This window comes from Nostoc sp. EspVER01 (assembly GCF_034530635.1).
In the GTDB taxonomy this organism is placed as follows: domain Bacteria; phylum Cyanobacteriota; class Cyanobacteriia; order Cyanobacteriales; family Nostocaceae; genus Nostoc.
On the sequence record NZ_JAVRCS010000049.1, the window covers coordinates 1 to 42,589 of the forward strand.

At 41.8% G+C, this 42,589-nt stretch carries 31 protein-coding genes and 1 tRNA gene; 18 read left to right on the forward strand and 14 right to left on the reverse strand.

Annotation, left to right across the window (positions count from 1 at the left end; genetic code table 11):
* Positions 1-316: hypothetical protein (locus tag RMX69_RS26465; RefSeq protein WP_322639205.1), on the reverse strand; the 316-nt coding region annotated here is incomplete at its 3' end.
* A gap of 274 nt (positions 317-590) precedes the next feature.
* On the opposite strand from RMX69_RS26465, the gene gor reads away from it, so the two are divergent.
* The 3 genes from gor (at position 591) to RMX69_RS26480 (ending at position 4,021) form a co-directional block, all read left to right on the forward strand.
* Positions 591-1,967, forward strand: a complete 1,377-nt coding sequence (gene gor / locus RMX69_RS26470) for a glutathione-disulfide reductase (protein WP_289798999.1) — start codon at positions 591-593, stop codon at positions 1,965-1,967.
* 112 nt (positions 1,968-2,079) lie between these two features.
* Positions 2,080-2,715 carry a YqiA/YcfP family alpha/beta fold hydrolase gene (locus RMX69_RS26475; RefSeq protein ID WP_289798998.1) on the forward strand — a complete coding sequence of 212 codons (636 nt, stop codon included), beginning with the start codon at positions 2,080-2,082 and terminating at the stop codon, positions 2,713-2,715.
* A 157-nt stretch (positions 2,716-2,872) separates the two neighbouring features.
* Positions 2,873-4,021 carry a histidinol-phosphate transaminase gene (locus tag RMX69_RS26480; protein ID WP_322639225.1) on the forward strand — a complete coding sequence of 383 codons (1,149 nt, stop codon included), beginning with the start codon at positions 2,873-2,875 and terminating at the stop codon, positions 4,019-4,021.
* 8 nt (positions 4,022-4,029) lie between these two features.
* On the opposite strand, the gene RMX69_RS26485 is transcribed toward RMX69_RS26480, so the two are convergent.
* Together RMX69_RS26485 and RMX69_RS26490 are read right to left on the reverse strand one after the other, a co-directional pair.
* Complete coding sequence (locus RMX69_RS26485; RefSeq protein ID WP_289798997.1) at positions 4,030-4,584, reverse strand: hypothetical protein; 555 nt, start codon at positions 4,582-4,584, stop codon at positions 4,030-4,032.
* A gap of 896 nt (positions 4,585-5,480) precedes the next feature.
* Positions 5,481-6,119, reverse strand: a complete 639-nt coding sequence (locus RMX69_RS26490) for a GNAT family N-acetyltransferase (RefSeq protein ID WP_322639206.1) — start codon at positions 6,117-6,119, stop codon at positions 5,481-5,483.
* A 1,032-nt stretch (positions 6,120-7,151) separates the two neighbouring features.
* Here RMX69_RS26490 and RMX69_RS26495 point away from each other — a divergent pair.
* From RMX69_RS26495 to RMX69_RS26505, 3 genes are all read left to right on the forward strand, one after another.
* Entirely contained in the window at positions 7,152-10,682 is a 3,531-nt protein-coding gene (locus RMX69_RS26495) for a response regulator (protein ID WP_322639207.1), read from the forward strand.
* A 68-nt stretch (positions 10,683-10,750) separates the two neighbouring features.
* Entirely contained in the window at positions 10,751-11,995 is a 1,245-nt protein-coding gene (locus RMX69_RS26500) for a hypothetical protein (RefSeq protein ID WP_322639208.1), read from the forward strand.
* A 50-nt stretch (positions 11,996-12,045) separates the two neighbouring features.
* Positions 12,046-12,116: transfer RNA gene (locus RMX69_RS26505), tRNA-Gly, on the forward strand.
* Positions 12,117-12,379: 263 nt separating this feature from the next.
* Here the strand turns inward: RMX69_RS26505 and RMX69_RS26510 are convergent.
* Together RMX69_RS26510 and RMX69_RS26515 are read right to left on the reverse strand one after the other, a co-directional pair.
* Positions 12,380-13,426, reverse strand: coding sequence for an ABC transporter permease (locus tag RMX69_RS26510; RefSeq protein ID WP_289798994.1), 1,047 nt, complete (start codon positions 13,424-13,426; stop codon positions 12,380-12,382).
* 157 nt (positions 13,427-13,583) lie between these two features.
* A complete protein-coding gene (locus RMX69_RS26515) occupies positions 13,584-14,102 on the reverse strand; it encodes an adenine phosphoribosyltransferase (RefSeq protein WP_289798993.1) in 519 nt (172 codons plus the stop codon).
* 454 nt (positions 14,103-14,556) lie between these two features.
* Here RMX69_RS26515 and RMX69_RS26520 point away from each other — a divergent pair, with 454 nt between their 5' ends.
* Positions 14,557-15,183 carry a DUF3038 domain-containing protein gene (locus RMX69_RS26520; RefSeq protein ID WP_094350233.1) on the forward strand — a complete coding sequence of 209 codons (627 nt, stop codon included), beginning with the start codon at positions 14,557-14,559 and terminating at the stop codon, positions 15,181-15,183.
* Complete coding sequence (locus RMX69_RS26525) at positions 15,180-16,613, forward strand: DUF4335 domain-containing protein (RefSeq protein ID WP_322639209.1); 1,434 nt, start codon at positions 15,180-15,182, stop codon at positions 16,611-16,613. Before RMX69_RS26520 ends, RMX69_RS26525 begins: the two co-directional genes overlap by 4 nt.
* Positions 16,614-16,945: 332 nt before the next feature.
* Here the strand turns inward: RMX69_RS26525 and RMX69_RS26530 are convergent, their stop codons facing one another.
* Positions 16,946-17,944 (reverse strand): DnaJ C-terminal domain-containing protein, encoded by a 999-nt coding sequence (locus RMX69_RS26530; RefSeq protein ID WP_289798991.1) that lies wholly within the window; start codon positions 17,942-17,944, stop codon positions 16,946-16,948.
* A 115-nt stretch (positions 17,945-18,059) separates the two neighbouring features.
* Entirely contained in the window at positions 18,060-20,129 is a 2,070-nt protein-coding gene (gene dnaK, locus RMX69_RS26535) for a molecular chaperone DnaK (protein WP_322639210.1), read from the reverse strand.
* A 326-nt stretch (positions 20,130-20,455) separates the two neighbouring features.
* Between dnaK and RMX69_RS26540 the strand changes: the two genes are divergently transcribed.
* On the forward strand, positions 20,456-21,304 hold the full coding sequence (locus RMX69_RS26540; protein ID WP_322639211.1) for a M28 family peptidase: 849 nt from the start codon (positions 20,456-20,458) through the stop codon (positions 21,302-21,304).
* Between the two features lie 106 nt (positions 21,305-21,410).
* On the opposite strand, the gene RMX69_RS26545 is transcribed toward RMX69_RS26540, so the two are convergent.
* The 6 genes from RMX69_RS26545 to RMX69_RS26570 all read right to left on the reverse strand — a co-directional run bounded on the left by RMX69_RS26545 (position 21,411) and on the right by RMX69_RS26570 (position 27,129).
* Positions 21,411-22,325: a bestrophin family protein gene (locus RMX69_RS26545; RefSeq protein ID WP_322639212.1), complete on the reverse strand. Its 915-nt coding sequence runs from the start codon at positions 22,323-22,325 to the stop codon at positions 21,411-21,413.
* 455 nt (positions 22,326-22,780) lie between these two features.
* Positions 22,781-23,188, reverse strand: coding sequence for a VOC family protein (locus RMX69_RS26550; RefSeq protein ID WP_322639213.1), 408 nt, complete (start codon positions 23,186-23,188; stop codon positions 22,781-22,783).
* Between the two features lie 659 nt (positions 23,189-23,847).
* Entirely contained in the window at positions 23,848-24,030 is a 183-nt protein-coding gene (locus RMX69_RS26555; protein WP_322639214.1) for a hypothetical protein, read from the reverse strand.
* A gap of 30 nt (positions 24,031-24,060) precedes the next feature.
* Positions 24,061-24,963, reverse strand: coding sequence for an SIMPL domain-containing protein (locus RMX69_RS26560; protein WP_322639215.1), 903 nt, complete (start codon positions 24,961-24,963; stop codon positions 24,061-24,063).
* 196 nt (positions 24,964-25,159) lie between these two features.
* Entirely contained in the window at positions 25,160-25,534 is a 375-nt protein-coding gene (locus RMX69_RS26565) for a hypothetical protein (protein WP_289798985.1), read from the reverse strand.
* A gap of 506 nt (positions 25,535-26,040) precedes the next feature.
* A complete protein-coding gene (locus tag RMX69_RS26570; RefSeq protein WP_322639216.1) occupies positions 26,041-27,129 on the reverse strand; it encodes an NAD(P)/FAD-dependent oxidoreductase in 1,089 nt (362 codons plus the stop codon).
* Between the two features lie 328 nt (positions 27,130-27,457).
* Between RMX69_RS26570 and RMX69_RS26575 the strand changes: the two genes are divergently transcribed.
* The 5 genes from RMX69_RS26575 to RMX69_RS26595 all read left to right on the forward strand — a co-directional run bounded on the left by RMX69_RS26575 (position 27,458) and on the right by RMX69_RS26595 (position 34,023).
* The gene (locus tag RMX69_RS26575; protein ID WP_322639217.1) at positions 27,458-28,300 is read left to right on the forward strand and encodes a YaaW family protein; all 843 of its coding nucleotides are present in this window, start codon (positions 27,458-27,460) and stop codon (positions 28,298-28,300) included.
* Positions 28,282-29,649: an O-antigen ligase family protein gene (locus tag RMX69_RS26580; RefSeq protein ID WP_322639218.1), complete on the forward strand. Its 1,368-nt coding sequence runs from the start codon at positions 28,282-28,284 to the stop codon at positions 29,647-29,649. The genes RMX69_RS26575 and RMX69_RS26580 overlap by 19 nt, the downstream gene beginning before the upstream one ends.
* A gap of 731 nt (positions 29,650-30,380) precedes the next feature.
* On the forward strand, positions 30,381-30,902 hold the full coding sequence (locus RMX69_RS26585; RefSeq protein WP_322639219.1) for a Ycf51 family protein: 522 nt from the start codon (positions 30,381-30,383) through the stop codon (positions 30,900-30,902).
* A gap of 701 nt (positions 30,903-31,603) precedes the next feature.
* Positions 31,604-32,794 (forward strand): iron-containing alcohol dehydrogenase family protein, encoded by a 1,191-nt coding sequence (locus RMX69_RS26590; protein ID WP_289798980.1) that lies wholly within the window; start codon positions 31,604-31,606, stop codon positions 32,792-32,794.
* Complete coding sequence (locus RMX69_RS26595; RefSeq protein WP_322639220.1) at positions 32,791-34,023, forward strand: aspartate aminotransferase; 1,233 nt, start codon at positions 32,791-32,793, stop codon at positions 34,021-34,023. The genes RMX69_RS26590 and RMX69_RS26595 overlap by 4 nt, the downstream gene beginning before the upstream one ends.
* A 511-nt stretch (positions 34,024-34,534) precedes the next feature.
* On the opposite strand, the gene RMX69_RS26600 is transcribed toward RMX69_RS26595, so the two are convergent.
* Positions 34,535-34,939: a hypothetical protein gene (locus RMX69_RS26600; protein WP_322639221.1), complete on the reverse strand. Its 405-nt coding sequence runs from the start codon at positions 34,937-34,939 to the stop codon at positions 34,535-34,537.
* Between the two features lie 196 nt (positions 34,940-35,135).
* Between RMX69_RS26600 and ppsA the strand changes: the two genes are divergently transcribed.
* The 4 genes from ppsA to RMX69_RS26620 all read left to right on the forward strand — a co-directional run bounded on the left by ppsA (position 35,136) and on the right by RMX69_RS26620 (position 42,501).
* On the forward strand, positions 35,136-37,616 hold the full coding sequence (ppsA, locus tag RMX69_RS26605) for a phosphoenolpyruvate synthase (protein WP_322639222.1): 2,481 nt from the start codon (positions 35,136-35,138) through the stop codon (positions 37,614-37,616).
* Positions 37,617-37,901: 285 nt separating this feature from the next.
* Positions 37,902-39,479, forward strand: coding sequence for a dolichyl-phosphate-mannose--protein mannosyltransferase (locus RMX69_RS26610; protein WP_322639223.1), 1,578 nt, complete (start codon positions 37,902-37,904; stop codon positions 39,477-39,479).
* A gap of 324 nt (positions 39,480-39,803) precedes the next feature.
* Complete coding sequence (locus RMX69_RS26615; protein WP_322639224.1) at positions 39,804-42,110, forward strand: ATP-binding protein; 2,307 nt, start codon at positions 39,804-39,806, stop codon at positions 42,108-42,110.
* Positions 42,055-42,501 carry a response regulator gene (locus RMX69_RS26620; RefSeq protein ID WP_289798974.1) on the forward strand — a complete coding sequence of 149 codons (447 nt, stop codon included), beginning with the start codon at positions 42,055-42,057 and terminating at the stop codon, positions 42,499-42,501. The genes RMX69_RS26615 and RMX69_RS26620 overlap by 56 nt, the downstream gene beginning before the upstream one ends.
* Positions 42,502-42,589 lie beyond the last annotated feature (88 nt).

Below are 42,589 nucleotides of genomic sequence, written 5' to 3' on the forward strand. Positions count from 1 at the left end.
ATCCAACACCCGTAACTCCAGTAACACCAACACCTGTAACCTCAACAGATCCAACACCTGTAACGCCGATAGATCCAACACCCGTAACTCCAGTAACACCAACACCTGTAACCTCAACAGATCCAACACCTGTAACCTCAACAGATCCAACACCTGTAACGCCGATAGATCCAACACCCGTAACTCCAGTAACGCCAACACCCGTAACGCCAGTAACACCAACGCCCGTAACGCCAACTGACTCTCCAAGTACATAAAAATTGCTAATGGTAGTAAAAAATGCTATGCAAACACCGAAGGCAGTAGGTTTTGTCATAATTTTGCGTAATTCTTGTGGAACTTAGCTGCTTCAATGCGATAGCACAGACTTATGCTCCACTAGGGGCAGAACTATACAACTGTTAACTACTGCTTTTACAAGCTGCCAAAGCAAAAAGTGATATTCCCTACGACCAGATAGCATCTGCTAACGCTAGATTAAATCAAGGACAGGACTTACACAGGGTTCACCGGATATCCTTATATAGTTCAATCACTTTCTGTGTGTAAGTTCCCAGGAACTCACTTGTTGCTAAAGAGAACATAAACTTATGACTTTTGATTACGACCTGTTTGTAATTGGTGCGGGTTCTGGAGGTTTGGCGGCTTCCAAACGAGCGGCTAGCTACGGCGCAAAAGTGGCGATCGCTGAATATGATTTAGTTGGTGGCACTTGTGTGATTCGCGGTTGCGTTCCCAAAAAACTCATGGTCTATGGCTCTCACTTTCCCGAACTGTTCAGTGATGCTTCAGGCTATGGCTGGAAAGTAGGTAATGCTGAGTTTGACTGGGAATATTTCATTACATCTATAGATAAGGAAGTTCGACGGCTGTCGCAACTACATATAAGCTTCTTGGAAAAAGCCGGAGTAGAACTATTTTCTGGCCGCGCCACATTGGTAGACCCCCACACCATAGAAGTTGATGGACGTAAGGTTACAGCAGACAAAATTTTAATTGCTGTTGGTGGGCGTCCTGTCAAGCCAGATTTACCAGGGATGGAACATGGCATTACCTCCAACGAAATGTTTCATCTAAAAGAACAACCAAAACACATCGTTATTATTGGCGCTGGTTATATCGGCACGGAATTTGCTTGTATTATGCGTGGTTTGGGTTCTGAAGTGACACAAATTACCAGAGGTGAAAAGATTTTAAATGGTTTTGATGAAGATGTCCGTATAGAAATTGAAGAGGGCATGACAAACCACGGAATTCGCTTGATTAAGAATAATGTGGTGAAAGCAATTGAACGTGTGCCAGAAGGGTTGAAATTGACTTTATCAGGGGACGATCAAGAACCAGTAATTGCCGATGTGTTTTTAGTAGCGACTGGTCGAACTCCCAATGTAGATGGATTAGGTTTAGAAAACGCTGGGGTTGATGTTGTCGCCAGTTCTATAGAAGGGCCTGGATACGCTACCACAAATGCAATCGCAGTCAATGAATATAGTCAAACTAGTCAACCGAATATTTTTGCTGTTGGCGATGTCACCGACCGAATCAATTTAACTCCCGTGGCCATTGGCGAAGGTCGCGCCTTTGCCGATAGCGAATTTGGGAATAATCGCCGCGAATTCAGTCACGAAACTGTGCCCACAGCCATATTTTCTAGCCCAGAAGCCGCAACAGTCGGCTCGACAGAAGCCGAAGCACGGGAAAAACTTGGTGATGCCGTCAAAATTTTTCGCACTCGCTTCCGCCCCATGTACCACAGTTTGACTGGTAAGCAAGAAAAGACAATGATGAAGTTGGTAGTTGATAGCAATACCGACAAAGTTATAGGCGCTCACATGGTAGGTGAAAGTGCCGCTGAGATTATCCAAGGTATAGCGATCGCAGTCAAGATGGGCGCAACTAAAAAAGACTTTGATGCCACTGTGGGTATCCATCCCTCATCCGCAGAGGAATTTGTCACAATGCGGTAATAAAACTTAGGAGTGAGGAGTTGTGAGTTATGAATTATAAATGAGTCATAAAAAATGATAAATCTTTATTTATCAACACTCAATAATTTTTAACTCCTAACTGTTTACAACTTTGGACTACATATATCTTCACGGCTTTGCTTCTAGCCCTAATTCTGCCAAAGCGCGGGATATAAGCGATCACTTTACCCAAATTCACACAAAGCTGAAAATTCCCGATCTCAATGTAGGCGATTTTTCCCAGTTGACAATCACTCGTCAGATCGCTCAAGTTGCCGCAGAATTTAACAATGATTCTACACCAGTAACGCTGATTGGCTCAAGTTTGGGTGGTTTAACTGCCGCCCACTTGGGACAACAAAATTTGCAAGTACAACGCTTAGTTTTACTAGCACCAGCTTTTGGGTTTTTATCCCATTGGTTGCCCAAGCTAGGAGATGAAGAAGTACAGCGTTGGCAGCAAGAAAAATCTATCATGGTCTACCACTACGGGGAAGAGCGATTAATTCCTTTAAGTTACGATTTCGTCATAGACGCTGCCCAATACCAAGAAAAACTTTTGCAACGTCCTATCTCCACGCTAATTTTGCACGGAAAAAAGGATGAAGTCATTCCGATAGAAGCTAGTCGTGACTTTGCGCGATCGCGTCCTTGGGTTGAGTTAGTCGAACTCGACAGTGACCACGCTTTGGGTAATGTTATGGAAGAAATTTGGCAGGCAATTCGCCTCTTTTGCCAATTACCTTGAAGTTGTAAAATATTAGACTCACATATAAATAATGTCCTTAGTCATTTGTCCTTTGTTAGTTACTAATGACCAATACTTCTCTACGAGAGGCTGCGCCAACGACTACGCTCAGTACAAGTGACTAATGACTAATGACCAATGACTAATGACTAAAACTATGCTTCCCTTCATCCGGTCAGATTTAGCCCAATTCACCGCCTATAAACCTCATCCTAGCAGCGATACAGCCGATTCTGTCGCCACACAGTTTGATCGGCTAGATACAAATGAAAGCCCTTACGATTTACCACCTGAGTTAAAAGAGAAGCTGGCGTGGACTTATCAGCAAGTAATTGAAACAAATCGTTATCCTGATGGCGGACATGAAACACTTAAGGATGCGATCGCTGAGTACGTCAATCACTCAGCCGCCCTCTCATCATCCTTATTTACTGCTGTCAATATTTCTGTTGGTAATGGTTCAGATGAACTAATCCGCTCTTTATTAATCGCCACCTGTCTAAAAGGAGAAGGGTCAATTCTCGTTGCCAATCCCACTTTCTCGATGTATGGAATTTTGGCGCAAACTTTGGGGATTCCTGTAGTGGCGGTGGGGAGAAATGAAACAAATTTTGAAATTGACATAAGCGCTGCACAGTCTGCGATCGAACAAACTCAAAATCCTCCTATTCGCGTAGTTTTCGTAGTACATCCCAATTCGCCGACTGCTAACAACTTAACTGAGGCAGAGTTGGCGTGGTTAAGAAGCTTGCCACACCATATTTTAGTAGTAATTGATGAAGCTTACTTTGAATTCAGTCAAACTACCCTAGTAGGTGAATTAGCACAGCATCCTAATTGGGTAATATTACGCACTTTTTCTAAAGCTTTCCGCTTGGCATCTCTCCGTATTGGTTATTGCGTTGCCCATCCCGAAGCGATCGCCATTTTAGAAAAAGTTCGCTTACCCTACAATCTCCCCAGTTTTTCCCTAGCAGCTGCCTTAGTTGGTTTACAAAATCGTAAACTCTTGCTCGAATCAATTCCCCAAACCCTGAGCGAAAGAGCCAAACTCATCGAAATTTTATCCCAACAACCGGAACTACAAATTACTCCAAGTGCTGCCAACTTTATTTACCTGCGTTTTAAACCAAATGTCTTTAATTCACAAGAAACTGCTTTAAAAACTTTCCACCAGAAACTCAGAACACTCGGCACTCTTGTACGGTACATTAGTGGAGGATTACGAATTACTGTCGGAACGATAGAAGAAAACGCCCGCACCGTTAATCGAGTAAAAGCTGCTTTGGCAAATTTGTCATCTTAGCAATTTACTCAGTAATTAAACCTGCTATTTACCTCACTCCCCAAACGGCGTACTACTCCAACTGTTTGTGGCAGCACACCTACTAAAAGAGCAAAGGCAACATCCGGCAAAAGAGCCACTATTTCTGGTGGAAAGTATTGTTCAAATTGATCGAGAATTTTCTGTACTCGCTGCCCAGGCAGTGGATTTTCTGTAATTTGCTTGATCAATCGAATCCACTGTCGCCTAATCAAGTAAGCCTTCTGGCGTTCTTCATTAGATTCAGGAGTTAATAAAGAAAGATTACCTATGGGCAGTGCCCTTTGGCAATCACAATCGTAATCCCCACCCACAGCAGCCCCAGGGCCAGCAAACTCTGCATGGTAGCGTTTAAAAAGTATTAATCCATTTCGCCTACGACTATTGACGATGAAAACTTCTCCACTGTGCAAACGTGTAAGGATATCCGAGCTTTGTGATTGCTCAGTTCCGTCTGACATGACAACAGAGTCAAGGAAAGTAGTTTCAGGGTAATAAGTTGATACCATAGAGGTCTGATAGCGTCGATGCTGTTCGCTATCCATGTTTTTTAAACTTTTAATGAATGTTGTTGTAGTATGCACTTCAAAACGGAACTAGCTGTTATATCAAATCAAGTTTTTGAATTCTTTTATTATCAAGACCTTTCTGGTCAATCCAACTAAAAATAACAATATATAGGCGTTGTTTCAGTAATTGAGTGATTATATTTTATGAGATATAACTAGATTTGTCTGTAAACTATACGAGTATTTTCTTAAAGTTTTTATAAAGATGAATATATTAATTACAAATTTTTTATGAGGAAGTAATTGATTTCTTTCAATGCAATTTCGCGTATCTTCCGATTATAGTCTATTTTCATCTATATTGAATGCTTTCAAAAATTTGTTAACCATAAATTCCAAAAGCTAAATTTAACATTTTTTAATATTAAAAATATTTACCAAAAAGATAATTTCTTTATAGGGACGAGGTTATTTTTCGTAAAAAGTTTAAATCAAATATTCTTTTGATAAAAAATTTATTAAAAGCTATTTAAGAAGCGAGTAAATTAACAAACATATTTTAGTTTTAATTTATAGGACTCCTATTTGATTGCGTCAAAAAACTCAATATAACTCAAAGAGCCTTATTTATCGTTAGCTTTTGCCTGCTAAAGCAAGTCAGTCATCGAAATCAAAGCGGATTTATCTGGATATTTAGCTAATGTTGGCTAGATTTCTAATTAAACCCCATCCAGTTGAAAACCTGGAGTTCTTAAGAAGAGTATATTATTTAGTCCTGGCTTGAGTTTTGAGCTTTCTCTAAGTCAAAATAACTATGGTTCTCAAGGTAGAAGTGGTTTAGCTTAGTTTGTGTTTGATTGCCGCTATGAGTTACAGATTTTATCGAATTAATTGGAACAGAATACAAAACTTGACAATTGCCAACACAAAACTCAGATAATGGAATCAGCACTCAGGTGCTTATGCAATAACATCTGGCTTGAGCGTCTTAGAAAAAATGTATTCCAATTAGATTCGACTTTATGCACTCGATATCCCAGCTTGAAATACAGCTGTCGTGCTTGATAGTTATTTTCTAAAACATGGAGATATAAGTCTTGAAATCCCCACTCGCGAGAGACTTTTTCACAGCTAGTAAGTAATCCTGAAGCCACACCATGTCTACGGTATTTTGGGTGAACCGCTAAATTAGATAAGTAAGGAAAACCTACACCAACCTGGTTCCATGAATCACTGCTGTAGCGTATACCCATTTCCACACTTCCTACTAAGTTATTAGCTTCACTAGTAGTAGCTTCAAAGGCAACTAAGCAAAGATGACGGGGCGCAGGTGATGCCATCCGATGCCTTAAGTCTTCGTAAATACCCAGACGTAGCAACGGGAAAGCCCATCCCCATATACCCTTGTGGGAGTGAAAGCTTTCAGTAATAATTTGGGCAACACCAATCAAATCAGCAGGTGTAGCTGTACGAATTTGGAATTGGCAGGAAGCTGGATCGATTGGTTGTTGGTGGTATGGGTGAAAAAACCGATATTTCAAGGCTAGTTTAGTATTGATTTTATTCAACAAAAATTTTCTCAAATATCCTAAAACAAGATTAAAACTAAATCAGAACTTTATAGAGTTGCCCAGAAAATTTAACTTAACCAATATTGCTAATTCGCTTTTGCTTGTAGATTAAACAAATTTTTACACTTTAGTTTGGAGTTTTATAACCTGCATTTTTAAAAGAGTATTAGGAGTTACAACTTCATAAATCTATAACCTTAAATTCAGTATATTCATCGCATCCCTTGTTTTAGGTAGGCACAATCTCAAACTGATTGCCACAAAAACATTTGTAAAGTGATAGAGCTTTGAGCCAGTGGGCAGAGAAATAGCATAACTTGTCTGTAAGCAGCATCTCCAAAATTGTTAAGTAAGTACACTATTGGCAAACTCTGGTTTAAGACCACCTTTGGTTGTACTACTGAACTTGTTTTTTGCAGTTACCGCTACACTGATACTACTTTGCTACTAAGTCATCTAAATAGGCTGTACAGGTACTGGGACAAGAATCTGTAAGGTTCCCTAATCCCTAATCTCTAACTCCTCAAGCACTACCACTTGTCTTAATGATAGTTCTGATTGCTAAATTAGAAAGAGGTATTTGTCTAATAGTATACTTTGGCTTTAAATCTTATTGTTTTAATTTCGCTGACTCTACCATGACTACCATAAATAAAATTTACCTGCAAGTGTTATTACAACAGCTGTGGAGGGAAAACTTAATATGCAGCTTTATCTGGATTTTTCAGCTGGCTATGAGCGCTGTATGTATTATCAGACATTGCTCACAGGAGGTGAAAAAAGATTTGGCAAGTAAGCGTCGACTCTGTAACACTAAAACTGACAATGAAAGCAATTACACTGCACCAACGCAAACGGTAATCGGCACAAGCAATTGAGACGAATTTCCGTGAGCAAACGCTCCTACACTCAGCAGTCATGTAGCCAAACAGCCCTATTGGTCGAAATGCTCTGCTCTTACCTGACTCAGAAAAATCCTTACCTGATCAGATTATTCTTTATCCGACTGCCGTTGCAGCAGGAAAGCGGTGCATGAAATCCCAAGCAAACAGTAAGCCTAAAATTTTGGTTGTCGATGATGAACCAGACAACCTTGACTTGCTTTACCGCACTTTCTATCGTGATTATAAGGTGCTAAGGGCAACCTCTGGCCCTGCGGCCCTCGATCTGCTGGCTCAAGAGGGAGAGATCGCGGTGATCATCTCCGATCAGCGGATGCCGATGATGAGCGGTACAGAATTTTTGAGCCTAACAGCAACTCAATATCCAGATATTATTCGGATTATTTTAACTGGCTACACCGATGTCGAAGACTTGGTGGAAGCAATTAACGCTGGTAAGGTATTTAAATATGTCACTAAACCGTGGGAAGCGGAGGAACTAAAAGCGGTGGTACGCCAAGCTTTGGATACCCACAATGTCCTCAAAGCTAGAACCCGCGAACTTACCCGCACACTCCGTCAAGAATCGCTGCTGAATACCGTTACCAATACGATTCGCAGCGCTTTAGACTACAGACAAATTTTGCAAGCAATTGTAGACACAGTGGGTCACATGTTGGAAGTGGATGTTTGTCTGCTACGTCCCTTCCAAGATGAGCAGTTGGCGGATAAAGGGTTTATTTATCAGAAACCTCTTTCTGAAGAAACAGAGGTGCAGGAGATCGGAGCGGAAGTAGCAGTAAGTCTTTCCTCTGTGCCCGCTATATCCTCTGCAACTCCTCTGCCTCTTTTGGCTCAGACAGTGTGGGAAACCCGCGAAGTTCAAGTGATTCACGATGCGATCGATGATGAGCGCATTCACGGTAACACTCCCGAACTGCGTGAGCGGGGGCAAGCTTTTGCTGCTGCTAACATTTGTTCTAGTTTAGTTGTGCCATTGATCTGCCAACAAGAACTGATGGCGGTGCTAGCGCTGCACCAGTGTTCTGTTCCTCGCTTCTGGGGCGAGGATGAGGTGCAGTTAGTTTTGATGGTAGCGGATCAGGCAGCTTTAGCTTTGTCTCAAGCTTATGCTTACGAACAAGTACGTGCCCTTGCCAAGCGAGAGAGCTTGATTAATACGATTACTAGCGCAATTCGCTCTAGCTTAGATCCTCAAGATATCTTTGCGGCTATTACCCAACAATTGGGACAAGCTTTACAAGTTGATGGCTGCGTCTTGTCTTTGTGGACAGAGGAAGATGAGTTTGTTGAATGTGTGGGTTTGTATGATAGTTTTCAACATCTAGAAAATTTAAGAGCGCCAGCCCCAGATCATAATTTAAGTAGCAATAATCACCTACCAAACCAGAGATTACCTTATTCTCAAGCATCGATTCAGGAAAATCCCATCCTCCAACAAATGCTACAGACGCATGAACCTGTGGTGATTGGTAATGTGAGCCATTCTCCCTCAGATGTGCGGGGTTTTGATTTGCCTTTAAAAATGCCAGCGCGATCGCTAATGTTTGTGCCATTATTGGCTGATGGTAAATGTATTGGTAGTATTACTTTGCATGAAGGTAAAAAAGTACGCCAGTGGTTGCCATCTGATATTGATTTGGCGAAAGCAGTAGCAGCGCAAGCCGCGATCGCTGTGCAGCAGTCACACTTATATCAAAAAACTCGCCAACAAGCTGAACGCTTACTGGAATTAGACAAACAAAAAACCGAATTTTTCCAAAATATTTCCCATGAGTTTCGCACACCGATTACCTTGATTCAAGGGCCTTTAGAGTCAGCGGTGGCGGCTGGTGAGGGATTATCTTACTCCCAAAGTGCGATCGCCCTGCGTAACTCCCGCCGCCTGCTGCGACTGGTAAATCAACTCCTGGATTTACAACGCCTGAATGCCGGGAGAATGCAGCCTAGCTTCCATCCCTGCGATTTAGTCGAATTTGTCAGCCAAATAGTTGAATCTTTTCGTCCCTACTGTGAGAAAAAGAGACTGCATCTAGCTACCCAGTTAGATGAGTGTTCAACGGTGTACTTGGACATGGAAAAATTTGACAAGGTGGTTTATAACCTCTTGTCAAATGCCATGAAGTTTACTCCCGAAGGTGGCACCATCAGTGTCAGACTAAAATCTGAGCGCGATCGCTGCATATTACAAGTGCAAGATACTGGAATTGGTATTGTTAAAGAACAAATTCCCCACCTATTTGAGCGCTTTCGCCAAGCTGAAGGTTCAGCAAACCGCTCCTATGAAGGCAGTGGTTTGGGTTTAGCTTTAGTTAAAGAATTAGTAGAATTACATGGTGGTCAAGTCACTGTGGAATCAGTGTATGGTGAAGGTACTACTTTTAGTTTATGGCTGGTGACTGGAAATGCTCATTTACCTACACAGCAAGTAGTAGAAACGCCTACAGAACTGAATACAAGCCGCGCTAGCGTAGAATTAGCTGATTTAGAACTAGTAGAGTCAACAACAGACAATATTGAAGATATTACAATAAACCTCTCCCCCAGTGTTGATACTCAAGACTCAGCACATAAGACTCAGCACTCAATTTTAGTTGTAGATGACAACCCCGATTTGCGAACCTATGTATCTGAAATTTTCCGCCGTAATGGCTATCATGTACAGACAGCTCGTAACGGTCATGAAGGGCACAGTAGAGCGAAGGAAATTCTACCCAGCTTGATTGTGACTGACTTAATGATGCCGTTAGTGAGCGGACTTGAGATGATTCAGATGATCCGCAATGAGGAGACGTTGAAAGGAACACCAATCATTCTGCTGACAGCGAAAGTAGATGAGGAAACCCGCATCGAAGGTACAGAAAATGGCGCGGACGCTTATTTAGCAAAACCATTTAACGATCGGGAACTTTTGGCAGAAGTTCGGAATCTTTTAGCGTTGAAAGAAAATGAACGGCGAATTGTGGAGTTAAATACTTATCTAACAGAATCGGTGCTAAAGCGCTTTTTACCTGCTGTATTGGTGCAAAAAGCCGCAACCGGAGATTTAACGTTAGATTTGCGCCCAGAACCGCGCTTAATTACAGTTTTATTTAGTGACATTGTGGGTTTTACACAGCTAGCAAATACTCTCAGATCCCGACGAGTTGCAGAGCTGCTAAATGAATATTTAGAAGCCATGACCAAAGTTGTCTTTAGCAATGGCGGCACTGTAGATAAATTTATGGGAGATGCTATTTTAGCTTTATATGGAGCGCCGGAAGAACTAACCCCTAATGAACAAGTGCGTCGTGCCATCAATACAGCAAGAGCAATGCACCGCTCACTGGCTGACTTGAACCAGCGCTGGCGAGAGCAAGGTGTATTCGATAGCGACAAACTTACTAGCGTACAGTTCCGATGCGGTATTCACCAAGGTACTGCTGTTGTGGGGATGTTTGGTAGCGCTGAACGCGCCGACTATACTGCTATTGGCCCAAGTGTGAATATTGCCGCAAGGTTGCAAGCTGCCGCTGTTCCCGGTACAATCCTGGTTTCTGCTGCCGTAGCAGATTATTTACAGGAAGGAGAAATTACTAAAGGTAGTCCGCTAGAACTTAAAGGCGTAGATGAAACAGTTTTGACTTTTGCTGTTTCACCAGAGGTAATGGTTAATCGCTAAAATTTAGACTGGTATTTTAAAGCATTACCAATGAGTAAAAGTGCATAATCATATCCAGTTTATATAATATGACACTATCGGTTGCAGACAAAACTCCAATTCCAGCCAAGGTCTGGAGACGACACAGCGATCCACCAGGTTTGTGGATTTTTGTCGTTGTCAGTTCAGTCTCTCTGCACTTGCTGGTGTTCTGGCTGATGCGCTCATCTAATGCATTTAGTCTGTGGTTTCCCCAGCAAAATCAATCTGCTGTTCCGATCGAATTGATAGAAATTGCTCCTAAAACAAAATCAATAATCAAATCAAAATCAACAGCAAAAATAGTTTCGTCAAAGCCACTATCCTCAAATCAAAAGTCTGTACCAGCACGTTCATCACAAACAGCACGAACTACGCCTATCAATCAAGATTTTGGTGCAATAAATTCTCCTGAGAATCTCCAGAAAAAGAGCCGAATTTATGCCTCTCAACCTAATAGCGAACCTTCTAGACAACAGATAGTCCCCACGCCAAAACCGACACCAACACCTCAAGCCACACCAACACCTCAAGCCACACTGAAGCCTATAGCTAAAGCCACACCGACACCTCAAGCCACACCGAAGCCTATAGCTAAAGCCACACCGACACCTCAAGCCACACCGAAGCCTATAGCTAAAGCCACACCGACACCTACAGTTCCAGTCGGTAATTTACCTTGGAACCGTCGTCAAGAAATTAAACTGGGAAAGGGAACGCAACTTCCAACAGGTATTCCATCAAATCGACCAGTTTCAGAACCTGAAAATAGAGAAACTCCACCAACTTCGACTAGAGAAACTCCACCAACTTCGACTAGAGAAACCCCAGCAACTTCGACTAGAGAAACCCCAGCAACTTCGACTGGAGAAACTCCACCAACTTCGACTAGAGGAGCATCGGTAGCAATAGTAACTCCCTTATCTAGAGATGAAGTGATTGGCTTGATACAATCAAAAGGATTCCGACAAGATGCTTTACCTGACGTTATTGCTTTATACAAGGGAAGCAACACAAAACAATTAGACCCAAGTTTTCTTGTCCAGAATTCTGAACTTGAGCCAGCACAACTCTTGGCTAGCTTGATAATTGATCAGAATGGCAACTTTCAACAGGCTGTAGTTCTAGAAATAGAACCAGCAAAACTGCAAAGTGAAAAAAGTACATACGAGCAAGCCCTGAGCGAAGTTTTCAAAACAGAAAACTTTCTTGCTGCCCACAATAACGATGGCACAAAACCAGACTTAAGCAATTTGTATGTCAGGATCAAAATGCAACCCGCAAATTCCAACTGAATACTTGAATTTTTACAGAAACTGTGTTAAATTCATAGAGTTGGAAATTTGCGGGCGTAGTTTAGTGGTAAAACTATAGCCTTCCAAGCTATTAATGCGGGTTCGATTCCCGCCGCCCGCTTAGAAAACCTCTTAAATATGCGAAAGCAAGAAGTAAAGCTGAATATTGGTAAAATAACCAGCTAAACACCAATTTGCAATTTTGCAGTTGCAGAATTAGCTTGAGACTGAGAACAGCCAAATTTAAGACGGGATGAGGAATCAGGAAGACTTTAATTCAACGACATCCTCATCCTGGCTATTTAGTTATTTGTTGTTTGATAGTTGGCAGTACCCTGAAAATCTCTCAATAAGTTTTTGGTTTTTTGAATTTAGATATTTCTGCTAATTGAGATTTTCTAAGCGAATGCGTGGATCGGCTGCTTTGAGCATCAAGTCAGCGATTAAATTGCCAACAATCAGCAGTACTGCGCCCATTATCAAGCTTGCCATTAATAAATATAAATCTTGAGCTTGTAAAGCCTGTAAAGCTAATCTCCCTAAACCAGGCCAGTTGAAGAAAAATTCGGCGATGAAGGCACCGTTTAGTAAACCAGCTAATTCAAAACCCAATAAGGTAATTAAGGGATTTATGGCGTTGCGGAGTGCATGAACGTAGATGACGCGGTTTTCTGGCAAACCTTTGGCACGAGCCGTTTGGATGTAGTCTTGACGCAGAACATCCAATAATTCGCCACGAGTGATGCGTTGCAAACCAGCAAAACTAGTAATTGAGAGTGCGATGGTGGGTAAAATCATGTGCCAGCCGATATCTAAGATTCTGCCAAACCACGACAGTTCTGAGTGATTGATGCTAGTCATGCTACCCACTGGGAAAAGCGGCGAGGTGATTTGGGCTAAAACCAGCAGCGCTAAGGCAGTGATGAAACTGGGAAAGCCTTGTCCAGCATAACTAATCACCTGTAAAATCCGGTCTGCTGGCCTATTTTGTTTGACAGCGGCAAAGATCCCTAGAGGGATGGCGATCGCCCATGTGACAATTAGAGATGCGATCGCTAATAGCAAAGTCGCTGGGACTCGTTCCCACAAGAGCGATGCAACTGAACGTTGATAAATAAAACTCGTGCCAAAATCCCCTTTGGTCAAGATTCGCCATAGCCACAGACCAAATTGCTCTGGCCAAGACTTATCTAGACCAAACTGCCGTTTGATTTCCTCAATTCTTTCTGGGGATATCTTCGGATTTTGCCGCAGCGTATCTACATAATCACCGGGTGCGAGTTGAATGATAAAAAACGACAACGCTGACGCCAACAACAAAGTTAGCAGTGCCTGCAATAGCCGCTTTATCACATAAACAAAAGTTTCGCTCGTGACTAGCCCGATTAGCCAATCCCGACCTGTCTCCAAGGAAATTTTCGTAGATGTCATTTATCTTTTGTCCTTTGTCATTTCTCCTACCCTGCGGGTTCGCCTTTGGCGTTCTCGTAGACTAGCCGCTGGCGCGTCTATGTCATTTGCCATTTGCCCTTCATCATTTGCCAGTTGTTTTTCTATTGACTAATGACTAATTACCTATGAATTATGACTAATATTCAATTAAAGAGATAATCGGCACGTCCGGTAAATGTGTACGCCCTTGCAAATCCCGTAGCTCGATAATAAACCCAAAACCTACTAAGTCGCAGCCAATCTTCTGTACCAACTTTGCTGTCGCACTCGCAGTTCCGCCCGTAGCAATCAAATCGTCCACAATCAAAACTCGGCTACCTTGATGTAAAGCGTCTTGATGCACTTCTAGACAGTCTGTACCATACTCTAGTTCATATTCAATTGAGTGAACGGCTGCTGGTAACTTCCCTTTTTTGCGGATGGGAATAAAACCAGCTCCTAATTGATAAGCCAGAGGTGAACCAAAAATAAATCCTCTCGACTCCATACCAATAACATAATCAGCTGTTATTCCAGCTTCATTACATTTTTGTGTTAAAAAGTCAATAGTGTAGCGCAGTCCCTCTGGATCGCGCAGTAACGTAGTAATATCCCGAAATAAAATTCCGGGTTTCGGGAAATCTGGAATGTCACGAACCAGAGACTTTAAATCCATAAAATGGGGAATAAGGAATGAGTTAGATAAATTAATAAGCAATGCCCAATACTTTAGCTTCTCTACGAGACGCTACGCGTAGCTTGCTTCCCCGGAGGGGTACGCTCAGTACAAGTGCCCAATGCCCAATGACTAATTTCAGATACCTGAAAAATCGTACACTATAATGTCATACGCTGGGGGTCAAGTGGGGATAAAGGCTAAAGCTTCGCTCTTCATTGACGATAATTAGAATCTAAACCAAGCTAGAAAAGGTATTTCACTAATAAATGAGGTGAATTTAGTGATGTTTTAAAATTTTGATTTCAATATAGGGAAAACTTTGAGTAGAAAGAGTTAAGTAATGTATATATCAGGTAGTCATGCTCCTGCCACAAGTCTAACGTCAAGTCTTGGCTACCGATCTTAAATTTGTTTTATCTAGTCTGTTGGAACCGCACAAGGTATTTATAGAATGAATGTTTCAGCAAGTTTAACGCCGTTCAACAGTCCAACCCAAGACTCACTGCCGATGATTCTGGACACTTTACCAGATCCTGCGATCGCTTCCAAAACGTGTCCTCGGAGAACTAGGCTGCAAATTGACCTGATTTTACTGGCAATTGAAGCTTTAGAACTTGGTGGTTCGGAAGCAATCCTGGCTTTTGCTCAAGAGTTGGATCTGAAAGGAATTGTTAAAGACAGAGTGAATTTATGGCGGATGCGTAGCTCTAACCCGCTACGAAGAGCGCACATGCGCCGTCCTTTAACTATTATGGAAGCCAAAGCTTTGGTGGTCATTGCTTGCTACATAGCACGGCGTTTAACTGTTGTCATCCGCCAGTTATTAATGATATGCCAACAAATGGAAGAAAAACAGATTCCATTAGAACAGAATTTGCGGCTATCTAATTATTTAGAGCGGTTTAGAGCGCATTTTAAAAGCCGGATGAATGCTCGACGTTCTGGTGTACTAGCATTAACTTCTGATGAAAAATTAGATGCGCTAGCAATAAATTTGTTAGGACAATTACTATTTTGTACTGGTACTGCTGGAATGCAGCGGTTCTGGATTAGTCTTTTTGACGGTGAAGTGGAATGAATATTCAACGTAAGTACAGTCTACCTAATTGTACTCTTCTTTTAGAAGGGTTAAGTGATGTCACTAGGGCTGCACAGTTCCAGGAAATGCGCCCAGAATTATCAATATTGGTAAATGCAGAATGCTATTTATCTGGTTACAATCAACCCCTAACCGGAGGGCGAGAATTTTTTGAAAGTTTGGTGAGGGCTGTTAGTGGTTACGCCCAAGAATTTCTGAGTACTGTACCCAATCCGCAAGCACACAACCAGGAATCGGAGCTAGTAGAGTTTAAAAAAATTGACGGCAACCGCCACAGGTTAATCGTACATTCAGAGAATGCTCCAGAGGGGTTTGAGTCTCACTCGAATAATTCTAAACGTCCGCCGATTGAAATAGATTTGAATACGGTGCAGTTGTTTGATTTAGTAGAAGCAGTGGATCAGTTTTTTGCTGATAGCCAGACTTTACCAGAATTATCCCTAGAACTACAACCAGTTACTAGACGCTATGGTGGTGCTAGTCAGGCTGTAATTAGGCAAGCTGTTCCTGCTGCTGTGGGAGTATCAAGTTTAGCAGTAGCAGCGATCGCATTTAACTTGATTCCACCTCCTCAAATTCGTCCACCGCAGCCTAAGCCAGATGAGCAAACTAGCTCTACAACAAAGAGCCTTAATCCTCCAGCATCAGCGGCTGCAACACCCATCGAGGCTGCAACACCTACAGCAACACCCACAGCCAATGAAAAGCCAGTAGTCAAAGATTTAGAAGCACTTTTAAATACAGTTCCAGAAATTACCGATCCATCCCAGCTGCGTGCATTGAATCGTCAAGTGTATAACCAAGTTCATCCAGCTTGGACTAAGCGTTCAGGATTGCAACAGGATTTGATCTATCGTTTGGGTGTAGCTGCGGATGGTGCGATCGTTGGTTATAAAGCGGTGAATAAAGAGGCCAATCAAGGAGTTGGGCAAACTCCTCTACCTAACTTACTTTACAATCCTGCTAATCGCGCTCCCATTTCTAATGAACCGATAGCCCAATTCCGAATAGTGTTTACTACAAATGGTGTGCTGCAAGTTAGCCCTTGGCGAGGATATGCTAAGACACCAGAGGTAGTCGGTGCAAAAATTACTGACTCTAATATCACTAAAGGTTTAAATAAAAAGCTTTATAATACAGTTCGTGAAACCTGGAGTGGCACTCCCACCTTTACGCGAGATTTGAAATATCGGGTAGCAGTCAACAAAGATGGTGTAATTGCTGACTATGAACCACTTAATCAAGTCGCCTTTGATTATTTCCGAGAAACACCTCTTCCTAAGATGTTTAACGCCATCTATGGTTCTAATGTAGCTGCTCCCAATGACAAAGAACCTCTAGCCCACTTCCAAGTGATATTCAAGCCTAACGGCAAGCTGGAAGTCACTCCTTGGAAGGGATATCAGTAATTAGGCATGGGGTATGGGGCAAGAGAATTAAGTTGCTATTCCCTGTGCCCTACTCTGAGCAATAACATACCTCGCTTGCCGCCGGCGCTATCCACTTTTTCGTTCAGAATTCAATTCTGTTAGCGGATAGCTAAGGTTTAGCCCATTCTGACTCCTGATATCATGTCGGCTTGATTACTTACTAAACATCCAAGAACCCCACCCCGCCGGCGGGGAGAGGGCTGGGGGTGGGGTGCAATGACTGTGGGAATCACAACTAATTATCCGAACATGATATGACTTCTGAATTCTGTTTTGATAAAGGTATTAAATATAGATACACAACCTCATTTCTAACGTATTAAATCAGCGCGGGGTTTAAAGGTTTCAATTTGCCGTAACTTTTCGTAAAGCTCCCGTTCTTCTTGACTAATATTTTTTGGTGTAACTATTTGAATTTCTACTAATTGATCGCCACGTTTTCCGTCATCGTTAGGATAACCTTTATTACCTAGTCGAAATTTTTGACCAGACCTAACGCCGGGAGGGGTAGTCATTTTCACAGGGCCGTCAAGAGTAGGTGCTTCTACCTGTCCTCCTAAAACTGCCTCGCTGGGAGTAACAGGTACTTGGCAGACGATATTTAAACCTTCTAGCTTAAATAATGGATGAGGTTCAACGGTAATTTTTAAGTATAGATCGCCACCACCAACGCCTTGGTTCCGCAAACGGATGGTTTGACCTGTTACCATCCCTGGTGGCATATTAACTTCTAGCGATCGCCCATCTTCCAAACGAATCCGTTCATTACCACCTTGATAAGCTTTTTCTAGTGGAAGCGTTAATCTGGCTTCTATATCTCGACGGGCTGTCCGAGGTGGTGGAGTATTAACTGTATAGGCAACTTTTGTTCTGGGGGAACGAAACGGATCGCTAGTATTGCCATTACTAGAGTTATTTGCCGCACTCTTATTTTTGACACCAATAACTTGATTAATAAAGCTTTCAAAGTCGGAGAATTGGCTAGGATCTACGTCCTGATTTCCGTTGCGATCGCTAGCACTACTCTGCCAAGTTTTAGCCTTTGGCGTCTGTTTGTTGCCTGCAAAGCCTTTTTGCTTCCAGTAGCGGCTAAACTGGTCGTACTGCGATCGCTTGGCTGGATCGGAAAGAACTTCATAAGCCTCGCCAATATCCTTAAATTTTTCCTCAGATTCTTTGTTACCCGGATTCAGATCGGGGTGATATTGCCTTGCTAACCGCCGATAAACCTTTTTAATTTCCTCAGCAGAGGCATCTTTAGATACTCCTAAAATCTCATAGTAATCGCGAAAGTTCGGCAAATTTTGCATAGTTCAGTTATTTAAATTTTATATTTTAGATCCATTAAGAGTTAGGAGTTAGGAGTTAGGAGTTATGAGTTGAAAGATTTATTTTTAACTCCTAATTTCTAACTCCTAACTTTTCTTATAACCAATCATTGTCTTCTTCATCATCCCAGTTATCTTGGTAGCTGGGGCGGGATTTGCGTGGAGGACGGCTTTCATAAGAGGAAGAACGATTATCGCGGCTATAATCTCTACCGTAATCTTTGCCATAGTCTTTACTGTATGAGTCGCGTTCTCGATATGTATCTCTGGGAAATTCGCGTTCTCGTTCTTTCTCACCGCCAGTAAAGATGTCACGGATAGTCCCAAACAAATCATCGTCTTCATCTTCAGCATAAGTCTGGCGGACTTCCCGATTTAGCTCATAGAGAGCATCTTGCAAGTCGGCGTAGGCTTGATCGATACCGCGATCGCTATTTTCCTGAAGACTCTCCTTTAGTTGTCGGCAAATATTATCAATTCTTTGGCGGCGGCTGCGGGCAAACTGCATACCAAATTCCAGCGCGACTTCTCTCAGTTGCCGTTCTGCTTGGAAAATCAACGCCTCAGAACGAGTCCGCTTTTCTATTCTTTCCTTACGTTCGCGATCGACATCAGCGTATTTTTGAGCGTCTTGAATCATCCGATTCACTTCTGACTCGTTCAAGGTGGAAGCGCCTTGAATGGTGATACTTTGCTCTCGTCCAGTGGTTCTATCTAGGGCTGTTACCTGTAAAATACCATTAGCATCAATATCAAATGACACTTGAACTTGGGGAATTCCTCGTGGCGCTGGTGGGATGCCATAGAGCTTGAACCGTCCTAAAGACTTGTTGTTTGCTGCCATTTCCCGTTCGCCCTGAACTACGTGAATTTCCACAGTATTTTGGTTATTTTCAGACGTGGAAAAAATATCAGAACGGCGTACTGGAATTGTCGTGTTGCGGGGAATGAGTTTTTTCATCACACCACCGATGGTTTCCAATCCCATAGAAAGGGGTGTAACATCCAAAAGCAGCACATCTTTGAGTTCGCCGGCGAGAATACCTGCCTGAATTGCTGCACCCACGCCCACGACTTCATCGGGGTTAACGTTCTCATTGGGTTCTGTACCAATTAAGTCCCGCACAAGCTGCTTTACCATTGGCATTCTTGTAGAACCGCCAACTAACACAACTTCTTCAATGTCTCTAGGTGAAAGTCCGGCATCTTTGAGGGCGCGTTTCACTGGTGTCCGCAATCTTCCCACCAAATCACCACACAAACCTTCAAACTGGGAACGAGTTAAACGAGTTTCGAGATGTTTCGGCCCATCTTCCGTGGCAGTGATGAAGGGTAAATTAATATCGGTGACACTGACAGCAGAAAGCTCAATTTTGGCTTTTTCCGCGGCTTCCATGAGACGTTGCAAAGCTTGGCGATCGCGTCTTAAGTCTACCTCTTCTGTTTCCAGAAATTGCTCTGCCAACCAATCTACTATTATTTTGTCAAAGTCATTCCCACCAAGTTGCGTATCGCCACTGGTAGCTTTGACTTCAAATATCCCATCGCCAACTTCTAAAATCGACACGTCAAAAGTGCCACCGCCCAAGTCAAAGACTAAGATAGTTTCCGTGTCACCCCGATCTAATCCATAAGCCAAAGATGCCGCTGTCGGTTCATTGAGAATCCGCAGTACTTCTAAACCAGCAATTCTGCCAGCATCACGGGTTGCCTGCCGTTGAGAATCGTTAAAATAGGCGGGTACTGTAATAACTGCCCCTGTAACTGGTTCACCCAAATAGCGGCTAGCATCGTCTGCCAATTTCTTCAGCACCATTGCCGAAATTTCTTCTGGGGCGAAATCTTTATTCAGACGAGGACAGGCAATTTTAATATTACCTACTTCGTCTTTGCGGATGGTGTAGGGCACACGCTTAGAATCTGCATTCAGTTCACCATACTTCCGCCCAATGAAACGTTTAACTGCAAAAAAGGTATTTTGAGGATTGAGGACGGTTTGTCGCCGTGCCATCTGCCCAACCACCCTTTCACCTTCTTTGCTGAAGCCAACTACGGAGGGGGTTGTTCGCATTCCTTCTGCATTGGCAATCACCACCGGCTTGCCACCCTCCATAACGGCGACTACTGAGTTGGTTGTACCCAAGTCGATGCCGACTACCTTGCCCATGCGTTACTCTTCTCCTAAAGTGTCTTATATATTTATTATGATTGGGCGGAACTACCTCTAGCTTTGTGCTACAAGATAAAAACACCTCAATGTATAATACTCAAATACTCATCATTAAGGCAGTAAGCTAAGAAGTGCAGCTAGAGGAGATAGTTGCAAGACTAGGATAGCATTGAGATGGTTGGCGTGCCCAAGCAGCCTCAATTCTTGATATCCGGCTATTTCTGTTTAAGTTATCTGCAAATTGGTAAGTTAACCTTAATAATGCTTACTTTGCTTGTTTGAGTGCCTGAAAATTCTAATATTATTGCTACTACTTAAAAGATTTGAATTTAACAGAGCGATTACAGACTTCCCTGAGTGCGATCGCGCGAGAACGCGATCCTTACATGGCAACGGCTGGACATTTTTTTGTCCAAGAATATATCCGCCAGCAATTTTCCCAATGGGGGAGTGTGGAAATCCACACCTTTGAAGTCAGAGGTAAAGCTTGTAATAACTTGATATTAAATTTACCATCCCAAGCTCAAGGGCAAAAAAAGGATTTACTACCGATTTTAATTGGCGCTCATTATGATGGCGTTCCAGGAACAGTTGCAGCTGATGATAATGCTACAGGTGTAGCGGTGTTGCTGGAATTGGCAAGAAAGTTTGCTGCTGAACCTGTGAGATATCCCTTAAGGCTGGTTGCTTTCGATATGGAAGAATACGGCTTACTGGGTAGTGCTGATTATGCAGCCCTGTTGCATCAACAAAAGCAACAGCTACGCTTAATGATTTCCCTAGAAATGCTGGGCTATAAGGATTCTACACCTGGTTCCCAAAGTTACCCCCCTCCTTTGGAACGCTTCTACCCAGATACGGGTGATTTTATTGCTTTAATTGGCAATTTGCGGACATTGCCTGACTTAATTGGGATGAGCCGTAATATTCGCAAAGCTGGCGTATCTAGTCAATGGCTACCCGTGCCGAATCGAGGTTTAATAGTTCCCCAAACCAGACTTAGCGATCATGCTCCATTTTGGGATTTGGGTTATCCGGCAATGATGGTGACAGATACGGCATTCTTGCGAAATCCACATTATCACAAGGCTAGTGATGCGATCGCTACTTTGGATTTAGATTTTCTGACTCGTGTATGTGAAGGGTTGGAAATTGCGATTCGGCGGTTGTGAAAAGATATTTTATCTTATATCTGATGCGTGAATATTGGATTTTTCACCTCACTTACTTGCAAACTGCTGTATATTCTTTTTTATTAATCAATATCCTCAGCTTTTTTCAATTGGTTATACTATCTTGCTGATGCGATCGCGCATTGGGAGTCAAAGTAATTAAATCGTCAATATTGCGCTTCATTGTTTCACAAATTGCATCTAATGGTAAATCATTAGCGTCATAACCAAAGGGGTTTTCTATCTCTAAGCCAATGGCTTCAATGCCAAACAAAGTGAACCCAACCAAAGCAGAAACTAAACCTGTCCACCAACCGAGACTGTCTACTATTTGAAATGGTAGCAAGAAACAATATAGTATCAGTAATTGCTTCAAATGAATAGCATAAGCAAGTGGCATAGGTGTTTTTAAAATACGTTCGCAAGCACCTAAATTATCCACAAGACTATTCAATAATTCTTGCAGAGATGTTAGCTGGTAGCTATTAAGACAATTACGATCGTACTGTTGCTGTAAATAATCTCCTATCCAAAAGGCAACCTCTATAGGAGGATTATTCATAATCTTCAGTTTTATATACTTAGTAGATGGCATTAAGTCTTCTAACTCGCTATTGACACCTTCTCCTCGCAAATGTAGTTTAGTTGTTACAGCAAACGCTACCAATAAGTTTAATGCTGTAATTTTATTGTCTTTATCTTCTGGTGAAATTTCATCAACTGATACCCAAATTTGCCTCGCTAAATTTCGGGTGTTATTTACTATAGAACCCCAGCATTTTCTTCCTTCCCAAAATCGTTCATAAGCAGTATTTGTACGAAAGACAAGTAACAAACCTAAAACAATGCTAGGAATCACATTTGCTAAAATAGGCTGGGATACAGGTTTTTCAAAATGGTGAAGCAGAGAAATTAAAAATCCGAAAGCTCCACACCATAAAATATGTTTGAAAATTGCTTTCATTACTGAACCTTTAGGTTGTAATGCTGTGCGGAGCCATTGGATTTTTTCGTTCATCATTTATTCACCCTAGTAAAATATTTATTTAACCGATATATTCAATATTTGTTAGCTTAAAAACAAGCATTATAAAAGTAGCATAATTATCACAGAGATCATTAAAAAAATCTTCTTTAGAAGAACATAATATACTGTTGAATATGTATTTTATTCTAGTTTCTGTTATACAATTTAAAGTCCGGTTAAATACTTATTATTAGCACTGAAGTAAACATCATATAAAAGTCAAAAGCAGTGCTAGGGCTGGCTACAACTAAGCAACAATTGTAAATAAATGTAAATATTTTCCAGTGGCAGCATAAATTACGCATTGTATCCCGATAAATCTATGGAAGAAAAGGTATATTCCTATCGATAATGTTCATACAGCATTAGTCGGTATCATGTACCCCAGTAAATCAAAAAGTTCTAGCCTGTAAAAATCCTGCCCTGTACATTAAACGTCTAGACATAACTTATTTGGTTATGTCTTTTTTGTTGTAGTTAGTCTCAAAACGTTGAATTTCAATCAAATAACCATCAGGATCGCGGAAAAAGCAGTGATAAATATTGTACTTTTCATTTAGTGTAGGTGGCTTTTCAAATTCGACGCCACGTTCTTGGAGATATTCAAACCATTCATCCACCTGCTGTGTTACCAGGGTAAAAATGACACTTGAGTGTTTATCGGTTGGGGGAGTTAATTTTTCGCTTGCTTGACACAATCCTAAGTATCCAGAACCACTAACAGTATAAATTCGACAGTTTCCTTGGTCAAGCCATAACTCCAAACCTAGCTTTTGTTCGTAGAATTCTGTAGATATATTGAGGTTATGGGTACAGAAGAAGGTAACTTGTTGGTCGATTTGCGGATGAGTAGACATAAAACACATTTGAGTATATACCCTAACGACATCGGGCGATCGCATAGGTAAAAATTGATTGATGTTAGAAACCTGTTACTGCTCCAGAATGCCTTAAGTGCATCTGGAGTTTCTTTTTGGAAAAAGCCATAAAAATTTTCCCAATCATCCTGATATGGCAAAACATGGCTGAATAAGGATGCATACTGAATTATCTATATTTAACACGGGCATCAGTTATTGATGTACCCTTCCTGCCAAACAACTCTCGCAAAACAGCCTCAGATTATCTGGGGCTGTTTTGCGTTACTTCCAACAGAGAAGGTGTGTAAATGAGAATCCTCAAACACTTTTATCTACATTTGAGTGTATACCCGGATGACGTAGGATTTTCTCAGGGTGAAAATTTGGTATAGGTAAATGCGTATCTTTCCTGACTCCAGATTTGTCACAAACATTTCTGGAGTTTTTTCATTACTGAAGTTTGAAATCAGCAATCTAGCCTAAACTAAAGTGAATATTTGATTTTTATTATGAACACGCTATAGGTGTGCGTTAAAAGAATTACTAATTTTAGCCAAATACTGAGTATTATTAATGATTTATATAACCTATTTTTTAACTTGCATATTCAATCTTTAGGGTGCGTTACACTACGTTAACGCACCTGAATTAGCTTGCTATTTTTTGTTTTCTTTCGCTAAGTGATATACTCCCAAAGCAGCCCCTATTCCTAATACAGCAGGAGCAGCAACGCCAACAGCAATAGCAGCAACTCCTCCTACAATAACAGCAGCAGCGCCTCCGTTGATTCGGTTCAGAGTAAAAATAGTTAAGCGATCGCACTTCCAATTTTGACTCAATCAAAGTGCGATCGCACTAAATATAAATGTTTATTTCGTTGTATATGTCACAAAAATATCCTTTTTCATTTCAACTTCTGCCGGTGCTTCTGGATCGTAAGCTGGTGATAATAAAAAACTAGCAAACGACGGTAAAGGAACTCCAGTTTTAGAACTACATGAGGGATAAAGTAATGTGTAAAATGGCTCGGCGACAGAAGGAGTACCAAGTTTAACTTCCATCGCAGTTGCTAAAGCCTGAGCGCGGCTTTGGGCATCTTTCATCGCTGATTGATAAACTGAACTCTGCAAAGCTTGACAGTCATTTACTGCATAGTCAACACCCACACTCTTGACAGAAAGGTTTTCAATTTGGCTCGTGGACTTGTTCGCTGTAGCAACAATTTCTTGGACGCGAACCTCCAAAGGAGGAGCTTCGCTAACGCGTGTTGGTTTTTCTAGTCTCACCAATATTTTGGCGTTATTTTCACTGGCATTAGGATTAATTTGCACTTGAATTTTATCAGTCCTAATGCCTTTAGCAACTAAGCTATCCACTACAGGCTGAAGAGTTGCTTTCGTTGGGGATTTTTTGTTTGGTAAAGGTTCTGCTGCTGTTTTGTAATTAAAAAGTAGAGTTGGTGAGGCAGCCCGGTCTTGTTGTTCCAACAAAGAGGGACTGCCGTTCGCCCTTGGCGTGCCGGAGGCATACCCGGAGGGTGAGGATAGACGGCGGGTTTCGGGTAGAGATGATGGTTGCGTTTGTAACTCATCATTGCTACTTCCACTACTGAATACCAACTCAATATCCGCTGTATCTGCTGGCACTCTCACAACCCCTTGACCGATTACCATTAATGAATGGCGATCGCTTGCGGGTGGATAAAACAATTGGGCATTAGTGACTTTAGGTGTTAATGTTCCTACCCCGACAGTCACGGAAATACTTAGCATTAGAGCAGTTATTTTTCTCATATCCTGGGAATATCCTTTGAAGTTAGTAATTGTCAAAGTTTACACCTCAATTGGAATCTACTTAAAAAATATTGAGCTAATCCCACGACTAAAAGCTGTGGGATTAGCTCAAAAATTAAAAATTCACTGCGGGCGTTATGATATCTCAGCAGAGAGCCAAATCTCGTTAGAACTCTTAACCAAACCAGTGAGAGGGTTCACAAGCTGGTTGAACTGTTTCACAAACACGATGGCTAATCCAATCTGACTTTTCTTGAACGATTAAACAAATGCCTTGGTGAATCAAATTCTGTAAATGTAGTTGCTGCTCTAAGGGTTTACGAGGCAATTTGTAATAAGCCAAGCTTCCTTGTTCAGCCTCCGCTGGAATCTGTTCATCAGACATGATGCTGTAAAAGGAGGGAATGCGGTTAAGAACGAAAGTAATTAGCTCTTGGCGTAAATCAGGAATCGCAAAGGCTTGTTGATATGGATGGGATGGATATGTATTCAAAACACTTTCAATTTCTCCCACTATTGATTGTTGTGTTAAATTGACTACCGTTTTCATGATTTCTAAACTCCTTTTTTAATCAAGTAAATACTTTGTGGAGAAAATATTTTTTTTAGATGGCAACGTCTTAATTCCAATCAGTTAACTTACTTTTAACTGATAGATGCAATTTCCCTGAACTAGCCTCTTATCTTGGTACAATCTCAGACATTTGGTTTTGCTTATTTTAGTTAAAGTTTATACTGTCTCACAGCATGACTTATTAAAACAGCATCCAATAAGCTGGTAATTTACCGACATTTTATATTTATAATCCTAATTATTTCAAATTTCTACCAAAAAGGCAGAAATCTACATAAAATGCAGCATAAAAACTAGGGGATCAAGATTAACAGCAATAAAACTACTTGAATTAGGAACAAGTTTTTCATGAAGTTAAGCTTTTTGGGTAATTGGCATCACTTTTTCGGTTGGCGACAAAGTTTGTTATTTCATCTAAAAAACTTATTTATTGCACTTTGATTTAGTCAGTCAGAAAAATAGCGACTCACTATAGTGCAAAATCAGTCTAGCGACAGATGAAATGATCGGACAAAAACGTTTAAAAAGTTCACATTATCGAAAGGTAAATGACGCAACTGATTATTAATTTCGTCAGCCGCAGCTAATCCAGAAAGCATCGCACCTTCGACAAAATTGCCGCCACACCAATCACCACAGCAAACCAAAGGTAAGGGAGTTTTGGCAGACAAAAAAGCTTCGTGCCAAGGACGGCTAGAAAAGGCATAACGCCAACGATGTACTTGCATCCATTCGGGAGTATTGAGCCAAGGAAGAGAGAGAGATTCAGCTGCTCGTTGCAACATTACTTGTCCAGCAGATTGTAAATCCTGTGATTCTAAATGACGTTGGGCAAAATCAGCGCTACTTTGCACCACAAAATGTGGTTGTTGAGGGTTAGGACGCTTGCTACTGTCCAAACCAATCCATGCTAAATCAGCATCATCTACAAAAGTTAGGGCTTTCCACTGAGGGAAGGGTTGGGATGTAGAAGCATATCCCGCGATCGCACTAATCGAAGGATAAAATTCTACAGAACGCAAGTTATCAAGAAAGGCTGCATCCAATCCACTTTCACCCAAAGGTTCTAACAGCATCACAGCTTGGGGTGCAGGAATGGCGACGACTATAGCTTTTGCAGTTAATTCTTCATTACTAGATTCGAGAGTCAAACGCCAGCTATGTTCAGGAGTTGGGGTAATAGCGATGACACGTTGACTCAGTAATATTTCTAAACCTGGAGCGAGAGATTTAGCGATCGCACTCATTCCCCCAGGCGCAACATAACGCGGACTGCGGTTTTTGGGTTCAGATAAAGGAGCGCCTGTTGTAAGTTCGTAAACTTCATCTGTCCAAACTTCCAGGATATGGCGATCGCGCAATATCTCCACAAAATGTCTAAATAATTCACCCTTTGGCTTCAGGTAACAAGCCCCATGATCCGCAAAAGTTCCATGCAAGCGGCGTGTAGCTAGTCTCCCTCCTAAACCGCGCGACTTTTCTACCACTACCACCGAATATCCAGCTTGACTTAACTGCTGGGCACAGACTAAACCGGCAATTCCGGCACCAATCACTGCAATATCAGTCATGAGTCAATAGTCCTTAGTCATTAGAGAAGGCAGGAGGCAGAGGGCAGGAGGAAAGAAGTATCATTGATTACTTTAATTCTGGGTCATTAGCCAGTTTAAAAAGAAGATACTGGTACAAGTAAGTGCCGCAAGATATAAAGTGTCCACAGCCTAAATCCCACGCAGTTGCGCGCGGGTTACTCTTACCTCCTATAGTGGGATTATATTAAATGAAGTTGAGTTACTCCTGCCTCCTGCTATTATCAAAGGACTAAATTACTACTAATGAGTGCTGAAAGCTAATAGTAGAATAAGGTACAGAAAGCTGCACGGAAGGGAGGAAGGGAAATTGGATGAAATGAGGGCGGCGCTAGAGTTAGCGACCGAAGAAGAATTGCAAGATTTAACGGCAATTCTATTTAGTCGTAAGTTCAATCCCTTAGACTATGTACACACACCCGAACCCATCGAAGTACAAAGCCAAGACCGCAAAGCTTGGTTAGATGCACTAGAGGGTCGCTTTCGTTTTTTGGCAGCAGATGGGATGACAGTATTACGGGGACGTACAGGCCAAGTAACTTACCGACAAGCGTTAGTTCAAGTATGTAAGTATCTAAAAATTCCCTATTCTAATCAGCTGGCAACTATTGATTTAGAAGCAGAAGTATTTTTGCATCTACTAGGACAGGTGTGGAAAAAATTACCGGAACAGGAAAAGCAAAAATTGACTGTACAGGTGCAGCGTCAGCTGCTCAAATCAGAATTAAAACAACCCTTACCACTTTTATTACAACGTGATCCCTTGGGTTTACTTTTCAAAGGCGGTAGTGCGATCGCGGTTACTTCTCTTCTCCAGCCACTTGTACTGAAGCAAATTGCCCGTCAATTTGCCATCCACTTTGCTACTTATGAAGTAGCCAAACAAGCGGCGATTACAGGCTCAGAAGCAGCTGCAACCCAATTCAAAAGCTATGTAACGATGCAAATGGCGCAGCGGGGTATGACAGTGAGTGCAGCTCGTTATGGGGCAGCCCGCACGATGTTTGCTGTGATTGGGCCAATGATGTGGACTTGGTTTATTGCAGATTTAGGCTGGAGAGCGATCGCTACTAACTATGGTCGAATCATTCCTACCATCTTCGCCTTAGCTCAAATTCGCCTCACTCGTGAGGAATGTTGGGAGCCAGCTTGAACAAGGTTTTTGACTATTTCAAATCTCGTTGGCAATCTTCTTGGAACTACTCTCTATGGGCACTGTTAATCTTCCCATTGAGTCCTTTAGTGGGGGCTGTAACTGTAGGTATTGTCTCATTAATAACTTGGCTGAAACAATCCCGCAAAATTAATCGCCGCCCCCTCAACTGGGGATTTGCCCTGTTGAGTATTTTACTGATCGTGAGTGCTGGCTTTGCCCAAGACAAAACAGCAGCTTTCCTCGGCTTATTTAATTTATTACCATTCTTTTTACTTTTCGCTGCCCACAGCGCTCTGATTCAAACATTTACCCAATTGCGGCAAATGGCTTGGGCTTTGGTAATTGGTTCCATGCCAGTAGCAATTATGGGCTTGGGACAATTATTTTTAGGCTGGAGTTTCAAGTTCCAGTTTGTGTGGGTTGTGTTTAGTTGGACAATTAGACCAGGCGGAAACCCACCAGGTCGTATCGCTTCACTTTTCTTGCACGCTAACACCTTCGCAGCTTACGTAGTCATAGTTTTCATCCTTAGTCTAGGGTTGTGGATCGAACAATGGCGATTGGGTATAAGAGGCAGAGGAGCAGAGGAGCAGAGGGGCAGAGGGGAAAGACTTACTGCGCCACACTCACCAGTTCCCTTTCTCTTTCTAACCGTGGCAGTGATTGCGAATTTTATTACCTTAATTTTCACCAACTCGCGTAATGGGTGGACGATCGCTATTTTTGCCTGTTTAGCTTATGCACTCTACCAAGGTTGGCGCATTCTTGTAGGTAGCGTTGCTGCGATCGTTTCTAGTATTCTTTTAGCGGCTTTTGCTCCCTCACCAGTCGCTCACATTTTTCGCTGGGTAGTTCCTGCCTTCTTTTGGGCAAGGTTAAATGACGATATGTATCCAGATAGACCAGTCGCTTTAATGCGAAAAACTCAGTGGGAGTTTGCCTGGTCTTTAGCTCAACAACATCCTTGGACTGGTTGGGGATTACGCAGTTTTAGTACACTTTACAAAGCAAAGATGCAGATTCCCTTGGGTCATCCCCATAACTTGTTTTTAATGTTATCTGCTGAAACAGGTTTTCCCAGTGCTTTTTTATTTTGTGGCTTACTAGCTTGGATTTTGATTACAAGTGTCCAACTACTCCAAAAGTCAAAATATATAAATACAGGAGACAAATTGATATTTTTCAGTTATCTTCTGTCCTTTGTTGGGTGGATTTTATTGAATACAGTAGATGTAACCCTCTTTGATTTTCGTTTGAATGCGATTTCATGGCTAATTTTGGCTGCCATTTCTGGAGTAGTACATCGTTATCACGAAAAAGACAAGCTTGCATATCGTCAAAATTAACTATTAGTTTTTTCAGTGTATGCACTGGGGACATTGAGAGTTTTCAGTTAATAAGATTGTTATATTCACGTCTGTGAGTGTGACTGATACCTAATTAGTCACTGTTGCTGATTGTTGGGAAGGTGTAGGGACATCCCTTTTGGGGTTTTCCTGCATGACGGGCATCTCTTGTAGATGCCCTTTTGTATATATATTATTTTCATTGTAGTTAAACACGATTCAAAAACAGGATTGATCGGTTATATATCAGAACTTAATTTAACAACAAAATAATTTAGATAAAACTAGAATATTCAATTAGATATTGTTATAAAAATCGATGAATTTATATTATTAAAAATTGGTTATAACAAAATTTTATAAAACTTTTATTTTGCCTACATCACTAGTTTAGGACTTGTTCCATCTCCTGATTCTCGCTGCAATTGCTGCCAAAGAAAATGTGGTTTTTTGCCGACTTGACGACGCAGCGGCTAAAATTAAGATGCGCTCTCAATGGAATAAAGATGCTGGTTGAACAGCAATTATCGCTGTTTTATGACTCTCATGAGATAAAAATTAGAAACCTGTGTTGTAATTAGTTTTTATAAATCTAGGCGTAGGTTGGGTTGAAGAACGAAACCCTTTAATATTCTGATTGGCATTAAAGACTACGATAACCCTTATGGTGTAAGCTCTCGGTAAAATGGGTGTGTCGGTAACGAAAAAAAGACGCCTCCATAACCAACCTTATGCTCACAACAGCTAACTTTCTTCAGTACACCCAATGGTCAGGTATAGCTACCTTGGTATTTGCTGCCTTGACATTTTTGGCTTTTATTCTCAAATGGGGCATCCGCTTTCGGTTGGTGGGTACGACTGGCTTTATGCTGGTGGTGACTGCTGGTTTATTTGGACTCTCAATAGTCCCCTTGAGTCGGACTGTGATTCCTGGAGCAGCCCGGTACACTCTAGTTTATGATAATGGCTCAACACAAGCGGTGATTGCCACATCACCCCAAATTACACCCACACAATTAGAAGCAACTTTACGTCAAGCAGCTAGCAATCTCTTTTCTTATGGTCGCTCAGGTACACTGGAAGACGGAAATTTGACAGTTCGCGCCCGTACCATTATCCACCCGGAAACAGGGATTTCTGTCCCAGTTTACTTGGGTGAGGTCAAGCGATCGCTCATTTCTCATCAAAATTCTCCAGTAACAGTCAAAATTTACACAGACAATTTCGCCAAATTGCCAAAACCTACTGCTTAAGAGGCAGGGAGCAAGGAAGCAGGGGAGCAGAGGAGAAGTAGCAGTAGGTCTTTCCCCTCTGCTCCTTTGCACCTCTGCCTCTTGTACCCAATGCCCAGAGAATAAAAATAATTTACCTGTTATCAGGATGACAAAATTTATTTTGTATTTACTGATACATTAATGATTATATTTAGATTAAGATATTTACACTTTAGTGGTTATACTGTGGGAAAAGGTTAATCAGCGTGCGGGTAATGGTTACTGACAGTTGTGATTTGTCAGTTGTTGTCCTAATTGCCCCTGTTGCCGTTTTTAAAATTCTTTACAGCAAATCAAGGGGTTGTAGGGGGATATCTTTGCATACCTTTACATATATAGTCTGTAGCTAAGGAATGCATGAAATAGCACGATCGCCTATACATTATCAATTATCGATTGCTTTTCTTGAGAATCTGACAATGGTAATGTTAATTAATTATACGGTTATTCAAAACTTTGATAGTTCGGAATTTCAGTCCAATGGGTATTTATAGATTCAAGCAATGTCGTCAAACTACTCAATCAGTCGGCAACATCACTTGTCTATTTAATTGCTTGGCTCAAATCCAGATGATCTGGGTGTCAGGTTGGAGCTATCCAAAAACCAGCTTGGCAACAAGTATCCTTGAACGCCAGTCTATTTGATTAAGAAATATCAAGGTTTTGATAAACGAGATTATATGCCCAATAATTTTTCTACTCAACCTTCTTTGTCTACTCAAACCTCTAACTCATTCTTTACGCTCACAGTTTCCCCCGCAAAAGTAATCCGTGGTTCTGGGGTGTTGCAAACAGCCGCCGCAGAGATTGCCTGTTTGGGAAGTCGTCCCTTAATTGTGGCAGGTAAGTCTACTCTCGCTATCAGCCAACAAAATTTACAACCAATTTTAGAAGCGCAGCAGTTACATAGTGTCCAAGCTTCTTATGGTGCAGATTGCTGCGAAGCTAGTCTGAAATCTTTACAGAAGAAGGCAAAAGAACATAAAGCTGATGTGATTATCGGTGTTGGTGGTGGCAAAGCCCTAGATACAGCGAAATTAGTCGCGCAGCAGTTACATTTACCAGTGGTGACAATTCCGACATCCGGGGCTACTTGTGCAGCTTGGAGTGCCTTATCGAATGTTTATTCGGAAGATGGGGCTTTTCTCTACGATGTGGGGCTATCTCGTTGTCCCGATTTATTGATACTCGATTATGACTTGGTTAAAACTGCACCACAACGTACCTTAGTAGCTGGAATTGGTGATGCGATCGCTAAATGGTACGAAGCCTCAGTTAGCAGTGGACACCTGCAAGACACTTTAATTATTGCTGCGGTGCAACAAGCACGAGTTTTGCGAGATATCTTGTTACAAAAGTCAGCCGCCGCCCTGGAAGAACCAGGTAGTGAGGTTTGGCGAGAAGTGGTAGATGCTACTGTTTTATTAGCTGGGGTAGTTGGGGGACTTGGAGGGGCGCAGTGTCGCACAGTTGCCGCCCATGCCGTGCATAACGGTTTAACTCATATTTCAGGACATGGCAGTATTCATGGCGAAAAAGTTGCTTTTGGAATTTTGGTGCAACTGCGTTTAGAAGAAATGCTACAAGGCAATCAACTAGCAGCATCAGCACGGCAACAGTTGTTAAAGTTCTACACAGAAATTGGACTACCCCAGAAATTAAGTGATTTGGGATTGGGCAATATTACATTAGGCGAGTTGCAAACAGCCGCCGAAATGGCTCTAGTTCCTAATTCTGACATCCATCGACTACCGTTTAAAGTCGCGCCAGAACAGTTGATGGCAGCAATGGTTTCTACCACTGCACCTATAGATAGTAGAGATACTACAAATCGAGTTTCGCCCAAGGGAATGAGTGACGAGGTTTTATGAGTTTAAATTGGATTGTCCCAGCAGAACGCATACAAAAACTACCACCTTATGTATTTGCCCGTTTAGATGAACTGAAAGCTAAAGCACGGGAACAAGGGTTAGATTTAATTGACTTGGGTATGGGAAACCCCGATGGTGCAACGCCAGCACCAGTAGTAGAAGCGGCGATCGCAGCCTTGAAAGATCCTAGCAATCACGGTTATCCACCCTTCGAGGGCACAGCTAGTTTCCGCCGCGCTATCACTAACTGGTATCGTCGCCGTTATGATGTGGTTCTCGATCCTGATAGCGAAGCCTTGCCATTGCTGGGTTCTAAAGAAGGATTAACCCATTTAGCACTCGCCTACGTTAACCCTGGTGATTTAGTTCTGGTTCCTTCCCCAGCTTATCCGGCACATTTCCGTGGCCCGGCGATCGCTGGTGGAAAAATCCATAGTATGATTCTTAAACCTGAAAATGACTGGTTAATTGATTTAGCTGCCATTCCTGATGAAGTTGCAAGACAGGCGAAAATTCTCTATTTCAACTATCCCAGCAATCCCACCGCCGCCACCGCCCCCCGCGAATTTTTTGAAGAAATCGTCGCCTTCGCCCGCAAATATGAAATTTTGCTGGTGCATGATTTGTGTTACGCCGAGTTAGCCTTTGATGGTTATCAACCTACTAGCTTGTTAGAAATTCCTGGCGCGAAAGATATTGGTGTGGAGTTTCACACCTTATCTAAAACCTACAATATGGCTGGTTGGCGCGTCGGGTTTGTCGTGGGGAACCGCCATGTAATTCAAGGTTTGCGGACGCTGAAAACTAACTTGGATTACGGCATTTTTGCAGCATTGCAAACAGCAGCCGAAACAGCTTTGCAACTGCCAGATGTGTATTTGCACGAGGTACAACAACGCTACCGTACCCGCCGCGATTTCCTCATTAATGGGTTAGGAGAGTTGGGTTGGGATATCCCCAAAACCAAGGCGACGATGTATCTTTGGGTGAAGTGTCCCGTTGGCGTTGGTTCCACAGATTTTGCCCTGAACGTGTTGCAACAAACAGGCGTTGTGGTGACTCCAGGTAATGCCTTTGGGGTTGCAGGTGAGGGTTATGTCAGGATCAGTTTGATTGCAGACTGCGATCGCTTGGGTGAAGCTTTAAACCGCTTCAAGCAAGCTGGCATCCGCTATCAGCCTGAAGCTGTAGTCCCTGCTTCAGAAGCGATCGCCGATCTGGTTAGTTGATTAGAGAAAAGACAACCAATATTAGATGACTAAAATTTTTGCTGATGATCTTTGAGATCGTGTAAAAAATACGATTATACGAAGCGACAGCTATTGCAAGTGAACTCTCTAACGTGGACTTCCAGGTTGAGACAACCCGTAGCTATATTCAATAGACTTCTTGCAGAAGTGGGGGAAGGGATAAAGGTATGGAATTTTCCCTTCCCCTTTAATCTTTCCCCAACCAGAAAGCAAAAATAACTTTGCAAGATGTGTAATATCTGCTTTGCCCGCAAACCAGGATATTGAATGAAGATGGAGGGCAGTTCGAGTCTACGGAAGACTGCCTTCTGCTTCCTGTCTTTCTTAATAAATACCTAATCTTAAATCCAATATCTATTTTTTTTGCTATGGTGATCCCAAAGGAATTGTTAAGTGCTTACGAGATGTAAATTAAGTGATTAATTACGCATTGAGTATCATAAAATACAAAAACTCGTAGATAATTTATCTGTAAAATACATCTTTCTTGTTACTTAGTGGGTTGGGCAATACGCGTTTCAATATCTTCTAATGTTTGTAACAATAAACGATTTGCCTGCAATTTCCAACCCCATTTCCGAACTCTATAAGCTAATACAGTTCCAACTACAGATGCTAACAAGCCTATGGGTTGATTTAAAGAAATTCCTAGTAACAAACCCAATCCCGCAATTCCCCAAAATGGTAAGGCTACTGCTTGTCTTTGTTCTTCTACAACTTGGGTAATTATATTAGATTTCATCGTAGCAAGTAATGCCTCTTTCACTTGCTGCTGTTCTGTTACGGATACTGTTAAACCTATTTTACGGCGTAGTTTTTCTATTTTACGGGCATCAGTGCTGTATTCAGTTAGTTCATCTTCTGCCATTTTCAGGAGTCGTTCTAGTTGCGCCATAATTTATTACATCCGGTATTTTGAGCGAGTTATTAAACTGAATAATTGTTAATTTTTATTGCTTATATTTTTGGATTTCATCGCCAAATATCAAACTACGCGACAGAACCAAAAATCTCAAGTTGAATATGGGAAAAATAAATATAGTAGCAGTTATGCACTGACAAGTTGAGTATAAACTAAAAAGGTAATATTTATGACTACAGTATCTAAAAGCACTTTGTCTCTATCTGCCCAAGAGCGATCGCTCATCTTGTGGTTTGATGAAATTGGGATTGCTGATATCCCAGTAGTTGGTGGTAAAAATGCCTCACTAGGGGAAATGATTCAACAGCTAACACCCAAAGGCATTAACGTTCCCACAGGATTCGCCACTACTGCTTATGCTTATCGTCATTTCATTCAATCAGCGGGGTTAGAAGCAAAGCTACGCAAACTCTTTGCTGACTTGAATGTTGAAGATGTCAAAAATTTACGAGAACGTGGCAAAAAAGCGCGATCGCTATTAATCCACACACCATTTCCTGTAGAATTGCGCGAGGCGATCGCCACAGCATACCATAGTCTCTGCGAACAATACCATGCAGACACAGATGTGGCAGTCCGTTCCAGTGCCACTGCTGAAGACCTTCCCGATGCTAGTTTTGCTGGACAGCAGGAAACTTACCTCAACGTTGTCGGTGTCGAAGGAGTTTTAGCAGCTTGTCATAAATGCTTTGCTTCTCTATTTACCGATCGCGCTATTTCTTATCGCCACGCCAAAGGATTTGACCACTTTAGCATTGCTCTGGCTGTGGGCGTGCAAAAAATGGTGCGCTCTGACTTAGCAACCTCTGGGGTGATGTTCTCCATTGATACAGAAACAGGCTTTAAGGATGCGGCACTAATTACAGCCGCCTACGGTTTAGGTGAAAATGTTGTCCAGGGGTCTGTAAATCCCGATGAATATTATGTTTTTAAACCAACTTTAAAAACTGGTTTCCGCCCAATTATCGACAAAAAATTGGGCAGCAAAGAACTGAAAATGATTTATGATGACGGCTCAAAATTTACAAAAAATGTTTCGGTTTCGCCCAGTGAAAGAGGTAAATTCGCTCTGAGTGATGAAGAGATTTTACAACTAGCAACTTGGGCATGTTTAATTGAAGACCATTATTCCCAAGTCCACGGCATTTTCACTCCAATGGATATCGAGTGGGCAAAAGATGGGATTACTAACCAACTTTTTATTGTGCAAGCGCGCCCCGAAACCGTCCAGTCACAGAAGACGGGAAATGTGTTGCGGAGTTATCGTTTGTTATTAGGGAATAGGGAATCGGGAATCGGGAATGGGGAAAAATCTTTCCAATCCTTAATTCCCCTGGTTACAGGAAGTGCAATTGGAGAAGCAATTAGTCAGGGAAAAGTACGCCTAATTCTGGATGTTCAGAAACTAGAACAGTTCCAAGCTGGGGAAGTTTTAGTGACAGAGAGAACCGATCCCGATTGGGAACCAATTATGAAACGCGCCAGTGCAATTGTCACCAATTCTGGAGGCCGCACGTGTCATGCAGCAATTATTGCGCGAGAATTGGGTGTACCTGCGATCGTGGGATGCGGCAATGCTACAGACATCTTGAAACCCGGTCAAGAGGTAACAATTTCTTGTGCTGAAGGGGAAGAAGGAAAAGTTTATCCAGGCTTATTACCTTTTGAAGTTAAAGAAGTCCCTTTAGAAAACTTACCCCGCACCCGCACTAAAATTTTAATGAATGTGGGTAATCCCCAAGAAGCATTGAGTTTATCGGCAATTCCCAACGATGGCGTAGGTTTAGCGCGGACAGAATTTATCATTGCTAACCAAATTCAAATTCATCCAATGGCCTTGATTCACTATGACTCGTTAAAAGATGAATTTGCCAAAGCTAAAATTGCTGATATTACGTCACTTTACGACGATAAACCCCAATATTTTGTAGATAAATTAGCTCAAGGCATCGGTAGAATTGCCGCAGCTTTTTATCCAAAATCAGTGATAGTCCGAACCTCAGATTTCAAAAGTAATGAATATGCCAATTTATTAGGTGGACGACAGTTTGAACCCCATGAAGAAAACCCAATGTTAGGTTGGCGAGGGGCGGCGCGTTACTATGATGAAGGCTACAGAGAAGCTTTTGCCTTAGAATGTCATGCCCTCAAACGGGTACGGGAAGAAATGGGTTTAACAAATGTCATCCCCATGATTCCCTTTTGTCGCACCCCTGACGAGGGGCGTTTGGTTTTAGCAGAGATGGCAAAAAATGGTTTAAAGCAAGGTGTTAACGGCTTGCAGGTTTATGTGATGTGTGAGTTGCCCAGTAATGTGATTCTGGCTGAGGAATTTGCTGAGGTATTTGATGGCTTCTCCATTGGTTCTAATGATTTAACTCAATTGACACTAGGGATAGACAGGGATTCGGCCTTAGTAGCGCGATTATTTGATGAACGCAGTCCAGCTGTTAAGCGAATGGTACAAATGGTCATAGAAACAGCGAAAAAATGCGATCGCAAAATCGGCATTTGTGGGCAAGCACCCAGCGACTATCCAGAATTTGCCCAGTTTTTGGTGCAACAGGGAATTGACTCGATTAGTCTAAATCCAGATTCGGTTTTAAAGACGATGCTAGAAGTGGCAAAAGTCGAGAGTGCTGAGTCTTGATTGCAGTGGGTTTTGTTGTGTTAAATCGAGCGGTCGCACCGACGCAACAATGGTAATGGATCTTGGGCAATTGTCGAAAAGGAAACTACAACAATTGTGGAAACTATCTTTCTTAAACAATTGCCCGCAAAAGATGGTTTACCCACTCAAGATTATGAGGTAGGCTGGCACTTGTGGCGAGCTTATCCTGTTCCAAATGTACCTGAAGAGTAGAGGGGGGTGAGGGAGACAAGGGAGACAAGGGGGCCTAATGACAAATGACAAATGACCAATGACAAATGACTAATGAATAAAAAATGGTTCCGAATTGGGATGGTGAGTGTATTTATTCTCTCACTTGCCTTACGGTTTTGGGGACTGGAGCGATTCAACACTCTGGTCTTTGATGAAGTTTACTTTGCCAAATTTGGTAATAATTATCTTACGCATACGCCATTTTTTAATGCTCATCCGCCGCTAAGTCAATATATGATTGGCATCGGCATTTGGATTGGCAGTCACATTCCTTTTTGGCACGATACCGTGAATGGGCTGACAGGTTCATTGCGATCGCCTTGGACTTATCGCTGGTTAAATGCCCTCATCGGCTCATTTATTCCTGTAGTTGTGGCTGCGATCGCTTATCAGTTAAGTTATCGTCGTACCTTTGCAATACTTGCAGGATTATTCACAGCTTGTGATGGTATCTTTTTAGTTGAGTCTCGGTATGCTTTAAGTAATATTTATATCGTCATTTTTGGTCTGTTAGGGCACTGGTTTTTATTATTGGCATTAGATAACCAACATCGGCGACGTTCTTTTTGGTTAATTTTTGCTGGCATTGGTTTTGGTGCGTCAGTCGGTACTAAGTGGAATGGTTTATGGTTCCTATCAGGTGCTTATCTCATTTGGATAGCAGCTTGGATAATTCATTTAATACATTCTTTTCCTAACTCCAAACTCTTTTTTAGATCCCCTTCATTAGAGCAGGAGGCAGGAGGCAGGAGGCAGGAGGCAGGAGGCAAGAGTAGGAGTCAGGAGGCAGAAGGCAGGAGTCAAGAGGCAGGAGTTAGTACTTATTCTCCCTCATTACCTTCATACTCCTCATCTCAGACACCACTACAAAATTTAACTCAGCTAAATATTTTTCAGATACTGTTTTATCTAGGAATTATCCCAGCTTTTGTTTACAGCATCATCTGGATTCCTCACCTTCAACTAGATAAAACTTATGGATTTATTGCAGTACATCAGCAAATTTTGAAGTTTCATTTACATCTAGGTGGCAATAGTCCTAACGTGCACCCTTATTGTGCTGCCTGGTACAAATGGCCGTTGATGACTCGACCAATGGCATATTATTATCAAACGGCTAAAAGTATCACCGAACCGCTACCTGTGATGGGGCCGCCTTTACCTGCTGGTGCTGGACAAGTTATCTATGATGTTCATGCAATGGGCAATCCATTTTTGTGGTGGTTTGGTGTCGCTGCCATGTTGTTTTTAGTAGGAATGCTGGTGTCACAAGCGGTAATTCCTTGGGTGAAAGAAAAGCGTTTTTCTACGCCTGCAACTCTTAGTGTTGATACTTGGATTGCTTTGTATTTAGTCATAAATTATGCTGCTAACTTATTACCTTGGGTGAAAGTTACAAGGTGTGTTTTTATCTACCACTATATGTGTGCAGTGGTGTTTGTATTTTTAGCGATCGCTTGGTTTGTCGATCGATGTCTTTGCAGTTATTATCAACAACTCCGAGCGCTAGGTGTCACCATTACTTTTATCATTCTGGCTGCTTTTATTTTCTGGATGCCCATTTATTTGGGTTTACCCCTTTCTCCTAACGGTTACAAGCTGCGAATGTGGTTCAATTCTTGGATTTGATTGAAAGGCATGGAGCATTTAAAGAATAACTTCAAACTCCTAACTCCTAACTTATTTCTAAACTTAACATAGCTACACATATATAGAATTGTTCAATCACATGGTTTTCACATTTCTTATCGCTATGTAACTTTAGTCACTGTTAGACTTTTCAAAGCACAAGCAGATCGAACTAAGGCTGCAAAACGCAACACCAGGGCATGGGAAATTAGATACTAAGTAAAAATGATGAATGGAAAATTATAAAATTATTTACATTCATCATTACCGCATTATTATAGATACTCTAGTTTTGATGCTCCCGGATAACACAGGAGGATCGTCATGGAAATGAATTTACAATTCCCAGGTATTAATTTAATTAGCTTGAAAGAGGCACCGATTCATATTTCTAGCCAAATTCAGCCTCATGGTGTCCTGTTAGTTTTGGACGAGCCTGAGCTAAAAATATTACAAGTTAGCACCAATACATTAAAGATTTTCGGAGTTTCTCCCGAAAATATGTTAAACAAAAAACTAGAAGATTTACTCGATCCCTTTCAGATAGAGAGAATTAAAACAGGGCTATCCGGGGAAAATCTTGATTTTATTAATCCCACCAAAGTTTGGGTGCGAAAAAAAGGTGATGAATATATAGTATTGGATGCAGTATTTCACCGTAATACAGAAGGGTTTTTAATTCTGGAGTTAGAACCTGCTCTTACTCAAGAAAATATCCCATTTTTAAGCTTTTATCATCTAGCTAGAGCTTCCATAAATCAACTAGAAAAAACAGCAAATCTTCGCGACTTTTGTCAAGTTATCGTTCAAGAAGTTCGGAAAATAACGGAATTTGACAGGGTAATGTTATATAAATTCGATGATGATGGGCATGGTTCCGTTGTCGCTGAAGAAAAACTAGAAAGCCTAGAACCATACTTAGGGCTGCATTACCCAGAGTCAGATATTCCCAAACCAGCAAGAAAATTATTTGCTGCTAATTCGATCAGAATTATCCCGGATGCTTATTCCCAGCCAGTCAAGCTGTTTCCTGTCAATAATCCAATTAGCGATCGCCCGATTAATTTAACCAACTCTATTCTCAGAAGTGCGGCTCCCTGTCATACAGAGTACTTGCATAATATGGGTGTTGGTGCTTCACTAACGATCTCTTTAATTAAAGACCAAAAACTCTGGGGATTAATTGCTTGTCATCATCAGTCACCTAAACATGTTTCCTACGAATTGCGTAAAGCTTGTGAATTTTTGGGGCGAGTGATATTTGCAGAAATCTCAGCTAGAGAAGAGACAGAAGACTACTATCACCGGATAAATCTGACGCACCTTCAATCAGTCTTGATTGAATACATGTCTCAAGAAGAAAACTTTATTGATGGTTTAGTCAAAAACCCGCAGCATCTTTTAGATTTGGCCAGCGCTCAAGGTGCAGCCGTTTGTTTTGGCGGAAATTGCACGGTAGTTGGTGAAACTCCTAGAGAAGAAGACCTGAATTTTTTAGTCCAATGGCTCAAGAATAATGTTGAAGAAGAAGTTTTCTCTACAGATTCTTTGCCACAGATTTATCCAGATGCCGAAAGTTTTAAAAATGTCGCCAGTGGTTTGTTAGCGATTCCCATCGCCAAGCGAAATTATGTTTTGTGGTTCCGACCAGAAGTAATTCAAACTGTAAATTGGGGTGGCGATCCTAATAAGGCATTTGAAGTTAACCAGTCAGAAGGAAATGTTCGTCTGTGTCCGCGCAAATCATTTGAATTGTGGAAAGAAACGGTTCGCTTAACATCTTTACCTTGGAAAGATGTAGAAGTAAAAGCAGCATTAGAATTGCGGAAAGCAATTGTTAATATTGTGCTGCGTCAAGCCGATGAACTAGCCCAGTTAGCGCAGGATTTAGAACGTTCTAACGCCGAACTGAAAAAGTTTGCCTACGTCGCCTCCCATGACTTGCAAGAACCACTCAATCAAGTGGTGAATTACGTGCAGCTGTTAGAGATGCGCTATAGCGAAGAACTTGACGAAGATGCTCAGGAGTTTATTAGTTACGCTGTGCAGGGAGTTAGCCTGATGCAGACGTTGATTGATGATGTGCTGGCATACTCGAAAGTCGATATGCAAGCGATCGCATTTCAAATGAACGATGTAGAGAAAGCCTTAAATCGAGCGCTGGGCAATTTGCGTCAACGCATTAATGAAACTGGGGCTACTATTACCCACGATCCCTTACCCGTAGTCATGGCTGACAGCACCCAACTGATGCAGCTATTCCAAAACCTTATCGGTAACGCCATTAAGTTCCACAGTGACCAGCCACCACAAATCCATCTGGGAGCAGAAAGGATAGAAGATGCATGGCTGTTCTCAGTTCGGGATAATGGTATTGGTATTGATCCGAAATTTAGCGATCGCATTTTCGTAATTTTTCAGCGCTTACATACGCGGGATGAATATACTGGTACAGGTATGGGTTTAGCCATCTGTAAGAAGATTGTCGAATGTCACCGGGGGCGGATCTGGGTAGAGTCAGAACTGGGTGAAGGGGCAACCTTCTACTTTACGATTCCAGTTGGAGGACGCGAACTTGAGCGTAGAAACGGGAGAAAAACACAAAACCATCTTTTTGGTCGAGGACAATAAAGCTGATATTCGCTTAATCCAAGAAGCGTTGAAAAATAGTTCAGTGCCCTACCAAGTGGTAACGGTCAGGGATGGTATAGATGCTATGGCTTATTTACGCCAAGAAGGTGAATATGCTGATGCACTACGCCCTGACCTCATTCTGTTGGATTTGAACTTACCTAAAAAAGACGGTAGAGAAGTGCTGGCGGAAATAAAAGCCGACCCAGCACTAAAACGCATTCCAGTTGTTGTGTTAACAACCTCTAAAAATGAGGATGACATTTTTCACAGCTACAATTTGCACGTGAATTGTTATATCACTAAATCCCGCAACCTCAACCAATTATTTCAAATCGTCAAGAGTATTGAAGATTTTTGGCTAGGTACTGTGACGCTACCATCGGAGTGAGGCAGGGAGCAAGAAGGCAGGGGGGGACAAGGGGAGTAATGAGTAATGAGTAATGAGTAATGAGTAATGAGTAATGAGTAATGAGTAA

What these genes read in the sequence shown, in the direction of transcription:
- RMX69_RS26585 (WP_322639219.1), top strand. Translation starts at nt 30,381, where the DNA reads ATGCTCACAACAGCTAACTTTCTTCAGTACACCCAATGGTCAGGTATA.
- RMX69_RS26530 (WP_289798991.1), bottom strand. Translation starts at nt 17,944, where the DNA reads ATGCAAAATTTGCCGAACTTTCGCGATTACTATGAGATTTTAGGAGTA.
- dnaK (WP_322639210.1), bottom strand. Translation starts at nt 20,129, where the DNA reads ATGGGCAAGGTAGTCGGCATCGACTTGGGTACAACCAACTCAGTAGTC.
- RMX69_RS26570 (WP_322639216.1), bottom strand. Translation starts at nt 27,129, where the DNA reads ATGACTGATATTGCAGTGATTGGTGCCGGAATTGCCGGTTTAGTCTGT.
- RMX69_RS26515 (WP_289798993.1), bottom strand. Translation starts at nt 14,102, where the DNA reads ATGGATTTAAAGTCTCTGGTTCGTGACATTCCAGATTTCCCGAAACCC.
- RMX69_RS26485 (WP_289798997.1), bottom strand. Translation starts at nt 4,584, where the DNA reads ATGGATAGCGAACAGCATCGACGCTATCAGACCTCTATGGTATCAACT.
- RMX69_RS26550 (WP_322639213.1), bottom strand. Translation starts at nt 23,188, where the DNA reads ATGTCTACTCATCCGCAAATCGACCAACAAGTTACCTTCTTCTGTACC.
- RMX69_RS26595 (WP_322639220.1), top strand. Translation starts at nt 32,791, where the DNA reads ATGAGTTTAAATTGGATTGTCCCAGCAGAACGCATACAAAAACTACCA.
- RMX69_RS26600 (WP_322639221.1), bottom strand. Translation starts at nt 34,939, where the DNA reads ATGGCGCAACTAGAACGACTCCTGAAAATGGCAGAAGATGAACTAACT.
- RMX69_RS26510 (WP_289798994.1), bottom strand. Translation starts at nt 13,426, where the DNA reads ATGACATCTACGAAAATTTCCTTGGAGACAGGTCGGGATTGGCTAATC.
- RMX69_RS26545 (WP_322639212.1), bottom strand. Translation starts at nt 22,325, where the DNA reads ATGATGAACGAAAAAATCCAATGGCTCCGCACAGCATTACAACCTAAA.
- ppsA (WP_322639222.1), top strand. Translation starts at nt 35,136, where the DNA reads ATGACTACAGTATCTAAAAGCACTTTGTCTCTATCTGCCCAAGAGCGA.
- RMX69_RS26560 (WP_322639215.1), bottom strand. Translation starts at nt 24,963, where the DNA reads ATGCTAAGTATTTCCGTGACTGTCGGGGTAGGAACATTAACACCTAAA.
- RMX69_RS26495 (WP_322639207.1), top strand. Translation starts at nt 7,152, where the DNA reads ATGAAATCCCAAGCAAACAGTAAGCCTAAAATTTTGGTTGTCGATGAT.
- RMX69_RS26590 (WP_289798980.1), top strand. Translation starts at nt 31,604, where the DNA reads ATGCCCAATAATTTTTCTACTCAACCTTCTTTGTCTACTCAAACCTCT.
- RMX69_RS26615 (WP_322639224.1), top strand. Translation starts at nt 39,804, where the DNA reads ATGGAAATGAATTTACAATTCCCAGGTATTAATTTAATTAGCTTGAAA.
- gor (WP_289798999.1), top strand. Translation starts at nt 591, where the DNA reads ATGACTTTTGATTACGACCTGTTTGTAATTGGTGCGGGTTCTGGAGGT.
- RMX69_RS26520 (WP_094350233.1), top strand. Translation starts at nt 14,557, where the DNA reads ATGAATGTTTCAGCAAGTTTAACGCCGTTCAACAGTCCAACCCAAGAC.
- RMX69_RS26565 (WP_289798985.1), bottom strand. Translation starts at nt 25,534, where the DNA reads ATGAAAACGGTAGTCAATTTAACACAACAATCAATAGTGGGAGAAATT.
- RMX69_RS26580 (WP_322639218.1), top strand. Translation starts at nt 28,282, where the DNA reads ATGTTGGGAGCCAGCTTGAACAAGGTTTTTGACTATTTCAAATCTCGT.
- RMX69_RS26480 (WP_322639225.1), top strand. Translation starts at nt 2,873, where the DNA reads ATGCTTCCCTTCATCCGGTCAGATTTAGCCCAATTCACCGCCTATAAA.
- RMX69_RS26525 (WP_322639209.1), top strand. Translation starts at nt 15,180, where the DNA reads ATGAATATTCAACGTAAGTACAGTCTACCTAATTGTACTCTTCTTTTA.
- RMX69_RS26500 (WP_322639208.1), top strand. Translation starts at nt 10,751, where the DNA reads ATGACACTATCGGTTGCAGACAAAACTCCAATTCCAGCCAAGGTCTGG.
- RMX69_RS26610 (WP_322639223.1), top strand. Translation starts at nt 37,902, where the DNA reads ATGAATAAAAAATGGTTCCGAATTGGGATGGTGAGTGTATTTATTCTC.